Source organism: Methanothermobacter tenebrarum, assembly GCF_003264935.1.
In the GTDB taxonomy this organism is placed as follows: domain Archaea; phylum Methanobacteriota; class Methanobacteria; order Methanobacteriales; family DSM-23052; genus Methanothermobacter_A; species Methanothermobacter_A tenebrarum_A.
In genome coordinates this window covers 1-56,462 of record NZ_QLOE01000005.1, presented here as the reverse complement: position 1 = coordinate 56,462, position 56,462 = coordinate 1, and the positions used below count along the sequence as shown (strand labels likewise).

Genomic DNA, 56,462 nt, shown 5'->3' with positions numbered 1-56,462 from the left:
ATAGTAATAAACGGACTTTCCAGAAAAAAAGTCATAGAAGCCCTTAGAGTGGGTGTGAATGCCGTTTCAGAATTTGATGGTGTGATAAGGGTTTCAGCCGGCAACTACGAGGGTAAACTAGGTGATGATAAGATATTCCTCCATGAAATCTTCTAGGATTAATAATTTTTTTTGGGGATGTTAAATGTTCGATGTGGTAGGCTTCGGAGCCCTTAACATGGATCAACTCTACATGGTTGATAGGATTATAGGCCCGGAAGAAGAGACCATAATCAGAAGTTTTAAGGAAAGTTGTGGCGGTTCCGCAGCTAATACTATCATAGGACTTTCAAAATTAGGCCTTAAAACTGCATACATTGGTAAGGTGGCCATGGACAGAGAGGGCGTTAAACTTAAAGAAAACCTTGAAAGGGAAAAGGTTAACTTGGATCTTTTAATCATCACAAAAGAGGGTAGAAGCGGTAAAGTAATAGGCTTCGTGGATGAAAATGGGCAAAGAGCACTCTATCTAGACCCTGGCGTAAATGACACCATAAAAATTGATGAAATAAAAATCGAACTAGTAGAGAATAGCAAATTATTACACTTAACATCATTTGCAGGTGAAGGTCTAAAAGTCCAGGAAACATTACTTGAGAGATTATCATCTAGGCCGCTTATAAGCCTAGACCCGGGAAACCTATACGCCAAAAGGGGGATAAAATCTCTTAGAAGGCTCATAGAGGCCGTTAACGTCCTATTATTAAATGAGATGGAAATTAAGGTGATGCTAGGCTACCGTGGATCCTATAAGGAGGCTGCGAAACTCCTAGCAGATGAAGTTGATATTATCATCATAAAAAGGGGCTCCTTGGGGGTTTATGGGCTCATGGACGACCTAGAAGTGGAAGTACCAGCCTTAAAAGTTGAATGTGTGGACACAACTGGGGCTGGTGACGCATTCAACGCAGGATTCCTATATGCATGGCTCATGGGCCATGACCTCAAAACCTCATGCTACTTCGGAAATTATATAGCATCCCATTGTATACAAGGATACGGTGCAACCACCACACTACCCTCAAGTGAAGCTACAAGAATACTAAAAAAATAATTGAGGTCACCTATGCCTTGTAATAATGGAAAAGACAAGAAAACCATACTCATATCCGCCATCTTATTTATCATAGGATTCTACCTACAATATAGTGGGTATATGCTACCTGCTTTCATACTATTCACACTAACTGTTCTTGTATCAGGCCTAGAAACATTCAAAGGGGCCATCCTAGCACTCTATCATGGTAAATTCACAATAAATCTTCTCATCACATTAGCGGTTATAGGAGCATATTCACTTGGGGACTATCCTGAGGCAGCTATCATAGTTTTCTTATATTATATTGCAGAATACCTAGAAGAATATGCGACCGGCCAGGCACATGAATCTATAAAGGGCTTAATGCAACTCAAACCAGAAATAGCAACGATAAAAATTGGGAAAAAAGAGGTTAAGGTGGATGCTAGTAGAGTGCAACCAGGGGAGATAATGGTCATACGCCCAGGGGACATGATACCCTTGGATGGGAGGATAATAGATGGTTCAAGTTATGTTGACCAATCAAATATTACAGGAGAATCCGAGCCAGTTCATATGACTGTTGGGGATGAAGTATTGGCAGGTACAATAAACCTTGGAGGCTACCTTGAAGTTAAGGTCACAAGGAATTCTGAAAGGACAATCATAGCAAGGGTCATAGAATTGATAGAAAAGGCTAGGATGAGAAGATCATCTAGGGAAGTTTTCATGGAGAAATTCGCATCATATTACACGCCAACAATTATAATAGCAAGCATATTAACAGGTATAATCCCAAGTCTGATCATAGGCAACCCAGAAACTTGGATATACCGAGCCCTTGTATTAATGGTGATCGCATGTCCTTGCGCCCTTGTAATATCAGTACCAGTTGCTATGATATCAGGGATAACAGCGGCCACAAGAAAAGGGATATTAATTAAAGGCTCAAGTCACCTTGAAGAAATGTCAAAGATAAAAACTATTGTATTTGATAAGACAGGGACGCTAACACAAGGTGAACTAACAGTAAAAGAAATAAAGGCATACAATAATGCTAACATATTAAAGATTGCAGCTTCACTAGAAAAAGGTTTAAAACATCCAATAGCGGAGGCGATAACCAAACTGGCAGATGAAAAAGGCTTGGAGCCATTAAAAGTCGAGGATTTAGAATATAAGCCAGGATATGGCATTTCTGGCAGGATAGATGGTAAGTTGTACTTCCTAGGCCAGAACACTCGGCAGAAAACCGAGAACACATCCATCCTCCTAGAAAGTGATGGTAAAATCATCGGGGAAATAACATTAGAAGATAAAATGAGACCATCAGCCCCCACCCTAATCCAAAGGTTATCCCAGGAAAATATCAAGGCAATGATCCTAACAGGAGATAATCCAAAAGTCGCGGAGAAACTAGCAAGGAAACTTAAAATTGACAAATACATTGGAGGCTTGCTCCCAGAGGACAAATTCGATTTCATAGAAAATCTAAAATCTAAGGGGAGGGTTGCCATGGTCGGTGACGGTATAAACGACGCCCCAGCCCTTGTAGCGGCAGACGTCGGGATCGCGATGGGGACCAGAGGCTCTGACATAGCCCTTGACACCGCAGATATAGTGCTAATCGACGATGACCTCATGAAAATCCACCAAATAATAGAACTAGGGAGAAGAACCATGAGAATAGTTAAAGAGAACATATTCTTCTCAATACTCGTTAAGGGATCCCTGGCCCTTCTTTCAATCTTTGGATTAGTATCATTATGGATGGCTGTGGGCATCGGTGATATGGGACTTTCACTCGCAGTAATCCTCAATGGACTGCGCAATAACCAAAAAATTTTATCCCCCCAACTAAGATAATAGAATATGGAGTGATAAAGATGTTAACTGATGAAATGAAAGAGGCCATAGAAAAAAATCTTGTTTTCGTGGCGACAGCAAGCAGTGACGGCACGCCCAATGTCGTGCCCATCGGATTCGCAAGGCCAATAGACGATAAAAGGATACTAATAGTAGATGTTTTCATGAAAAAGACCCTAAGCAACCTCGAAGAAAACCCTAAAATGTCAATTATAGTCCAGAACGCCAAAGAACACCCATACCAATTTAAAGGGGTTGCAGAAATATTCAAATCAGGTGAATTCTTCAAAGAGGCCGTAGAATGGGCTCAGAATGTTATGAGTGAAGTGGAGCCGAAATCAGCCATCCTCATGACAGTAAAAGAGATATATTCTGTGAAACCAGGCCCAGACGCCGGTAAGAGGATAAAATAGCCGCCTCACATTTTGGGGTTCAATAATCATGTGCGCAATAGCAGGCTTCATAGGTAAAGGGGCCCTCCCAAAACTCCTCAAAATGCTGAGGATCCTAGAACATAGAGGCCCAGACGCCACAAGGATATACTACAAAAGACCAAACGCCTCTAAAAAAACAGGCTCGAAAAGCCCTAAGTTCAATGGGGAGGTGGCCATAGGCCATAATATCCTCATAACAGATGAAAGAACACCCCATCTAGGAAACCAGGACATAATAGCCTGTGATGGTAGAATATACAATCCAAGAACAGAATCGGCCTCTAAGCTCATATCGGATTCTATAAGAGAATATGGGCTGATGGAAGCCCTCCAGATGATCATGGACAAGTTTGATGGTGATTATTCATTCGCATTCTTCGATGGTGAAAATATCATCCTTGCAAGGGACCCCATAGGTGTTAAACCACTCTATTACAAGCTTGGAAAGGATTTCATAGCATTCGCATCTGAACGCAAAGCCCTCTGGGGTATAGGCATACAAGATACAAAGAGACTGCCCCCTGGAACAATCCTAATAAATAACAAACTTATAAGATTAAAAAGATTACCAGAAAAGGTCAAGGCAAAATGGGACTATGATACTGCCAAGGAAAAATTAGAAGAAGCGCTTAAAAAAGCTGTTAAAGAGAGAACCCGAAAACTTAAAAAGGTTGGCATATTATTCTCTGGTGGGGTTGACAGCACCCTCCTCACCCTACTCGCGGAAAAATATACCAAACCCATATTATATACTGTTGGAAGCAGAGGATCACAAGATCTCATATTCGCGGAAAGAGCAGCTCAAGAGCTTGGAATAGAACCTAGGATAATAGAAGTTAACGTGAAGATGGTCAAAGACGCTCTAAAACCAGTCTTAGCCGCTATAGAAGAATTTAATGTTATGAAGATAGGTGTGGCCATGCCACTCTATTTCGCATCAAAAGCAGCCCACGCAGACGGACTCCAAGTTATACTCTCAGGTCAAGGAGCCGATGAACTTTTCGGAGGATACCATCGCTACCTCCAATTATATAAGGAAGGCGAGAACAAACTTGTTGAGGCCTTCAAAGCCGATATACAAAATATGCACCATATAAACCTCGAAAGGGATGATGCCACCGCAATGGCAACAAGTACAGAATTGAGAGTTCCATTCCTTAACAAGGAAATTATAAACCTATCCTTTAATATACCAATAGACTATAAGATAAAAGGTAGTGATGACAGTCTTAGGAAGCACATACTCCGCGACCTTGCATTAGAAATAGGAGTACCAGCTTTTATCGCGAGAAGACCTAAAAAAGCCGCCCAATACGGCTCAGGGATAGATAAGATTCTAAGGAAGAGAATACTACCAGGTTTTGATCATGAATCCTACATGAAGGATCTGAGGATGGAATTTTATAAGGGGTATCAATAATGATAGAAAAAGAAGCCGAAAAAATACTAGAGGAGTTCTCCAAGGCCCTTGAGAAAGTGCCCGAACTTGAAGAGACACACTACATCGTAGATAATCTTAACAGGACAAGAGCTGATAAAAAACAGAAACATGACCCTAAAAGGATACTGAGGAACGCTCCAGTAGACGAAGAAGGTAACATAATCGTAGAAAGGGGAGAATGGACACAATAACATGGGATGGTGTTAAATTTGCGGATGAGCCTAGTTCTCGAACTACAAGACGTCCCAGGACAACTAGTAGCAGCCCTAGAACCAATAGCCAGCGTAGGTGCAAATATCGTCACCATAATACATGAAAGGGATGCTAAAACAGGAGCATTTGTACCAGTACAGGTAACCATCGAAGGAGATGAAAAAACACTAGATCTTGCAATAAAAAAACTGACAGAAAAAGGCATAAGGATAATAGAAAAGGATGGCATACCCCTCAAAGAAAAAGTAAACGCAATCCTAGTAGGTAAAATTTCAGAAGAAGAACTAAAAGGCATAGTGGATAATATAAACACCCTAGAAGGTGTTAAAGTAGCCGACCTCTCCCTTAAAATGTCAACCACAACATCAACAATCAAAATTACAATGGAAGCAGAACACAAAAGCTTAAAATTACTAGAAGACGAGATCCACAAAATCGGGGCAAAGGAAGGTTTACTCGTCATCACAGAAACATAAAAAGTCTAGAGAATCCGGAGGATTTTTCTCATGAAAATTTCCATCATAGGATTTGGCGCTGTTGGCCAAGGAGTTGCAAAGGCTATAAGCTCAACCCAACAAAGAATAAAGAAAAAATACAACCTCAAAATTGATATAGTGGCTGCCGCAGACTCCAAAGGGGCTGCCATACGAGAAGATGGACTAGACCCCCAGAAACTCATAGAAGTCAAATCAGAGAAGGGAAGCGTAGCCTATTACCCAGATCATGGCCATGAGAACATAGACGGCCTCCAAGTACTCGATGAGGTCGAATATGATTGCCTCGTAGAGGTCACACCCACAAACATCATAACAGGAGAACCTGGAAAATCACTCATAACAAAGGCGATGAAAGATGGAAAGGATGTTGTAACATCCAATAAAGGCCACCTATCATTATTCTACAAAGAACTAATCGACCTAGCCCGGGAAAATAACGTAAATTTTAAATTCGAGGCCTCAGTTGGGGGTGCCATGCCCATAATAAACTTCGCCCAAGAAACGCTCCCATCTTCTAGGATAGAATCTATAATAGGGATACTTAATGGTACAACCAACTTCATCCTATCAAGGATGACGGCCGAAGGCTCATCATACGAACAAACACTAAAAGAGGCCCAGGAGCTTGGAATAGCGGAGACAGACCCTACACAGGATGTTGAAGGATTAGACGCTGCATGCAAGTCAGTAATATTAGCAAACGCTATACTTGGTCGAGAATGCACCCTAGATGATGTTGAGGTTACAGGAATCACAAGGATAACCCCAGAAGCCATAGAACTCGCAAAGGAAGACGGATACCATATAAAGCTTATAGCAGAAATATCACATGATATACTAAGAGTGGGTCCAAGGCTAGTGAAAGAAACATCACCATATGCTGTTGATGGCACTCTCAACATGGCAACTCTCCGCACAGACTTGGCAGGGGAGATAACAGTAATAGGCAAAGGCGCAGGCTCACTCGAAACAGCATCAGCAATACTCACAGACATAATAAATATATGGAAATCCAGACAATCTTAGAAAATATGAAATACGTGATACTCATAGGAGACGGGATGGCAGACTACCCCCTGCCAGAACTCGGGGAAAAAACACCCTTACAAGTAGCTGACAAGCCACACATGGACCATGTAGCCAAAGAAGGATCTAACGGACTCCTAAAAACAATACCAGATGGCATGGAACCCGGATCAGATGTTGCGAACTTGGCCATAATGGGCTACAATCCAAGAAAGTACTATACCGGCCGAGGACCCCTCGAAGCCGCGAGTATAGGAGTAAAACTCAAAGAAGACGATGTCGCCTTCAGATGCAATTTTATAACAGTCTATGGTGGTCGCCTCATAGATTTTAACGCCGATCATATAAGTACAAAAGAATCCTCAAAACTGATAAAAACCCTAAACGAACATTTCAAAATAGGCAGATTCTATACAGGTGTAAGTTACAGGAACCTATACATTTACCCAGGCAGAGAAGCCCTAAAAGTCAAAACCAAACCACCACATGATATAGTAGGAGAACCTATAAAGGATCATCTACCATCCAACGGAAAAATAGCAGAAAGAATAAAACAGATAATAAAAGAATCCCAGAGGATACTTAAAGATCATCCCACCAACATAGAAAGATCTAAAATGGGTAAAAGGCCAGCGAATATGATATGGTTATGGGGACAAGGCCAAAAACCCACAATGGAGACACTAGAAGAAAAATATGGTCTCAAGGGTGCTACAATAACCGGCGTGGATCTGATAAAAGGCTTAGGAGTCTACCTAGGATTAGATAACATTAACGTACCAGGAGCTACCGGCTACCTAGACACTGATTATAAGGCAAAGGGCAAATATGCAATAAAGGCACTCCAAGATCATGACATAATCTTCATACATGTAGAGGCTCCTGATGAAGCAGGACACGCAGGAAACATAAAAGAGAAGATAAAAGCCATTGAAAATATCGACTCCAAGATACTAGGCCCACTACTAGATGAGCTGCCATCATATAATAGTTTCCGTTTAACTTTACTAGCAGATCATCCCACACCCATAAAAGTGGGTACACACACCCAAGACCCAGTACCATACGCCATCTGCGGCGAAAACATAAAAAAGGACAATATAAGCTCATATGATGAAGAATCCGCAAAAAGGGGCAGTCTAGGCCTGTCAGTGGCCTGGAAGCTCCTAGATAAGCTTATAGGGAGTTGATTATCCTGGCAAAGTATATAATTGTAACTGGTGGTGTTGTAAGCTCCATTGGCAAGGGTATAACAGCAGCATCAATCGGGAGAATACTAAGATCCTATGGGTTAAAGGTCGCGGCTATAAAAATCGACCCATACCTCAACTGGGACTCAGGAACCCTAAACCCATACCAACACGGTGAAGTCTTCGTAACAGAAGATGGAATGGAAACAGACCTAGACCTCGGACACTACGAACGCTTCCTCGACGTGAACCTACCAGGAGAATCCAACATAACCACAGGCAAAGTATACCTTTCAGTGATAGAAAAGGAAAGAAAAGGCAAATACCTAGGATCTTGTGTACAAATCATACCCCATATAACAGACGAAATAAAATCCATGATCAGAAAAATAGCATCAAAAAGCAGAGCAGAAGTTGTAATAGTAGAGGTGGGCGGTACAGTAGGTGACATAGAAGGCCAACCATTCCTAGAAGCGTTAAGACAATTAAGAAACGAAGAAGGATACGAGAACGTCATGTTCATACACGTAACCTATGTACCATACCTTAAGGCCGCTGGAGAATTCAAAACCAAACCCACACAACACAGCACAAAGGAACTCCGCAGCACCGGCCTAACCCCTGACATGATAATATGCAGGAGCGAGACACCGATAACCTCCCCGATAAAAGAGAAGATAGCACACTTTTGCGACGTTAAAAAAGAAGCCGTAATAAACGCCCCTGACGTCCGATCAATATACGAGGTCCCACTAGTACTCAACAAACAAAAAGTGGGAGAATATATCATAGATAGGATAAAATTGGATGTTAAAGGGGCTGCTGACCTCTCAGACTGGGCCAAGATCGTGGAATCCCTCAAGATAAAAGAACCCACAATAAAAGTGGGCATAGTAGGAAAATACGTGGAACTTGAAGACTCCTATATGAGTATAAGGGAGGCTTTGAGGCATGCCGCAGCCCACCTTGGCAAAAGGGTGGAGATAGGATGGATAAGCACCAATGAAAAGATAAGCAAAGAAAAACTTAAGGGATTTGACGCGATCCTCATACCAGGAGGTTTTGGTAAAAGGGGGATCGAGAGTAAAATATACGCTGCAAAGTATGCCAGGGAAGAAAAGGTCCCACTCTTTGGGATATGCCTTGGAATGCAATGCATGGTAATAGAATTCGCACGCTACATAGGCCTTGAGGGTGCTCATAGCACAGAATTTGACAAAGAAACACCATATCCAGTAATTGACATGATGGAAGAACAAAAGAGGATAAAGAAGATGGGGGGTACAATGCGCCTAGGAGCCTACAAATGCAAACTAAGACCTGGAACAATCGCCCACAAGGCGTACAAGGAAGATCTTATAAGTGAAAGGCACAGGCACCGCTATGAACTCAACAACGAATACCGGGAAAAACTAGAAAAGGAAGGGCTTATAATAGCTGGGACAACACCAGACGACTTCCTGGTAGAGATCATAGAGTTGAAGGATCACCCCTGGTATCTTGGATGCCAGTTCCACCCAGAATTCAAATCAAGACCAAACAGGCCACACCCACTCTTCATATCATTCCTAGAAGCAGCTGCAAAATAATAGGCTGTGATCGTATGTATCCAATTTTACCGGTTTTAGTAGCATTGTTAGCTAGTCTATACGCCGCATATAGTGACCTCAAGAGAGGTATAATCCCTAATAGGTTAACATTCCCACTTATAGGCCTTGGCATACTACTAGATGCCATATTTTCCTATAATATGGGAGATCCTCTCTTTTTTGCTTTTGCACTTATATTCACTGGTATGATATTCATGATCTGTTATATTTTTTGAAGGTTGGGTGCCTGGGCTGGTGGCGACGTTAAATTATTCACGGGCCTTGCCGCGCTTTTACCATTCCAACCATCCTTGTTACGATATTCTATCCATGGGGTGCCATTTCCTATCATAGCATCATATCCATTCCCCCTAACATTAATAATTAACAGTATATTGGGCATGCTCCCATTCCTCATCATCTTTGTCTTTTATATCGGATTAAAACAAAAAAAGCATCTGATAGAAGAGCTTCTAAAACCTATAAAAGACTATAAGAACAGTCTAATCCTCTCCCTCATAATAACATCGGCCATAACCTTGACATTGATGATAACATCCATTCTACAATTTCAGATCATCATATTAACCTTGATAGTAATCTATATTCTTACAATGATGATATCTAAGCTACCAATGAAACCAAAAATTGCTATAATAGCCATCATAACATTATATTCCATATATCAGAACCCAAAGTTGACAATAACCGGGATACTGATCCTATGGGCTTCCATAATCCTACTACAAGTTATAAGGAAACTTTTAGGGAAAGTGGCCAGAGAAGCCCTACAAGATGAAATAAAAATAGAGGACCTCAAAGAGGGTATGATACTAGCTTATAAACTTTATAAAAAAGACGGGCAATATTATTTTGATGATAAAAGTTTCCTAGAAAAATTAAAAGAGGCTGCGAAAACCGGAACCCTCCAAAGCCCGGGGGAACTCGTATTAGCATCCATGGCCGCAGGCCTCACAAAAAAGGATATAAAACTCTTAGTTGAACTTTCAAAGACTGGGAAGATCCCAGGGAAGGTTAGGATAAAGAGGGGTGTTCCATTCGCCCCTGCGATATTCATAGGCTTGCTATTATCTCTATTTATAGGGGATCTTGCAATGTTACTCTTAAAGGTCCTTAGCATTATAAGGGGGATAAGCTAATATACCTTAGATTATAAAAAGAGACATGTGATAAGGATGGATGATAGAGGCCAGGTTTCGTTTGAATATCTTATGCTAATCCTAATAACCATATTAATACTTGGGACTGTGACAATACCCCTAGTAGGAATGGCAATAGATGCCAGTAACGATGTTTCAAGGGCTTCGGATGCAAAGGTTGCGGTTGAAAGTATTGCGAACGCCGCTAACATAGTATATGCTAATGGACCCGGAGCCAAGAGAACAGTAACATTCTACGTACCCCGGAATGGGACAATAGGCTTTGATCAGGCCAACAAGGTAATATATTTTAGTTTAACCCTAAGTAACAACACAGTAAAGACTATAAAAGCCACCACAGAATATGGTAACATCACACTCAATAGTCCAACCTTAAATAGGGGTTGGTATAAAGCCGTTGTCCATTGGCCAAATAGAAACGCGAATATAGTGATCACGATTTCAAAGGTCTCCTGACGGGGGGAATAGATGGGGTTTTTTTCAACTTTGGGTGAAATATTTATAACAATTTTTAGATTGTTAGGCACCCTTGTCCTAGAACTTGTAAAACTCCCCGAGAGGATAAAATCAGGGAATGTTAAAGAGAAGGTCTCCGGGATAAAACTTGGATTGGAAAGAGCATCCAAAAGTCAAGTGACAAGTGAAAAGGGTGAGGAGAATATTAGTGGGGATGTTTTTTTTGACCCTGGTGAAAAGGAGAATGCTGTTTTGAAGCTTCAGGTATCCGCGGCAGCATTCATTATCACATCAATATTATACGCCTTTAATATTCTTTCACTTTTCATATTCCTTCCTGTTAGCATAATCCTCATACTATTGGTGGCATATATCTTATATTATCAGATTAAGATAATGTATCCTGATGATTTTCAGGCCTATCGAGACTTTTTTTTAATGTATATTGCAGTAGGCTTCTTGATAATTATAGTTGCGAACAATCCCCTTATTTATAGTCTGTTCTCATTCACATTATTGCCTTCGCTTGGAGTGTTAATATTTGCATTGGTCGCTGTTGCAGCCATTTTCATAATATTCAGGGTAAGATATTACAGGGATTATACCTTCGGCGAGGTTATAGAAGTTGGTGAAAACACGTCACAGGTAAGGGTAGACTATGATATAAGAGCTAATGTAAAACCCGACATTTACATTGTGGAAAACAACGACTTCAAGGTCAAGGAACACGACATAGTGAAATTATCAATCGAAAGTTCACTATTCAGGGAAAGTAAGCCTAAAAAGATAATAGGAAAAGAATAAAAATATACCCTTTGTTAGGCTTCATATCTTTTTGACCAAAATTCAAACTGAATACTCAAAATCTGAAATCCAATCACCTTTTTCACATAAAGGGAGTTCAGATCTCTTAAAAATCATCATTATAATGCCTGGAAAAATTTATATAAAATATGATAAAAAGATTATGGTGTGGGAGAGATTATGGATCAGAGAGGGGTTTTATCTACAGATTTTCTTTTAGCCACACTAATATTACTAATAATCATCTCAGGGATTATAGGCTTTGTTAGCACGGGTATCGACTCTGCTAAGAGCACAGAATTCGCCAAGGCCAAAATGGTGGGTGAAAACGTGGCCAGATCCATAAACATGGTATATGCACAAGGCTCTGGAGACGAACTAAACATAACATTACCTGGAGATCTCAATTATGAGATAAAAATAATAAACTTAAATGGTAAAGTGGCTGTAGTGGTCAAATACAATAACAAGGAATCCATATCCTACCTGATACCCAAAGCAGATAATATTGATACCATCACAATGAAACCCAATGAAACCTACAATATTTGCAATGAAGATGGTATTATTAAAATAAGAAAGGTTGCACCATGAGGGAATATAAAGGGCAAATATCGGCCGAATTCGTCCTATTAACAGGATTCATATTAGTAGTTGCTATAATCATAGCATCCCAGGCCGGCAGCAGCCTAGAACTTGACCAGGTTATGAGCGCAGCGAAAACAGGGACCATAGAAGCCACAAACGACCTAGCATACAATGGAACAGGTAATCTCATAAGATTCCAGAACATAACATTCAAGGATGGTAAAATTACAATCACGGTATACAGCAAGAAGAGATTAACATACAATGAAATGAATTATATCAAAGGGAAGGTCCTAGAATCCATAGGGGAAACGATAGGCAAGCAAGTGACAGGAGATCTTGTGAAAGGTAGATACAACTACACAGTAGAGGTGGTGAACGTCACATGAACGATGAAGGTTTCATATTCACCATCGACAGCATCCTAATGCTAATCCCAGTCTTCATAATAATCACAACAATAGCAAGCATCAGCCTAGAAGTACCCCACGAGGCCCCATATTATACTGCGGAGGATGCTATAGAATTACTGGTTCTCCACGGGGAGAAACCAAGTGACACTAATCTTATGACAATAGCAGAGAATATAAGCGCTGGTAAGGCCAGCGGGGCCAAAGCTGCCGCGCAAAAAGATCTGAAACCACTACTTGACAGTTTCAGGATGAATTATAATCTAACCTACTATAATAGTAGCAGTGGCACCTATGATACACTAATAAGCAGTGGAACCATGCCAAGTGATAGAAGCGTATATTCTGCTACAAGAGGCTATGGTGGTATTACCTTCACATTATATATGTGGTGAATAAACATGGATGAAAAAGGATATGTGCTCTCAGGGGTTGGAATGTTACTATTAATACCCCTTATGATAATGATACCCATAGCACTCTCCCTACAAGAGGAGGGTTCGCAGATCCCAGGCACATTCGTTAAATCAGATGTGGTATTCCGCACCTTTGATAGTATTCGCAATGACATAGAAGAAAAGACTAGCAGATTCGCAGATAACCTATACAATAAAACATACAGGTATGATGAGGCCAGCCTATTCGCCGGGAACTTGAGCAACCTTAATAATAATATAAGCGAGAACATCTACAAGGATGCATATAGGTATGTTGTGGATTCTGTGGAAGTAAAACGCAATAACTATCCCATGACTCCTAACATAGGTAATGAGTCTGGATATATTCCATTCAGTAATGGGATCCAAGTAACTTATACATATGACGGCAGAACACAAGATAATCAAACTAATATAATATACTATAGGTATAGGATAACTATAACGGCTAATGTGACAATAGATGTGATTAAATCAAATACTAGACACAAGGAAGCCTATGAATACTCCTTTGTAACCTTGATATTTATCAACACAACCGCTACAGATAATACAACAGCAGAAACTAATGTTAGAAACTTTTTCAATAACTTAAATCAAGCTATAGGTGGCTAAAAAGTGGATGATAAAGGAATGACATTCACAACTGATGTTTTATTAGCTCTAATCATAGTAACCATAGTATTTGGGATGATAACAGATCAGATGGAAATATTCTCATATAAAATGGAAGATTTTGTAGGCCGGCAAAGCCTGGAGAGAACCGTAACCGATGCCGCCGATTATCTAGTTAAATCCCCGGGAGAACCCCAACATTGGGAAAGGGGAAATTCTCCACCTGCTAACACGCTTCCAGGCCTTGCAGTTATTGATCGTGGATGTCCAGTCCCCAATTTCCTGCTTCACAAAAAAATAGGGGGGCTTAAATATAATCCTCAACTTTTGAAAAATTTAGTCCACACTGATAATTATTATCTGGTTATAGTAAGGGCCAATGATTCCACCCCAATAATTGAAATTGGGAATCCACCACCTTCAAATGCTACGGAGGTGGCTGTTGCAAATAGAAGTTGTATGTTGGTCCCAGGGGAGGTTATCTTTAGCATGGTAGATTTGATGCATATTAACCCAGCCCATCCAGGGCAAAATGCATTCCTATGGTATTCAAAAGCTGGGAACCCTCCAATATATGTGGGTCCTGGGAATGTGACAACAAGTTCTAATCCAAATTCAAGCTTTTATGTTAATTACACCGATCTTGAATTATATGATTATTATTTGAGAATAGACGCCAATACAGGGGTTAGAAGTGCTGATTATGGGTTTACTGATGGTGATGCTGTTGTAAACGACACCTATGGAGACTTCGATGATAAAAAAAGGCGGGATGCTATAAATGATGAGTTGGATCGCATTTATGGGCAGCCTGGATGGTTAAAGTTTAGGGACCTCAGTGTGGGCGCGTTCATACCAGTTGATGATGACATCAAAAAGGTTCTGGATAAGGGCGGCGGCCCTGACATGAAATTATGGCTCCAAGTAGAATCTGACCCAAAAGCTGATTTTGACATAACACTCGTAAGGGTGCTTCATGGTCAAGGATATAATAAAATCCCAGTGAAACTTGTACTATATATATGGGAGTAGCCTACCCAAGCATTTAAGCCCACTCTTAGCCAGGAATTTTATCATAAAAAAGATAAACTTTATTGATAAAAAGTTAAAGCGGGAGGATGCAAAATTATGGATCTCCTAGTAACCTTGATGATGCTCATACTCTTCATAATACTTCTAGTCTTTGTATTTTCTGTGGGTCTTATGACTCCAGTTGTGGGTAAAAGGAACATACTATTTGTTATATTCATTGGGTTCATGGTTGGTGTTATCGGCGGCACATTTTTCATCTCACCAATATATGACGATATACCAGAAATAGTCAGGGGCTTCTATGAGGCCACTTCCAACGCTCCTGAGACTGTTTATGTTGACTTGTCGCATGATGTTGACATCAAAGAATTTATAGATGATGTGAGAGGCGTGGAAGGCGTTAAGGATATTAAAATAGAATATATTTTTTTAAAAACTGATAATTTTACTAGTGAACGCGGTGAACTAATAAAGAATGGGATCCCAGTTATCGATTCCAATGTAACATACTGTAAGGTAGATCCTAGAGGTACTATCCTATGTGGGATTAAAGGGGGAGACCCACAGGCTACCATTGACAGGATATCTGACTGGCTTATCCTAACAGGTGGCATCTACACAAAGTATAGTGTAGTGCGTGTGTCAATTGACACCAATGCAAATAAAATCAACAATTTAAGGGAATATCTTTCATCCAAGGGTATTGCAATATCCTCTATTAAGGGGCCGGTAGAGGAAAAAATTGAAAATTTAAAGGCTTCAATGCCCCCTAAATCTGCTGTGGTGGTATCCTGCGGTTTAATCGGGATTTTAACGGGCCTTGCGGGCATATTCATAGATAGTATCATGGCTTTCCTAGCTGCAATTAGGAGAAAATTGGGGAGATAAGCTTTGGATGCTGCAGTACTCTATTCTGGTGGCAAGGATAGTACAATGGCACTCTACAAGGCCATGGAACATGACAATGTAAGGTATCTGGTGTCTATGGTTTCAGATAACCCATATTCGTACATGTTCCATGTCCCTAATATAAAGTGGACGCGTTTATCCTCCAAGGCTATTGGCATACCATTAATCGAGGGCGTGACGAGTGGAATAAAAGAAGAAGAGCTCGGGGATCTTAAGAAGCTTTTAAAGGTGCTTGTTGAACGCGGAGTCGAAGTGTTATATTCTGGAGCTATTGCCTCCGATTACCAGCGGTCAAGGATCGACAAACTCTGCCGGGAGGTTGGACTCGTTTCAAAAACGCCACTCTGGCATGCTAATCCTTGGGAGTATATGATGGAAATCCTAAATTTGGGGTTTAAAGTTATAGTGACTGCAGTTGCAGCTGAAGGCCTTGACAGTTCTTGGCTTGGACGTGAAATAGACTATAAGATGCTCACAGAATTAAAGGATTTGAATGAGAGGTATGGTGTACATTTAGCATTTGAGGGTGGTGAAGCCGAGACATTCGTCCTTGACGGGCCAATATTCAAAAAAAGGATAGAAATCCTTGAGTTTGAGAAGAAGTGGTTCAATGACAGTGGCATTTTAGAGATAAAAGATGCTATACTCGTGGATAAGGGCTAGTTTGATTGGGGTTCGTCTTCAATTTTGGGTGCTAGCCAGTCTATAACCTCTTTTAGGTTCTCTGATATGAGTTCTACTTTTATATCACCGAGAGGTGATATTTCCTCTTCTAATATGTTAACTTTTCCTATGAACGCAGCCTGCTTGTTGAGGTAGAATGTTGTTTTTAGGCCTATACGGTTTTCGTATAATATTTTTCTTGCTGTTGAGCGGATTCTCCTCTCCTCTAGTGATTCTCTGAGTTCTTCTAGGACTTCTATTCCACCTCCGCCTTGGATTAAGTTGTCTGTTTCTTTGATTTCTATCTTAGGGAATATGTTAAGCACGCTTTCTAGTACTTTCCTGGGGTTTTCTGTTGCGTTTATCCGGGTTTTGATTTTAACTTCACATTCCATTGGGGGTATTCCACCTTAACAGTTTCTTGTAATCTTCTTTAATAATTTTTTCGTGTTTTCTTTGAATTTCTGTAGTGGGCCTTCATTTATGATAATATAATCTGATGTTGCTATAACGTCTCCGAGGCCGAATCCTAGTTCTCTTTGGTCTCTTTCTACGAATTTTTTGTAGTTTTTTGTATCATCTTTTCTACCCCTTTTTCGGAGGCGTTTGAATCTTGTCCTTTGGGTTGAGAATATTGATATTACTTTGAATCCCTTGTAGTGTTTTTTGAATATTTCAACTTCATGGGGGCTTCTTATACCTTCTATTAGGATTTTCCCGTTTTTGATATTTTCTATTTTGGGGATGCATTTTTCCGCTATTATATATTCTCCATGTTCTTTTCTTAGGCGTACTGCTGTCTTGCCTGGGTCTTCGCCTCTTTTCTTCGCCTCTTCTCTTATGATGTCACCCATCCGTATTATATGGTAGCCCATCTCCTCTGCAATACTTGATACTACTCCTTTACCGGATCCTGGCATCCCAGCTAATCCTATGATTTTCATCTGGTCTCCCCTTAAAGTTTTCGCATCCTTTGAAGGTCTATTAAACGTAGCATATATTCCAAGTTCTTTTTATTGTTGAATCCTTCTAGGATCTTTTTTAGTTCATCCTTTTTGTAATCTTTTAATTTTTTCACGTATTTTATGAGGAGGGGGATGGCCCTTACTATGTTATCTGTGATGCTTATATCAGCCTTCTGGGATGTTCTTGATAGAGGGTTGAGATCCACGGTTATAATGGCTTTACCGGCTTTTTTAAGCACCTCTGCCCGGTCCCCATCCTCTAATGGTACTAGGACGACATCTGCAATGTATATGCCCCTTGGACTTGCTGTGGCCCTTGGACTCTTTATGCCTTTGAGATGTTTAAGTTTTTCGTCCTCTGTTCCGAGCACTTCTTCTGCACCGGCCTCTTTGAGTATTTTTTCTATGAGTTTAACCCTCTTGGGTGTTCTGTGGAAAAGGTTTATCTCTATTTTTGCATTTAATAGTCTTGCAAGTTCAACTATCTCCTCTGGGACAAGAGCAGCTGTATTACCATTCACTGACAGTACAGGATTCTTGGCCAGTAATAATAGTGCTGCGGCTGCTTTAATGGCCCGGGCTGCTGGTTTTCTCGTTTTTTCACCTATAAGATAATCGAAGGCTTCTCCTCTACCATGGGCTATGATACCAGCATCTGCGAGCACTCCTTTATGGTAGGCTTCTAGGATCTTTTCCCGCAACTTCAATGATTTATAACGTGGATGCCCCTTCTCAACCATATAAAAAATAGATCTTCAACCTTTACTATAAAATAATTACCCCCCCCATAATATAGGATTATTAGGGGGATGGACAGATCATTATCAGAGGTGATATTATTGGCAGAGGAGATCGAAATTAAAAAGAAGAAACCCAAGCATAGATGGGGAGTCTACCTTGGAGGCATATTCATACTCATCGGTACTCTCTGGCTCCTTGTCGCCTTGGGCATAGTACCTGTAGTCTACCTGCGCTTTTGGCCACAGGTCCTCTTGATAATCATTGGGATACTCATACTAATCAAATCAGTGGGGTAGATTAAAATGTTTGATTTGATGAAGCGTTTATCAGAAGCCAATGGCATATCAGGTTTCGAAGATGAGATAAGAGAGATAATGAAAGATGAACTAGAAGAGCGCGTAGATAATATAGAAGAGGACAACCTCGGAAACCTTATAATGGTCAAAGAAGGAGACCCTGAAGCTCCTAGTATAATGTTAGCAGCTCATATGGATGAGATAGGCCTCATGGTACGCTACATTGACAAGAAGGGTTTCATAAAATTTTCAAAGATTGGTGGGATAAACGATCAGATGCTCCTCAACCAACAAGTAGAAATCCATGGGAAAAAGGGTCCAGTAACAGGGGTTATAGGTTCAAAGCCACCCCATAGGATGAAACCAAAGGAGAGAAAAAAGGTTACAAGTTATGAGAAAATGTTCATAGACATAGGGGCGGCCTCGAGAGAAGATGCAGAAGAACTCGTAAGGGTGGGGGACCCTGTAACATTCAAAGCACCATTCAATGAACTCCCAAACAGACTATTCACTGGTAAAGCCCTTGACAATAGGATAGGCTGCCTCATACTAGTAGAGGTGCTAAAGGCTGCTGAAACCCGGGCAACAATATATGGTGTTGGCACAGTCCAAGAAGAGGTAGGCCTTAAAGGTGCGAGAACATCGGCATTTAAATTGAATCCTGACATGGCCTTGGCAGTTGATGTTACAATAGCAGGGGATCATCCTGGCATGGAAGAGGAGGATGCGCCGGCCAAGCTAGGTAAGGGGCCGGCGATAATCTTGACTGATGCGAGTGGTAAGGGTATAATAACCCATAAGAAGATCAGGGATTGGCTTCTTTCAACTGCAAGGGAGGAGAATATACCTGTGCAGTTGGAGGTGAGTGAGGGTGGTACGACAGACGCAACAGCGATACATTTGACTCGTGCGGGTATACCAGCTGGTGTTGTCTCAGTACCTACAAGGTATATTCACACACCAGTTGGTGTTGCGAGCATGGATGATATTAAAAATTGTGTTAGGCTCATCTTAAAGGCCCTTGAACGCCTATAGGCCCTTATTCGTATTTTACTTTTTCTATTATTTCAATCCCATTTTCACCTATCCTATAGGGTATGAAGTCGACTGGGGTTCTTGTACTACGCATTTTAACAATGTCCATGACCCTCTCTCTTCTCCCAGTGTAGGGGTTCTCCCTCTTTATGAGGTTTATAGCACCATAGACTGAGAATAATGCTATCTCATTAAATTCTCTGGCTGTTGCGCTATCAAGTATTATTAGACTCGTTATATTCCTTTCTTTCAATTTATATACGAAGAAATCGAATCTATTCCTGAACTCATAGGGTGTTAAATTGCCAGTGTGGCTTCCAAGATTGTCTATGATAAGCACTCTAGTATCTGGTGGAACCTCTTCTAGGAGTCTTTCAATGTCTTGATTAATCGACTCGATACCAATTTTTATCTCGGCTTCTGTAATTATGGCCCTTGTAGCGGCGAGGCTCATTATCTTCAGTCTACCATCTTCGATTAATGGTGCTATGTTCCAGCCAAAGGAATTACACTGGAAATTGAGGTCGGTTTCATCCTCTTCTGTTGTGATATAGACTGTCCTGAGACCATTCTCTGCACTTTTTATAGCGAATTGCAAGCTCATTATCGTTTTGCCAGAGCCAGCATCACCTGTTATGAGTATGCTACGGCCTACTGGGAATCCCCCCAATATCTCATCCAAGTCTTTTATACCTGTACTTATTCTCTGAAGTTTTTCAAGTTCTCCCAATTCAAGCGCCTCCCTATTTTTATATGTGGAATTCGAATTCCATTTTTTTCTTCTTGGATGTTTGTATTACATTACCTTTGAGTTTTGTCCATGTGAAACTTCTCATGAGTATTGTCCTGAACATGAGGGAAAAGATGGGATTTATATGGGTATTATCGCTCCAAGGGAATGTTACAAACTCTAATTTGTAATGGTCTTCCTCTTCTTTTGTTCTTGTTTTTATTCCAAGGTTTTTTAGGAATGATTCTAACCATGATATATAGGCTTTGAAGATTTTCTTGGCGTCTTCTATTTTCCCTGTTTTGATCTGGGATAGTAAACCCTTTCTTTTCATGTGTTCATTGAATGAGGGTTTGAGGTTTTTTTCGAATTTGTCCCCGAAATTTTTTATTATAATATTTCTTAGCTGTGGGGGAACTGTTGATGCGAATACTGGGATGGCTGATAGGAGGAAACCATATAATTCTCTTCTTGTTTTTTCCCTGATCAACTTTAATCTTCTTTTATTGGCTTCCATTTTTGCTGTTATATCATGTCCTATGATTTGTATAAAATTTTCCCCATTATTTTTTATTGTGGAAGCATATAATTCAAGGTAGTGTTCTTTCCCATCCTTGTCTTTTATTTTTACTTGTACTGGATTATCTAGACGGTCTTTGAATGGTTTTATAAGTTTGTTTATGAACTTCTTGAATTCTCCCCCGGTGATAATACCTATTTCTTCGAGGATCTTCACATGCCTCTTATAACATTCTTTCCTGGGGAACCCTGTAATCCTTTCAAAGGCATTATTGAGGAACATTATCCTTTCAGCCTTGTCCAAGAGTATGATCGGATCTGGGGAAGATTCTGCCAATTTACGGTACCTTTTCTCGCTCATCTTGAGTTTTGAATCCATCATATGCTTGTAGATGGCCACTTCAATTACACTGTGTAGTTCCCGGTCCTCGAAGGGTTTTATAATGTAACCGAATGGTTCTGTCAGTTTTGCCCTTTCAAGGGTTTCTTTATCAGAATGGGCTGTGAGATACACTACAGGAATATCATACTCCCTTTTTATTATCTCCGCTGCTTCTATACCATCCATCTCCCCTTTTAGCACTATGTCCATGAGGACAATGTCTGGTTTCTTCTCCCTTGTAAGTTTCAGGGCTTCCTCCCCTGAACTTGCTATACCTACAACCTTATAGCCTAGTAATTCTGCTCTATGTTTAATGTCAAGGGCTACTATGCTCTCATCCTCAACCACTAACAATTTTATGGCCAAGTCCTCCCCTCCTGGGTTAATTTGAATATTTTCACTGGAAGGTTACCATAGACTATTGGGGTTTCAGTCCATTTGTAATCTAGTTTTGTAGCTGTACTTTTTAGGATTTTTTCTTGCGGTGTTAGGAGTGTTATACTCCCATTTTCTGTGAGTATGTTCTTCGCGGTTCTGAGGAGGTTATGGTAGAGTTTTTTAATAATAGATTTTCTCCCGACTCTGATACCATATGGTGGATTTGTAACGATAAGATCAGCCTCTTGGACATACTTGTCTAGGTGTTCTGCGTCACCTTGTATGACTTTGATGAAATCTATTCCAAGTCTTGATAGTGTCTCCTGGCAGCCTTTAACGTGTTTTCTGAACTTTTCAATGCCTATAATTTTAAGTTTATGGTTGAATGTGAGTTTTCCACCCTCCCTGATGCGGCCTGGGGGGATGTTGCTTCCCATGAGGGCTGCTTCGACTAGTATCGTCCCACTGCCGCACATGGGATCTACTAGTATCTTCTCCGGCCTCCAATTGGAGATTCTGAGGAGTGCGGCTGCTATTGTCGGGTTGAGTGGTGCTGGGTGTTGGTATACCCGGTAGCCCCTCCTATGAAGGCCCTTGTCCCCAGTGGTGTCAACGCCTACTAGTAGAAGGTCGTGGATTAGTTCAACCCTAATTATATTATCAGGGGAGTCTAGGTTTACTTTGAGGCGTTTTTTCCTGGAAGATTGGTAGCTTTTTATGATAGCGTCACCAGCTACCCTTGCAATGTCCATAGAATTGAAATCGTGGACGCCCACCCTCTTCGATCTTACAGCGAAACTTTCACTTGGCCTTATAAATGAGAAATCAATGTCTTTAACTTCCTTGTAGATATCTTCAAGTTGTGTGATCTTCGCGGATTTGAGTAGTACTATGATTCTTTCACAAGTGCGTGCATGGTAATTTAACTTTTTGATTAACCTTTCATCGCACTTAAAATAGACTCTACCATTGCCATATTTTTCTATTTTACCCCCGAGTTCTTGGATTTCCTCTGCTGTTATCCTTTCTAATCCCTTGTGTGTCGTGGCGTATACTTCCATATTCTTTTTCTAGTCTCCTGACTTGAGGAAGATGTAGATAATATATGCTATTATGAGGATCACTATAACTGGCAGCAACCATATGAGGACATAGAATGCTATAATTGCAAGTATTACTGCTACTATCAAATATATAATATCTCGCAGTCTCATAATAACTTATGTGGGAATTCATATAATTTAATAGTTTCCCCCTCCAATGGGAGTGTGAGTATGATATTCATTGTGAATAACCATGGACAATATAATCATAGGATCTATAGGACGCTACGATACCTTAATATACCCGCGAAGATGATACCTAATAATATCCCAGTTGACGTCCTCCTAGAGCATGAACCCACAGGGATTATAATAGGTGGGGGACCTTCATTAGAGGAGGCTGGCAATTCCATAGAGTATATAATGAAGATCAGGGTGCCCATACTCGGCATATGCCTCGGACATCAACTCATGGCCTTGGCATTCAATGGTAGTGTTGGTAGTGCGGAAGCCGAGGAGTATGCCCAGATAGAAATAGAAATACTAGACGAGGATGACATATTCAAGGGCCTCGGACCCTATATGAGTGTATGGGCTTCTCACAAGGACGAGGTGAAGGTTTTACCAGAGGACTTTAAGGTCCTTGCAAGGTCAAGTATATGTGAGATAGAAGCCATGAAACATGTTAAAAGGCCACTTTATGGTGTGCAGTTTCATCCTGAAGTCTATCACACACCAGAGGGTCCTAGGATATTCGAAAACTTTTATAAAGTATGCGAGGGCGTGGAATAATGTTCGAACCATCAGATTTCATAAAAAGGGCAGTGGAGGATATAAGAGAGCGTGTAGGTGACGGTAAGGCTATAATAGCACTCTCTGGGGGTGTTGACAGTTCAGTCGCGTCAGTACTCGCCAGTAAAGCTATAGGGGATAGGCTAGTAGCAGTATTTGTGGATCATGGCCTCCTGAGAGAGGGTGAAGTAGATTATGTTAAAGAGACCTTTAGCAGCCGCCTTAACCTACGTTTCATCGACGCATCAGAAAGATTCTTAGAAGAGCTCAGAGGAGTTACCGACCCCGAAGAAAAGCGCAGGATAATCGGGAGAGTGTTCATAGAAGTCTTTGAAGAGGTTGCGGAGGAAATAGGCGCGGAGTACCTTGTCCAGGGGACGATAGCCCCTGATTGGATTGAAAGTGAGGGGAAGATCAAATCACACCATAACGTGACCCTACCACATGGCCTGGTCCTGAAGATAGTTGAACCCTTAAGGGAACTCTACAAGGATGAAGTCCGTATTCTCGCCAGAGAACTTGGCCTGCCTGATAAGATAATCAAGAGGCAACCATTCCCCGGCCCGGGCCTTGCAGTTAGGATAATAGGTGAGATAACCCCTGAAAAGATTAGGATATGTAGAAAGGCTAATGCTATAGTGGAGGAGGAGGTAATAGGCGCGGGATTAGATGAGAGGCTCTGGCAATACTTCGCGGTACTCACTGATACAATGGCCACAGGCGTGAAAGGTGATATGAGAGACTTTGGCTATCTTGTAGTTTTAAGGATGGTGGAATCAATAGACGCCATGACAGCAAGGGTACCAGAATTACCATGGGACCTAATAAGGAGGATATCTAAACGCATAACCTCTGAAATACCCGAGGTGACACATGTAGCCCTTTCAGTGAGTGATAAGCCTCCAAGCACCATAGAATTTGCATAATAATAACTCTCATCTTTTTATTATCATAATTATTATATTTGTGATAGTAGCATATGATAATCAATGATGAAGTTTAGCACCCCACTGCCAGGAGACGCAGAATCCCTCAAACAGATCATAAAAGAATTGAAAGGGAGCATAGACGAAGTTTACATGGCAGGCCCATCCGAGTACATGGGCAGCGGCCGGGCAACACTACATTCACCCCTACTAGAGGATATTGGAAGACAAGCATCCTATGCACACCGACACAACATCAAATTCAAACTCATATTAAACTCTTCATGCTTGTCAGGGCAACACCTAACCTCCAATGGTTCTAACATATTCAGAAAGTACCTAGAAGAATTAGAGACCCTAAACGTGGACATGGTCATAGTCTCAGACCCTTACTTGGTGGAGATGATATCAAAGGAACTACAGGGTCTGAAAGTTGGGGTATCATGCATAGCCCATGTGGATTCACCCCAAAGGGCCAAATTCTTCGAAGATTTAGGAGCGGATGAGATAACAGTTGACACGAACATAAACAGACACTTCAACTTATTGGAGGCTATAAGAGAAGCTACAGATTGTAAACTCAAAGTCATAGCCAATGAAGCATGCCTCTACAAGTGCCCGTTCCGTTACTCACACTTTAACTTATTCTCACATATTACTGCTTCACCCCAAATAGCCATCATGGGAGACTATTATTTCGAAAAGTGTATTTCACTACGGGTTAGAGAACCCACCCTCATAATAAGATCCCCGTGGATAAGACCAGAGGATATCCCTGAATATGAGAAGATAGGCATTGACATGATAAAAATTTCCGGCCGGGCAAACACCACACAATGGATAATAGACACCATGAAAAGTTACACCAAAGGACATCACAAGGGCAACCTCCTAGAATTGTTGGATTGCCCAAACGAGTTAAGAGACCACTTCTACATACCGAACGAGAAACTCGAGGGCGCCATAAAACAATGGAAAACTTGCAAGAAATCATGCCATAAATGTAATTTCTGTGAAAACCTCGCCAAGGAATTAATCCTTAGGAGAAGGGATTTATAATGAACAAAACCTTGAAAGAGTTGTCCTATGCACGAGATAGGATAGAGGACACACTCCAGGATCTGAGTGGGAGGACAATATTTGTCCCCGAGGTTAAAATATTTAACATGGCATGCGGCTGCAGAGGATTGCTCGCAGACCTCAGAGGCCTTGAAACAGAAGAAGCAGAAGTCTTCCACAAAAAAATAACAAGAACCTTAAAGGATATCCTAGGAAAGTTGGGCCTTAAGGTGGACATGATATATGCGAGAAACTTCCCAGGAACCTATATGGTCGTTGGCATAACCGCCAGAAGATTCTGTGGAAGATGCAAAAGAGAACTTGGGAGTATAACTTCACGCCCAGACATAATAGTACTCAAAGGTTAAAACCTCAATGTTTAGAGGAGCCTTGAGACTATTGATGCAACCTCCTCAAGTAGGCTCTTGTCAAGTTCGTCAAAGGCAGCTGGCCTGTTACTGTCAACATCAAGAACTCCAAGGATCCTATCATCCTTTTTTATAGGGACAGCTATCTCAGATTTAACACTCTCATTACACTGAAGATAATCATCATCTGATAGGACATCATCAATGATAGATGCCCTACCAGTCCTCGCAACTCTCCCACACACTCCCCTATTTAATGGTATCCTGATATGTGGCGTGGCAGGACCCCTATATGGGCCTAATATGAGTTCCTCACCCTCTAGAATGTATATTCCAACCCAGTCAAAGTATGGTATATTTGAAAGTAATTCTATTATTTCATCGATGGATAAAGCATCTTTAAGTTTCTTCCGCAACCTTCCTATTATAACCTCTTTAGTGGATTTCATACGATGATTATATTAGGATAAAGTTTCTATAAAATTTTTCTAATGATAAAATCAAAGTATCTATACCTTGAAAAGCTTACAAAGAACATTAAACTGAGATCATCAAATTTTGAGAAGGAAATGGAAGGATCCACACCCCCATCAGTTTTTATTGGAAGTTATAATTATCCAAAGGTCTATGCAGGACCCCTTGTAACATCCCATGGGGGTGATGTTCATCTCATGGATCTGCCAGAGGAATGGATACCAAAGGGTAAAACTCTCCAGGATATCATAGGATATCGCCTCAACCTCGTAAGGGGGAAGCAGAGAGTCCATGTTAAAGACTTTGATGACAGATTGGTGGAAAAACTTCAAGAGATAACACTTGCCAAATCCCCTGTTGATAGTGAAGTGCTATTCTCACATAAACCGCGGGGAATACAATTTTTCGGTGATGAAAATCCACCACATGGGCCTAGCGCCCCACTAGAATACTTCGAAGCCGATAATGTGAGATGGGATCGGCATCTTGAAAGTGCCTATTATGATACCGACCTTAGAGCAGCTGATGCAATCTATGAGCTATATAGGACGGGGGTACCATTCTCTTCCATCCAGAAGAGCCTGTCAGTGGGGGCTCTCGGTGTTGAAAGTAGGCGCAAGCTCGTACCCACCCGTTGGTCCATAACAGCCTGTGACAGCATACTAGCAGACAGACTCCTCAGGAGGATCCAAACTTATGATATTATCGATTCCTACCGAGTGCATGAGTTTGAAAGTTTTAAAAACAAGTATATTATAATATTAACACCTACAAGATGGCGGTATGAGTGGATAGAAGTTTTCTTAGGCGTCCTAGGATCGGAAAAGCTTATATTCTCTGATCATGAAATTGGAGATTCGAAAAGGGAATATTCTAGGGTTGGGGGCTGTTATTACAGTTCGAAGATGGCTGTGCTTGACGCCCTTGACCGTGAAGAAAAACAGGCTGGTGCAATAGTATTAAGGGAAGCATACAAAGGTTACATCCCACTGGGAGTGTTCAACGTACGCGAGAACGTGAAAAACGCCATGAAACAGGCCCCCATGGAATTTAACACCCTTAAGGGCGTGTTAAAGTACGTTGGGGGGCGTTTAAAATTCGAACTCGGCGAGTATATAAGGGAAAGCCGCCTCCTCAAGGAAGCTGATAGGCAGGCAAGCCTCGACGAATTCACAAAAGGAGGTATAAAGACTATTGGACCTTAAATTTAGAAGAACATCAAAGGCTGCGAGAAGAGCTCTATGCAGAGTCGCGATGGAACCATCCAAAGCAGACAAGATCCTAAAAGAAGTTGAAAATAGAATATCTGAACTGACCGGCCATAATATTGTTAAAATAGTGAACAGTGGGAACGCCGCCTTATTAGCCGTTATGAGCAATCTACCATCACCCTTCCTCATACCAGATGAAGGTGGTTGGAGAGGCTTCAAACAAATCCCCAAGTTCCTCGGTAAAAAAACGATAACATTAAAAACTAGACTTGGCATAATAGAACCAGGAGAACTCGAAGACACAATCAGGGAAAATAGGCCTTCAGCACTCTTTTTAACAAGTTTTGCCGGTTATACGGCTGAACAGCCGGTGAAAGAAATTTATGATATCTGCTCTGAGAATGGTGTGGTTCTCGTCGAAGACGCTTCAGGAAGCATAGGTGACCCCCTCGGCCGTTTATGTAATAGTGAATATAATGATGTTATAATAGCATCAACAGGATCTCCTAAGATAGTTAATGCTGGTGGTGGAGGCTTCATAGCAACCTCTAACCGGGGAATATTCAAGGATAGTGTAATTTTGAGGATTTTGAAAGTTGACCCTTATCTACCAGCAGCAATAAACGAGGAACTTAAAAAGGCACCTCAAACACTTAAAAAACTCCTTGAAGCCACAGAATACCTTAAAAGTAGGCTAGAAAGGGTATATCATCCAAAAAGAAGGGGGGTGAACATAATAATACCCACAGAGGATCCTGTTGGGGATGCTAGAAGACTCCGTAAAATTATAAAAGTGGATGGTGGGAATATTCTAACTGTCTGCCCCAATTATGATCGTTTGAAGAAGAAGGCCCTGGCAGTGGAAATAAAAAATTTAGAGGTTGAATCCATCACAAAGGATAATCTTGATGATCTGATAGGCTGTATAGAGTCTATGATTCGAGGATGAGGAGGGTTGTGCGCTCCATAAGAGCACCTGTAACACCTACAAGTTCTATTTCATTCTCTGTAAGATTATAAAGTTTTTTAAGGTAGCTTTCGTCTGGTCTGAGGACGCTGTCGTCTCTTTTGAACATCCTTGATAATGTATCTAATTTATCAGAGTCTATGAGGACTGCGCATATCTCCATTGGCCCCTCCTTGAGGCCCACCATCTTGAGGGCTTTGCTTATTTGTCTTGTGGCCGCTGTCCTTAAGCATATTTCCAAGCCTAAGTCATTTGCTATGTTCTCTCCCCTCTCGAACGCCTTGATTGCATGTGTTGTGGCATGTAACACGTGCTCTTTACCAGCCACTGCCCTGGCATCCATTAATTGTACTATACCATCACCTTCCAGGATATTTAGCGTTTCATTTATATCCTTTATTTCGCCTTTAAATCCTAGAATTTTTATTTTCATGTTTTCTTCTTTTTTTCGTTTGCTAGTAGTCGATTAACTCCACTTATAAATGCTTCTACACTGGCCATTATAATGTCTGGTTGTGTGCTTCTTGCACTTATGATTTTGTCCTTGTATCTGAGCTTTATTATCACGTCGATGAGGGCGTCGGTACCTCCTGTTATAGCATCTACGTGGTATTCCTCCAATTTTATATCCGCGAAATCCTCTAAACTCTTCTTTATGGCTACTATGGCAGCGTCAACAGGTCCCACGCCCACACCAGCCTCTAGGATCTCTTTTTCATTTATTCTTAGTTTTACTGATGCTGTTGGCGTCAATTTATTGCCTGATACTACTGTAACCTCTTCAAGGTTCACCATTTTATCCTCAACTATGCCTAGCACATCTTCTGCTATTGCCTGGAGGTCCACATCTGTTACACACTTGCCCATGTCACCCAGGTTTTTAACCCTCTCAAATATTTGTTTGAACTGTTTTTCATCAACTTTAAAATCGAATTCTTCTAACTTTTCTTTCAATGCGCTGCTCCCGATATGCTTGCCCATTACAAATCTTCTCTTACGACCCACAAGCTCGGGTGTTATGGGCTCATATGTTTCAGCTTTTTTGAGGATACCATCTACGTGTATGCCTGATTCGTGGGCGAATGCATTTTCACCGACAATGGCCTTGTTGGGTTGGATGTATACTCCTGTGAGTCTCGCCACCATCTTGGAGGTTTCATATAACATTTTTGTATTAATGTTGGTTTTAACATCATAGAGTGAATAAAGGGCTACTACGATTTCTTCGAGGGCTGCGTTACCTGCTCTTTCACCTATACCATTTATGGTTGCGTGCACTTCACTTGCACCAGCCCTTAGGCCCATAAGTGAATTTGCGACCGCGAGTCCGAAGTCGTTGTGGCAATGCACGCTTAGCGGTGCTTTGAGCTTTGAAAGTTCGCCATAGAATTCGTAGGCTCTTTCGGGTGTTAGGATTCCTACAGTGTCGCATGCGCAGATTCTATCGGCCCCTGCACTTATACTCTCCTCTAGTATTTCTTTTAGAAATTGCATGTTACTTCTCGTGGCGTCCTCGGCTGAAAATTCTACAATTAATCCATGGTCTTTAGCATATTCTATGGAGTCTATTGCCTTCTCTTTTACCTCGCCTGGGGGTTTTTGGAGTTTATCTTTAATGTGTAGTTCGGAGGTTGGGACTACTAGGTGTATGCTGTCAACATCACATTTTAGTGCCTCGTCAATATCTACTTGTAGGGCGCGTGCAAAACTACATATTTCAGCGTTTAATCCCTCTTTCACAATCTTTTTAAGGGCTTCTCTTTCGCCTTCGGATGTTATGGCTGATCCTGCTTCGATGATGTCCACACCGAGATCGTCTAATCTTAATGCTATTCTAAGTTTCTCTTCTGGTGTTAATGAAACTCCCGGTGTCTGTTCACCGTCTCTAAGTGTTGTATCTAATATTTTCACTTGCAATGATGTGAACCCCCAGAATCTTTTTCTAGTGTATATATTAGCCTAGTAAGGCTTTTATGCATTCTTATAGCATGTTTTTCTTTTATTTTGAATTCATCTGTTATATTTTCTAGTTGAAGGTAATGTGGTGTTGCTATGCATATTCTGCCATCTTCTTGTAGGTTGTATTTTGCTGTTTTTAGGAATTCCTTATAAAGTTTTTCTTGTTTTTCTCCCCGGGTGGAGGCGGATATCCCATAGGGTGGGTCAGTTACAATGGCCTTCACAGGTTTTTCAAGTTTAAGACTTCTGGCATCGGCCATTATAAGCTCATAATCTCTTATACCATAATATTTAAGGTTTTTTTCAGTCCCTTTAATCATTTTAGGGTCTATATCAGCTCCTATAATCTTTGCACCTACTATGCCCGCTTCTATGAGTATGCCCCCTGTTCCACAGAAGGGGTCGAGTAGTCTTTCCCCTTTTCGGACACCTGAAAGGTTGACCATGCATCTGGCAAGTTTTGGACTCATGGACCCTGGATAAAAGAATGGTCTTTTATGGGGCTTTGCAACGTTGAAGTGTTTCTTGTCGATTTTATAAAGTCTTTTTGTGATAAATATTTTATCCTTTTCTATCATCAGGCGGATTAGTGTTTTTGGGCTTTCTAGGTTTACTTGTAAGTGAGGGTGGCTCTTTTTTATAATTGTGCCTGTCCTTTTTTCTATTATTGGCGAATCTGTGGTTGTTTTTTCTATTTTCTTTGCTCTGACTGCGAAGTTGTCCTCTATTATTTTTTCCCATGGTATGGATCTTATTTTCTCCTCAAATTTTCTGGGTGTGGTCTTAGATATGACCTGGGATATTTCATGGGTATAGGCTAGCCTAGATAGGTTGGGGATTTTATCTGTTTGGATTTCTAGGATCATTAGTTTGTCTCTGTGATATTTTATCTTGTATTTTGTATTTTCTGCTTCTAGTAGGCTCTTGACTTCACTTGGAGGTAGTGTTTTGTGTTCTCCTGATAGTATCAAGGCTATTTCCATATTTTTGTCACCTTTTTCCAGATGAAGGATGGTATTATTGATGTTAGGAGGCCTCTCTTTAGGAATTCTTGTATTAGTGGTGTTTGATTGTCCATGTCCCCATATTCTATTATGATGTCCTTGAGGTTTTTTTCTTTTATTTTTAGGATTATATTGTCTAGTTCATCGTTTTCTAGGAGTTTAAAGGTTTTCTGTATTCTGAGCTGATTTTTGATTTCTTTGTCGTGGATTTCATGGTATTTTTCATGGTATTTTTTGAGTATATTATAATCATCATGGTTTATGGCCTCTTCTATTGTTTCAGCTGCTATTTTAGCCGCTTTGAAGCCTAGTATTAGGCCCCCGCCTGTTGTTGGTTTTACTTGGGCTGCTGAATCCCCTATAAAGATGCATCTGCCTTTGTATAGTTTTCTATTGGGGTCTGGTGCTGGTATGTTACCATAGTATCTTTTAAGTATATTGAAGTGGGGTGAAAAACTTTTTATAAACTTGACCAGGAAATCCCAGGATTTTCTAGATTCTGAGAAGAAGCCTATCCTCGCCCTTGTCTCTGATAGGGGTATCCTCCAGAGGAAACCTGGACTAATATTTGCGTCGATTTTCAAATCGAGGAATTCTGGATCCATTGTAGTATCCTGGAATTCTACGAGATATTGTTTCGCCTTGAATCCTCTCTGTCCAGGTTTGAAGCCCATTGCATCGACGATTATGGGAGCTGAAAGTATATCATGCCCCTTTATTGTTACCTTGCCCTGATTATAGTCGACTTTTGTCACTTTACTGTTTTTTAAAAGTTCAACCCCATTGGAGACAGCTTCTTCTGCTAGGTATTGGTCGTAGGATATCCTGTCAATTACATAAGCTTCCACATCATCCTTGGAGATTTTTAGAGTATGATTTGATGGTGAATGTATAATCGCTCCTTTTATCCTGTTTATTATAAACTCATCTGGTAGTATGTTAACCTCTTTTATCCTCCAAGATACTAAACCTGCACATTGGAGTGGTAAGCCTATTATACTTTTCTTCTCAACCAATCCAACCTTAAGGTCCCTTTCTGCTAGAAGTCTTGCGAGTGTGGACCCGATTGGACCGGCTCCTAGGACTAAAACATCATAATCCCACATTTATATCCTCCAACGGCTCAATAGAAGAAACTATTTTAATCTTTTGAATTTATTTGAATGCCTTTTGAGCACCGACTCTTCCCTTGGAGCCTTATCATCTCTCGAAACCTTTGACATCTCATAATCTCCTGAAATTAACTGATTTATTAACTTGTCTATCCTCTGTGGGTTAGGGGCGTTTTCCAAGATTATAGGGGTGTGTTCATGGCCCCCGAATATTTGAATATCCCCAGCGGATACTAAACGCTCTAATAGACTCTGGGAGAATACTACATCCACTATCTTATCATAGTATATGTAGGACATTTCCTTGTGTATAAGGCCCTTTTCTATGATTACTCGCTGGTCAGTTAAAATATACTTTGTAAACCTCCAGGATATGAGATCTATTATTGACTTTATGATCAATGCTAATATAATGATTAGGAATATCCATGTTACTATCTGGGCAAGCGGCAGCCTAACAGCAGATGCTATGGAATATTCGAGTTTTGCAGCGGCCTCCATGGCAAATGGTAGGATATAGAATAATATCACAACTACTATAAGTTTAGGATTATAGAACTTGAATAAAGGAATAGGCGAGGATGAGTACTATAGATTATCCTTTCACCAGATTTCATGATAAATCACCAAATTATTAAATAATTAGAGATTATTATAATATTTTGATGAAGGAGAATATAAGGATTAAGGAGACTAGGATAAAACTAACCACTGACATAAAGGATCATGGTCTCATTGGTTTCATATTAAAGGAGAGATTTCTCCTTGAAGATTATATAAGGCGTAGACCCTATTTTCTCACATCCCTTGAACCATTATCAGCTGATGAAGGGCCCCTCATAGTTAGGATGATGTTGAAAGCAGGCCTGATTGGGGGGGTGGGGCCTATGGCTGCGGTTGCAGGGACAATCTCTGAATTATCACTTTATCATCTTATGGATAAAGGTTCTAAGTATAGTATAATCGATAATGGTGGGGATATAGCCATCATAAATGATAGGAAGGTTAACATTGGATTATATGCTGGTGATTCGCCCCTTTCTGGGGAGATAGGATTCCAGTTGAAAGCTAGTCGAAAACCCAAGGGCGTGTGCACATCCTCAGGTACCATCGGACATTCTATAAGCTTTGGCAGGGCCGATGCAGTGACGGTGTTCGCTCCTAGGGCCAGTGTGGCTGATGCACTTGCAACATCAATCGCCAACGCAGCTAATGGCGATAGAGACTATGAGGCTGTGGAAAATGCCCTAGAGAAAGCTGAAAGTTTCAGGGATTATTTCCAAGGGGTTCTAGTAGTTGTGGGGGAAAATGCTGGTATAATAGGGAAAATACCAAAATTGGTGAAAACAGATAAAAAAGTGACAATAGGAGAGTTATGGGATGTTTAGCCTCAGATCGCCCATCATTCATCACCTATTCAGAGCTCATAGGGTTCATCATAGGCTAAACATCTGCTTTTAGCCGAACATTACCCCTGCTTCTCTTCTGAAGTCCTCCTCTTTTTCGATTCCAGTTATCTTGTCCACAGCATTTAAGAAGTCGTTCATTGTAACTTCTTCCCTCTCTTCTCTGATTGCGAACATACCAGCTTCTGTGCATATTGCCTTTAGGTCGGCGCCTGATGCCCCATCTGTCATCCTTGCGATGAGGTTTATGTCAACATCATCTGCTAGTGACATGTTAGCAGTGTGAATCTTAAGGATTTCCTTGCGTCCTTCCTCGTTTGGTAATGGAACCTCTATGAACCTGTCAAATCTTCCAGGCCTTAGCAGGGCAGGGTCTAGGATGTCTGGCCTGTTCGTTGCAGCGACTATACCCACATCACCCCTTGATTCGAAACCGTCAAGCTCTGCTAATAATTGCATTAGGGTTCTTTGAACTTCCCTGTCCCCACTTGTTGAACTTTTAAGCCTTTTCGCTGCGACAGCATCGATTTCGTCAATGAATATTATACTTGGGGATTTTTCCTTGGCTAATTCGAAGACCCCCCGGACTATCCTTGCACCTTCACCAATGTATTTTCGGACGAACTCTGATGCAACAATCTTTATGAATGTTGCATGCGTTTCATGGGCAACAGCCTTTGCAAGGAGGGTCTTACCAGTTCCTGGGGGACCATAGAGTAGAACACCCTTTGGGGGTTCAATACCTATCTTTTCGAAGAGTTCTGGTTTGCTCAATGGTAATTCCACTGTTTCCCTGACTTCTCTTATCTGTTCTGCTAGGCCTCCTATCTGTTCGTATGTTACGTCTGGTCTTTCTTCAACTTCCATGCCTGTGACTATTGGGTCTTTCTCTGATGGTAACACGTCAACTATGCTGAATGTTTGCTGGTTTAGGGCCACTCTTGCCCCTGGTTCTAATAGTTTCTTGTCTATAAACTTTGAGTAGGTTATAACGAAATGAGGACCAGTACTACTCTTCACAGCCACTCTATGATCATCTAGAACCTCGGTGACCGTGGCTATAACTAGTGGAGGTGTTCTGAACCTTTCTATCTCTCCTCTGAGAGATTTAACCTCCCTGTCTAATCTTAGTTTTTCATTTTCGATTAGGAGTTTATCCTTTTCGAGTTTTTTAATCTTCCATGTTAGCTTCCTCTTTATCTTGGCATTTTCCTCTTTAAGGGTTCTTATCTCCTTTTTTAGTTCTTCAATTTTTTTAAAAAGGTAGAGTGGATTATTTTCCATGATTCTAGAACACTCCTATCCAAATTTTTTTTAGCACCAATTAGACTCCCCCCATATTCTCTGGGGGGTTCCCATTGAAAAATTATAATATTATTCCCATCTCATGTGGGTTTATTTTCTCCATGGGCTTTCAGGACCGTCCCAAGTCCCACACTCCTATCTTTGATGGAAAATCATTCTGCGAGCAGTTATTACAGCCTCCTCCCACAATTTTCCTCTTTATATGATTATAATTATTTTTATAAAAAGTATATAAAGTTTTTCTCCATTACATAAAAGAGAGATCCAAATATGGAAGAGTATAAAATAAATTTATATCTGATCTAATATTATATTTGAGGAGATTTTCTATGAGATGCGAGATTTGCGGTAGGAAGATCCGGGGCAAGCCTATCAGGGTGAAAATCGAAGGTTCGGTAATGGATGTGTGCACTGATTGTTCAAAGTTTGGTAAGGTGCAAAGACAACCAAAAAAGCCCAAGAGGACTCCTAGAAAGAGAATCACCCGGCCCATGGAACCAGTATATGAGGTTCTTGAGGGCTATAATAGGATTATAAGGGAGGCAAGGGAGAAGAGAGGCTGGTCAAGGGAAGATCTTGCCAAGAAAATGAATGAGAAAGTGTCCGTGATTCATCGGATAGAAGCTGGTAGGATGGAACCAGATATAAAACTTGCGAAAAAGTTTGAGAAAACCCTTAATATTAAGATATTGGAAAAATTCGAGGAGGAAGAGATTCCAGAAGCTAGTAGAGGATCACTCAGGGGAGCTACTATCGGTGATATAGCTAGGATAAAGAAACGTTAAACTTCTCTTTTATGGGAATAATATCCCCTGAATATGGGGGCTTCCCTTATAAGCTCTCTTAAAAGTCTATTCTCAGGGTATTCCTTGCTTACAATTATCACATGGGCTGGTGGGTGTATCTCCTTTATCCTCAGTATGGAAGTTGTATCATCCTCCTCAACATTAACCGCAACAGCAACCGAAGACTTCCTTTTCACCTCCCCTCCAAGAATTGACGATACTATTTCATCAGCCATTTTATTATCTACTAGGCGCGGATTACCTTTCATTTTTAAATTAGCGTGCCTTTCAATATCTGCTAACGCATTAAGCAATTTTTTCCTACTATCAGCCCTTAAGAGTATTAAAGCCATCTCATCAACTTTCCACTATCTTCTAAATGAAGTTATAAGGGTGCTCCTGAACAATAGGAGGATTAAAAGAACGCATCCAAGTGCTGTTTGTATATCCCCCAATATTTCAAAAAAGCCAGAACCTAGGGGGAGCTCCATTGGCGGTGATGTTCTATGATCCGGTAGGGGAGTATAATAAACTCCCACAGCCTTTGAACCAGGCTTCACATTTATATCCTTTGGTTCCACATAATTAACACCTATGATAAGACCATTATCTATAGCATCATTTATGGCCTTGGCTATGGCCTCCTCACTATAACCTTTCTCCCTAACTGTAGCCTTAACTATCTCCTGTGTTGTCTGTATAACCCCAGGTTCATCACTACCATATACTGAAACAGAAATGGAACCTTCTGTGACTGTTATAGCATCCCGCAAGGCATCATAGGCATATATTGTCTTAAGGGGTGTTCCATCCAATGGGCAAACTTGATAATTCTCTGCAGTAGGATAACCCGCGCTCCAACCACAATGTGGACAAACCTTTGCATAGGGTTGATCCATAGGATAACCTGTCTCATTCAAATTAGCTGGTGTGAACATGTCACCTGTGGACACTCCAGATGCTACGTTAACAGCACCACCACCATACCTTTCACCAGCATTCGTTGCAACATCCTTAAAGACCTCAGAGACTATCACTGTAGCAGGATACCCATCACGTATCATCTTACCAATTTTTATAGCCACATCTTTTCTGACAGCCGCGGCCGTACCATACTTCGGATTACCATGAGTGTTCCTAAGATGGATTATACCACCCTTTTTTCCTGGTGGCAAGACAGCTAACCCACCAGAATATGGTGTTACTTTGATTGTGCCATCATCTTCTACAATGACAACATAAGCGTCGAAGGATCCTCCAACAGCCGCCCCTTTACCAACACCCCCGCACATTATCCTTATACCAGGGTAATTGCTCGCGGCCGAAGCAGCCTCTTCAGCGGTTCCACCATTCTTAAGGATATTTATGGCGTCTACGATTGCCATGAGACGGGGAATGGCCTCGCCTTCACCACCGGAAAGGATTGTGAAATGATTTTCCTTGGATAATATGAAGGTTGATTGGAACATGTTCTGTGCAAAGGACATACTACCCCCTGCAAATCCATTAGGATCTTTTCCACTGGGGTCTGTGACTACTATAACATTTAGGGTTGCTGCTGAACTCCCCATTAGGATATTAAAGATTAGGAATATCCCAAGAAATTTGAGAATTTTCCCCTTCATTTTACTTCCACCACTGAAAAGTCTTCGATAACATTCACGGTTACTATACCCGTCTTTTTATCCACTTTAACATCAGCGGCTACAATAGGGGTGAGGCTAGTCCCTGGAATTGTTGATAATTTAGCGAATTTCTCGGCATTTGATATGGCCTCGTCTAATGGTATGGTCCTCTTTGATGTTACTAGCATATCACCTCTAATATAACTTCCTTGTCTGAAACCAGCAGCTGCAATATTCGCTCTTATGGATTCTATGGGTACTATGTCATTTCCTTTGACTATGATTCCTGAGATAGGCACACCTTCTGGTTCGGCTGTTGATGATGCATATGAAATGTATGTCATTAACCTGCCTGAAACGATAAGGATATATGCTACTAATAATATGAGTAGAGTATCCCTTCTGACTTGTATTAACATTGTTCCATCACTCTCACTCCTTTTTTCAAGATTTTTTCAAGTAATGTTGTTGCAGGGTCCATACCCTGGGCGCCTATCAGTAATATTATATCATCCTTTGAAGCTTTATTTAATGCTTCCGTAAGTGCATCTTCAAGTTTTCTATGATGTGTATATTTTATCCCATGTTCCTTGAGGACTCTAAGGAATGCTCGTCTTTCATGATCTTTCACAATGTTGAGATCGTCTACCACATCACAACTATCAGTAACTATGAGCTTATAATCTATATCTTTTATTGTTTTTGCAAGGGCCCTTGCATTTGCGATGTTAATCTCCTTTCCACGGGAGCCTCTTATGGCACATACTATCCATAATCTCCCATCCATGGCAGCTGCACTTTCTATTGTTGCTTTTATCCCATCAGGGTTATGGGCGAAATCGTCAATGATAAGAGGATCCTCATGTATAATCGAAAACCTCCTATCTAATGGCTTATATGATGATACTCCAGCTTTTATATCCTCTAATGGTAATTTAAGTGAGATGCACGCCGCTATAGCCGCGAGGGTATTCTGTATAAAATGTCTGCTCTTGAAGGGCATATAATCTTTCAAAAGTAATAGTTCATCATCAATATAAATACCATCATCCCTATATGACACTGATGACCTGTTACCATAAAAGAAACTTTCAATTTTCTCATTCAAGTCGGCCATTGACCTTACACGCTCATCCTCATAATTTAAAACTGCTACACCCCTATTCATAGCCCTCACAGCCCCTGAAACCTCCCAATAAGCTTCTTCTATAGAATTCACCAAACCTATATGATCGAGGGCCACGTTCGTGATCACAACAACCTCAGGGTCTATTGCACGTGTCATAAGATATGCATGATCCTCCATTACCCTACCAAGCCATCCTTGAACCTCTGAAACTTCTATTACCAGATATTCGAGTTCTTTCCCCTTGGCTTCTTCAGCTATCTGGGCTGGGACAACAGGGTCTATGAGAGTGTTAAACTCCGATTTTGAATCAGTATTAGTATATGCTTCCCTCCCCGAACTCTTTAGTATGTGATATATCATATGTGTGGTTGTTGATTTACCATTAGTCCCTGTGACTACAATCCTTTTCGTCTCTGGGGCGAATTTTTTAATAGTCCATCTAAGGGCGAATGCATTGGCAAATTCTATCCTATCAACCAAAATTATGGGAATCCCAGAATCTTTAGCGGCTTCAAGGGCTCCTCCACGAGGATCTGTTGTTATAATAGCAGCAATACCCTTCTCTAAGCCCATTCTCACACCGTTATCATCGATCCAATGCCTTATGACAATATCACCTTCACTGGCATTGCCTAATGTGGTGAAAATACCATCAAATCTCCTATCAGGGCCTTTAAGTTCTCCTTGGATTTTATCCGCTATCAAACTAAGGGAAAGCACCATCTTAACCCGCCCTTAACCTGTTGGTAACATCCCCCTGAAATATAAGCCAACGGCACATATGATCAATGTTGCAAGCCAATACAATGATACTATATTTTTCTCGGATAAGCCTTTATAATGGAGTGTGTGATGTAATGGTTCCACTGGGAGCCTTATTATATGGGCCCTATGAAGCAAACTTATTATAACAGATACAATAGGAACCGTTAAAGCCAAAACACCAAAGTATACTATGTCTGTTAAGATTACGGCAGCCGCATACCCGCCTCCAAGGGCGAATGATCCTGTATCACCCATAAATATGGATGCTGGGTGCCTGTTGAATACTAAAAAGCCTAGGCTTGAACCTGCAAGTACAATAAATGGCACAGCTTCCATGGGCCTTGAATCTAGGTATAGGAATATTGCACAGGAGGTGGATGCTATTGCCATTATACCGGCTGCCATACCATCCATCCCATCTATAAGATTAACAGCATTTATAGCCCCTATCATGCCAAAGACTACAATTGGTATCATGAATATTCCAAGGTGGAATCCTCCAAGGCTGGTCACAGCACCTGAAAGCACGAGCAAAATCCCAGGGAGAGATTGTATGATTATTTTATCTCTTTCTCTGATCTCATATTTGATCGGAGCCTCCCCTACTACCGATATAAGATTCTTCCCTTGGAGTCTTCTAAAGTCGGCTTTTGCCTTTGGTGTTGCGACTCTAGCCTCTTCACCAGGTTTTAGTATGAGTTGACCTATCTCTACCGGCCTATTAGAGATGTTCTTTATGATCTTTTGGACTTCTTTGGTTCTTAAGCCAAGTAGATCATCAAGTAAACCTATAATGGCCGATACCACTATTATGAGGGTTGTTATAATCAAGTTCAGGTTATCCTTTAGTGGGATTGTTATGGATATTATAGCTAGTAGCATCCCTAATCCGCCCATGGTGGGCGTTCCTGTTTTATGTTTATGTTCTGTGACAATTGGCTTGTCAGTAATCTGGGCTTCCTTTAATGCTTTCTTCACAAAGAACGTGAATATTATCGAAAGTATTATTGTGGCAATGAAGGTTTCCATGAGTTTTGGGCTCATTTTATCAACCTTATATTCAATTTTTCGAGGATTTCTCTAGTTTTCTTTTCATTGGTGGATCTTATGGTTATCCTCTTATGACCTTCTGGTCCGTGGATTATCCATGAATTTTCGCCATTGAAGGCCTTTGGGGGATTATCATATTCAAATTCCCCTACTGGTATTTCTAGTGCGTGGAATTTTTTGCGGGTGAGCTTTTTTGGTTCCCATTCGCCTATTGCCATGTTAACAAGTTGTTCTAGTGGGTGTATTCCCGTTGAAGCGGCTGATAGGTATCTTGTACCGCTTGGCCTTGTGTTAACTTCAATCGTATATATTTCTTGGCTTTCTGGTTGGAATATCATGTCAATGTCTGTGTTTCCTTCTGCTTTGAGTTTTTCTGTTATCCTCTGAGCTAATTTTAGCACTTGTTTATTGTCTAATCCTGGGATTTTTGCCGGGGCTTTTTTCACTTTTTGGAGTGGGTGTATTCCTTTTGTTGTTGTTTTGCCTTTGTCCACTACTACAATGGGGAATGATTTGTCATCCCATCTTAGGACCTCTACTGAGATTTCGTGGCCGGTAATATATTCTTCCATTATAGCTTTTTTATAGATTTTGAGGTAAGATTTTACACCTTCTTTATCCTTTGCTATTAGTAGGTTTTGGCCACCTTGTCCTTTTTCTTGTTTGAGGACTGTGGGGTAGCTTGTTTCTGGGATTTTATCATTTATTATATGATATTTTGGGGTTTTTATATTGTTTTCTTTGAAGAATTCTTTTGTTTTAATCTTATTGGTGGATATTATGGTGGTTTTTGTGTTCGATGCTATTACTGGTATGTTATATTCTTTCTCTAGTTTTTCTTTCATTTTCGCGACTTCGATTAATGGTGGGTCCACGCCTATGAGCGGTACTATTGCATCTACGTCTTCTTTGATAGCTATTTCTGTGGGCGCGTCCATGCCCCTGGGTACTATGTAGAATTTGTCTGCCAGGTTCAGGTTTGGGGCTTTTGGGTTGGATTCTGTGAGTATGGTGGTTATTCCCATCTTTTTTGCATAATCTGCCACATCATTGAATAGGCGTGCGCCGATAAAGAGTATTTTCATTATTATCACTGGATTGTTTCTTCGAGGATTGAGATGAGTTTTTCCATGGATTCTCTTACGGGCTCTGATATTTTAGTGGAGAAGTCTAATTTTTTGGGTTGTATACCGATTAGGGTGATCTTGTAATCTTTATGGGCTTGGAGGTATTCTATGAGGAATGATAGTGGCATGGCATGGGTTGATATATTGTAATTGGCTATTTTATCCTTTTCTATGATTTTTATAGTGCCTGGTTGGGCTCCCATTTCCACGGCATCTATGATTATGATATGACTGGGGTCCTCTTTTTTAATTTTCCCTGTGAAATTTTCAGGTACTGTGCCACCATCTATTATTATGAGATTCTTACTTTTTGAAAGTTTTTTTGCAATGGCAGGTCCTAGTCCATCATCTCCCCTTAGTTCGTTTCCAACGGTGAGAATGAGGATTTTCTCATGGTCTTTGAGGAATTTTTCAAGTTCTTTTTTCAGGTTCATGTTTTTCGGTCCTCTATGTCTTTGATTTTGGCTTTTATTGTGTTGAGTCCTCCTCCCATCCTATAGGATAAGGTGACTTTTATCATGTAATTTTCTTCTTTGATTTCTTCTATTGGTATAAGTAGTGGTGGGTTCATCATCTGGGTTGGGCCTGCGATGATGTTTTCTGCTAATAGTGTGAATGTGGTTATTTTTAATCCATTGGTTCTGCCATTTGCTGGGATTTCGAATGTTTTCTTAAATTTTTCATCTATTCTTTTGTTGAATTTTATGCTATCATAGATTGTTAGCCCACCTTTGGTCTTGTATTTGTAGTTTTCGTCGTATCTGATAGTCTCTGAGTCCATTTCTATCGCCTCAGCCCCGTTTATGACACCGTAGGGTATTATTCGCCCGTCTTCTTTTAGGTGTTTCAGGCACTTGTTTACTATGGGCACTTGTTCTTCATCTATTAGGGCTGTGTCTAGCATTTCACAGATTATTGTATCGGCCTGGTGGGGGAAATCATATGAAAGGGCATCTTCATTAACTACTTTCACGTTAGGGATGCCCGCGAGGTTCTTGGAGGCATATGATGCTATTTTTTCATCTTTTTCTATTGCAAAAACAGTTTTAGAGTATGGTGCCGCGAAGTAGGATAAGATCCCGCTCCCGGCACCTATATCATAGACTATACCATGAGCATGTTCTCTTATAGCATCATAAAAACCTGAAAGTCTTTCATAGTCTTTTAGGAGATTGTGGTGGTACGCTGTTACAAAGAATCTCATTTTTCGTGCTCTATATCCTTGCCAGTGGATGTGCTTATGAGTCTCACATGTTCAACTCCCTTGAGTCTCATCATCTTCTCTGTGAGTTCACGGATTTTTTCAACATCTCCCCTGACTACTATGACCTCAAGGCAGTGTCTTTCTGTCATGTGCACATGCATAACAGCACTTATATATTCACGATAGGCATGTTGTATGTCTGCAAGATCTTCCATGACACCAGTATAGTGGTGGTCATAGATTACCGCGATTACACCCACCCTCTCTCCTTCCATCTCCTTCATCCACTGATAACGGACTATATAATCCTTTATAGCATCCCTTATACCCTTAGACCTTGACTGGTAACCCCTATCACGTAACACCTCATCAAATTCATTAAGCAGATCCTTTGGTAATGACATGCTTATGCGCATCATAGCTATTACTCCCTCCTTCAATTTATATTAAAATATTATATTAATGATCTAACATAATATTTAAAGCTTTGATAGATACGCAAAATTTATCAATCCCATAAAATAATTGATTAACTACTGTGCAGATTAAAGACGGAATGTGGGGATCATAACATTGGATGGGTAACAACTAGTGGATTTAGGTAAACTCCCCCACGATCATCTCATGGCACAAATCTTGGGAGATCCCCCCATTAATGTTTCTGCCCTTTAGTAGGTAGGTTAAAATGAAAGTTAAAGAGGCCATGAACCCGGAGGTTATCACAATAAGTCCTGATACAGAACCAATTAAAGCCTTTGAGAAAATGTATAAGCATGGTATCAGGAGACTTTTCGTATTAGATGATGAGAGAAAACCAGTAGGCGTGGTATCATACACAGACCTTATTGGAGTACTAGGATCCAAAAAGCCCGAAAAAAGAATGAAAGTAGAGGATATCATGGTCAAGGATGTTATCACAATATCTGCCAAGGACGACATTGAGGACGCGGCGAATCTCATGCTAAGGGCCGATGTTTCGGGTTTGCTCGTAGTGGAAGATGAGAAACCTGTTGGTGTTATAACAAAAACAGATATTTGCAGATTAGTAGCTGCAGGCATCCTAGTCCCCATATAGCCTGGTGGGACAGCATGATAATAATAACGAGAAAAGAGAATATCATATACGAGGAGATAACGGATCTTAAACTAGAATTCATAGATGGGATACCCGAGAATATAATAAAAGGAAGGATAGACATATCAGAACACGACTACCATGAGATACTCAATAATCTACAATCAAAGAATCTTATAATACGCGAAGATGGTAAGATAAAACCCCAAGATGTCAAGGATAAAATCAAGGTAGTCGAAAACAAAAGGGAAGTTAAAATCGAGGAATTAAACCAACTAGAAAAGGAAACCATCAAAATCATCAAAAACTTGACAGAAAATGGCCTGATCCCAAGGTACACCCTCGAGGGAAACCTACTCTATGGCAAATTGAAACTAGACAACCTCCAAATGTACAGGATCCTATTATCATTAGAAAATAAAAAAATCCTAAAAAAAATCAAGAGAAAGGATGGTGAATACTACAAGCTCCTATCCCCATAATCATCAGGGGCATACTGGTAAACTTCTAAGCCATCCAAGGTTGCTCTGATACAACATCCTTATATCCTCTATACCTAACCTTATCATCGCCAACCTTTCTATGCCAAGGCCAAAGGCCGCCACTGGAGTTTCAACCTGTAAAGGTTCCAAGACTTCCGGCCTGAACATCCCAGCCCCTCCAAGTTCTATCCATGTTTCCTTCTCAGGTAGATAAATTTCACATTCAGTTGACAGGTAAGTGTAAGGGAAGTATGCTGGTCTGAATCTAACCTTGAATCCTAGCCTTGTATAGAATTCTCTAAGGATCCCAAGCAGGTTCTTGAATGTAACATTCTCAGCTGCCACTATACCCTCAACCTGGTGGAATTCTGGAAGATGCTTATAGGTTATGGTCTCCCTCCTGAAAACTCTTCCAATTGAGAACATTTTAAGGGGCGGTTTATTCTCAAGGAGGAAACGTGCAGATACACATGTTGTATGGGTTCTCAGCACACTCTTTTTCGCGATTTCAACATCCCATTTGTATTGCCAACCCTCTGAACCAGTTGATCCACCGTCCTCATGCACCATCCTAACCTTCTCAACCAAACTTTTATCTGGCAATTTAGTCTCCGGAGGATTTTTAACATAGAATGTGTCCTGCATTTCCCTGGCAGCATGATCCTGGGGCTGGAAAAGACAATCAAAATTCCAGAATGCGGATTCTATTATGGGACCCCTTGCTTCTGTGAAACCCATCTTAAGGAATATGTCCCTGATCTCTTCTATTATACGCTTGAGTGGGTGCATCTTCCCTGGGAATATTATCGGATATTCTGCGTGTATATCATATCCCCTGTAATATAGTTTTTTCCATCTTCCAGTTTTAAGATCATCATGAGTTAATTGCGTGGCCTCTTCTCGTATCTCTAATCCCCTTTCTAGGATTGTCTTCCCTTTATCTGTTAAATGTATTTCATGTTCTTTAACCTTTTTTACTTTTAGGAGTCCTTTTCTCTGGTTGAGTAGTTTAAATGCTTTTTTGAGCTTATCTGATAGGGATGATAGTTTTATCTGGCCTTTTTCTGCGAGTTCCTGTAATAATATTTCATCGGATCCTAGTCTTTCTAGCGATTTTTCACCCTCTGATGTTATTTTGATGGTGTTGTCTTCGATCTTGGCCCATTTTTTCCTCATTAGCCAACCTATGGCGACTTTGTTCTCTGTCTTGTCTAGGCTGCTTTTTTTCATGATCTCGGATATTTCTAATGGGCCTTCTTTTGAGAGTAGTTGGAGTATTTGTCTTTCTGGCAAACCTTTTATTGCATATTTTTTACTGGCATGAGTGGGTTTGAGTATTTTGTCCACGCTCTTATGGACGCTTACAAGTCCTTTGGATTCTAGCGACCCTAGGGCGCTCATAACCGCTTTTATATCCATTTTCTCTGATTTCACAATGTCCTCGGGGCTTATTGGCGGTTCGAGCTTTTCCAGGGCCTTCAGAACCTTTTTCTCGTATAGGTGGAGTTCGTCGATTATGCGTTCAATATCCATTGTGGGGCACCTTTTATTCTATTTTATCCCAATAATAGTCTATGAGCCCTATCATTATAGAAGAGGCTGTTAAATCCGCGGTTGTGCCCGGATTTATATCCTGTTTTTGCAGTTTCCTATCAAGGCTTTTGAGGGCTTTTAATCCTTGTTCTGTTAATATTCCCCCTTTATCAAGTATTTCCCTGGCTTCCTTTGTCACTTTCTCAGCCACATCTTTGCCATGTTGCCTTTGTATGAGGGTGTCTGGGAAGTTTGATAGGATTGTTAGAAATGTCTGGACAATGGCAGCATTCATATCAGCTGTTTTGTGGGTTTCTTTGAATGTTGGGAATCCTATATTGAATGTTATTGGCATGGAACTTGTAAGTTCTCTTGCTATGAGATCCCATGAGGATGAAAGCTTGAGAACATCAAATAATGTAACTTTCTCTTCCATGATTCTATCTTTGGATTTTTCATCATTAACGTCAAATTGGTCCCGTTTTCCCATCCCCCCCGGTTGAGCTATTGCAATGGCTTCATAAAGGTCCACAGCATCTTGGGGTGTTGTCTGTAACATTATCTTGTTAACTGCTTCTCTGAGGCCTTGGAGATCTTTTTCTGTTATCATACCCGCGGCCGAGGCTAGTGGTGTTAGTAACATTACAATGCCCAAGTTAGTATTTGTGGACACCCATTTTCGTGTTTCTTTTATCGCCTTTAATATGAGATTTCCAACTTTGATTGGGGAAAAGTCCAATTCGTCTCTTAATCTAGCGCCTCTTTCAGCTGCTTCGTGCATAGTGTCCCCTATTACAATAGCACTTATGATAAAATCCTCGAAGCTCATATCATGGAAATTTTGGGTTCTGTGGACATTCCCAGGTTTTGGGTAGCCGCTAACTTCTAAAGCGGCTGCCATTTGGGCTATTTTCGCGACTAATGATGGTTTCATCCAAGACCTCCATCTAATAATTTTGGAGTGAAATGGGATATTATAAGGTCGGCGCCCGCCCTCTTAATGGATAGTATAGATTCGTATATGGCTTCTTCTGTTAAGTAACCTTTTTGTATGGCCGCAGTTAGCATTGAATATTCTCCGCTTACATTGTATGCTGCGAGAGGTGTTTTAAACTCTTCCTTGAGGGATCTTATAATGTCAAGATAGGGTAAGGCCGGTTTCACCATTATGATATCGGCACCTTCTTCTATGTCAAGTTCTGCCTCGATTATGGCCTCTCTTGCATTGGCCGGGTCCATCTGGTAGGTTTTTCTATCACCGAATGATGGTGTGGATGATACTGCCTCCCTGAATGGTGCATAGAATGATGAGGCGTATTTAACTGCATATGACATTATGGGAATGTCCTGGAAGCCATTTTCGTCTAGGCTTTTTCTTATGGCGGCGACTCTCCCGTCCATCATATCGGATGGTGCTACTATATCAGCTCCCGCTCTTGCATGTGACACTGCGATCTTCCCAAGGTATTCTAGTGTTTCATCATTGAGTACTTGCTGTTTTTTGATTATTCCACAGTGTCCATGGCTTGTATATTGGCAAAGGCACACATCTGTTATGATTATAAGTTCTGTTTCATCTTTGAGCAGTCTTATTGTCTCTTGAACTATCCCTTTGTCATCGAATGCGGAGGATCCTATATTGTCCTTTTTTGATGGTATCCCAAATAGTATGATAGTGTTTAATCCTTTTTTTTCGAGTTTTTTAAGCTCGTCAGCAGCGGCCTCCGGAGAATACCTGTATTGTCCAGGCATGGTCTCTATAGGCTCCTTGGATCCTCTTTCAAGGTCCTCTTTTACGAATACTGGGTATATTAGGCTACTAGGGGATATTCTGGTCTCTTTGACGATTTCCCTCATCTTCTCGGTTTTTCTGAGTCTTCTCATCCTTTTTGTGGGGAATCTCATATTATCACATTTATTCTGCTTTAACATCCACTAGGGGCTCTACACGTCCTAGGGCTTGTTCAATAGCATCAGGATCTGCTAGGATCCTTATTGCATTATTTTCACATTCCATGGCGCATCTGCCACAACATCTACAAAGTCTATTATCTATTTGGGCTTTTCCATTTTTAATCTTGATCGCCTTAATAAAACATTTTTTGAGACAGCTTCCACAACCGATACAATTTTCTTTGATGAATTCGAGTTTAACGCCACTCATTGGGGTTATGCTCTTGGCGAGTTCTTCTGGAAGTTCTGGTATCATCTTCCAGAGGCAGCAGCATGGACAACAATTACATATGGATAGAAGCTCTTCTTTCGGGCCAGTGTTCAACCATACGGTGTCTATCTTGTTCCTGCCAATGATATGGACCAAACCGGCCTTTTCACACTCTTCAACGTGTTTTATAGCCTCTTCCTTTGATATTAGTCTTCCAACCTTCCTTGATATCCTTTTAGCGCCTTTTCCAAGGAATAAGCATCCTAGTTCATGTGGGTAATCCTTGCAATTGGATGAGACTCTGCATATGCAGAAATCCATTTTGAATATGTACTTTGACTTGGATATCATCTCCATGAGGACCTGGCTGGGTAGAATAGAAGTGTTTGGCGGGTCAATTCTAGCATTTAATGTTATGGTTTCATTCCTTGGAAGCACTTGTATGTCATCTCCTTCAAAGAATAGCTTGTGAACTATCCTCCTAAAAACTTTTGATCTTTGAGCCAACCTTGCCAACTTAAACCTCTCTTTAAAGGTTAACTTGATGATCCTAATACTTATATCAGTGAATGTCACCATGAAAATCACTTAGTAGAGGATCTCTGGGAGATTTACTCCGATAATATCTTTTCCCATGTTCTACTAGGAGGGCATGATATTCTTGGAATATCTTATAATCTGATGGTAGGCTGTCTTCGAATAATTTCTTTATCTCCATATAGTTCTCATCACCTTTTATTAGTTTAAATTTTTTAAGGATTCTACGGGTATAGGAATCAACAATAAATTCTGGGACTTTATATGCATATAATAATATCGTGTCTGCTGTCTCATCACCCACACCCTTGATTGAGAGCAGCTCATCCCTTCTAGGAACGCCCTTGAGGGATATGAAAAATTTCGAAATCTCCTTTAAATACTGCGCTTTCTGGTTCAAGAAAACTGCGGGTTTTATCAGTTCACTAAGTTTCGAATGGTCCATTTCAATGATACTATAAGGGTTGAGGGCTCCTGCCTTCGCAAGGTTTATAAGGGCCCTTGATGCCACCTTCCATGTTGTATTCTGTGCAAGGATAGAACCCACCCAAACCTCGAATATCTCCCGTCTACTATTGGGTGGTGAATAATCACCTGGATGATATGATAGCTTAAATTTCTCATCGAGTAGGGGCCACCAGCCTTGCTCTCCATAAGCCGAGAATAGTTTCTCATAGATCATTTTTATCATTGTACTTTCACCTTATAGGATTATATGTTGGATTGACACATAATTTTCTCTTGTGATACCATGAAATATGATATAATACACAGGCCAAGTTTTAGTTTAGTTGAGGTTGAATTGGATGCTGGTGAGCGTATAAAGGCGGAACCTGGGGCTATGGTCTCTATGAGTGATAATATTCAAGTGGAGACAGAAACTGGGGGTGTTTTCAAGGCTCTTAGTAGGGTTGTGGGTGGTGAAAGCTTGTTCATGAATACATTTTATGCTGATGGTAGCCCAGGGACCATTGAACTTGCACCGCCATACACCGGTGACATTGAAGCCTTTGAACTTGAGGGTACACTATATGCCCAGAGCGGGGCTTTCTTGGCATCAGCAGCTGATATTGAAATCGAAACAAAATTCGGAGGATTTAAGACATTCTTTGCAAGGGAGGGATTATTCCTCCTAAGATTGACGGGTTACGGTCCCCTTTTCTTGTCAAGTTTTGGTGGTATATATAAAAGGAAGGTGGAAAACGGGAAATTCATCATAGACACAGGACATATTGTAGCATTCACAGAGGGCCTAGACTTCAATGTTAGGAAAATAGGCGGACTCAAAAGCACCATATTTGGTGGTGAAGGACTAGTAGCCGAATTCAGAGGTAATGGGACAGTGTATATACAGACAAGGAGTGTTGACAGTTTTATTAACTGGCTAAGGCCCTATTTGCCAAAAGGAAACGATTAAAAGTGATATCCTATGGGAGGTAACAGGTTAGGTAAAATCTTCCAGGTTACAACATTCGGATCCAGCCATGGCCGGGCAATCGGGGCAGTAGTCGACGGATGCCCCGCAGGCTTACCACTAGACGCCCAAGACATACAAATAGAACTTAACAAGCGCCGTCCAGGTACAAGTGAAATAACAACCCCACGAAAAGAGGAGGACAAAGTAGAAATATTATCCGGGATATTCCAAGGCAAAACTGATGGCACCCCAATAGCAGCCATAGTATATAACAAGGACGTGGACTCATCAGCTTACGAAGCCATTAAATACAAACCAAGACCAGGACACGGAGACTACGGATGGATAAGCCGCTACGGACATTATGATTATCGTGGAGGCGGGCGGGGCAGTGGAAGAGTCACAATAGGCCACGTCATAGGAGGGGCCATAGCAAAAAAACTCCTAGAAAACTTCAATATTAGGATAATAGGCCATGTGACACAGATAGGCCATATCAAGGCAAAGAGGGTGGACTTTAACAGGATAGAAGAATATACTCTGGAGAATCCTGTGAGGTGTGCTGATAAAAAGGCTGCAGAAGAGATGGAAAAGCTCATATTAGATACTAAAAAGAGAGGAGATTCTATTGGTGGCATAGTCGAAGTCATAACATTAGGGGCGCCGGCAGGCCTTGGGGAACCAGTTTTTTCGAAGTTAGACGCTGATATCGCCCATGCACTGATGGGTATAGGTGCTGTGAAAGGTGTTGAGATAGGCTTGGGGTTTAAAGTCGCCGAGCATAAAGCAAGCGAGATAAACGATGAATATTGCATTAAAGAGGGTAGAATACGAACATTAACTAACAATTCAGGTGGTATAATAGGTGGAATATCTAATGGGATGCCAATAGTTGCCAGGATAGCTGTCAAGCCAACACCATCAATTTCTTTGCCACAAAGGACAGTAGACCTTAAATCTATGAAAGAAACCACCATAAGAATAAAAGGACGGCACGATCCTTGTATATGTCCAAGGATAGTGCCAGTAGCCGAGGCAACTGTCGCGATAATAATAGCAGACCATATGATAAGGGCAGGTTTCATACACCCATGTAACATTGAAATAGAAAGTTGATCAGATCAACCCCCACACATGGGGGATCCTATACATTTAAATATTGGGTTTGGAGGGAAACACATTCATAGATTTTCTTTTAAATTCATGGACTGGCAATGTGGTCATTTCAATTTTCAAGTTTATAAATGGGCTTATACCTAAAAAGGATGATCAAATACTCTTTGAGAGCGTCCCAGATTTCTCAGATAATCCACTCCAACTCTACAATTATATCAGATCATCAAATACAAGTTACAAGCCCTTGTGGGTTGTCGATGAAATAAGAGAAGATTTTAAAGTTCCCCAGTATAAAAGGAACACACTCGGAGAATTGTGGCAGTTTCTCAGATCAAAATATATTGTAACCTCACATGGTTACCATCTATTCCTTAAAGGAAAAAACCAAGTTTATGTCAACTTATGGCATGGCATGCCCCTCAAGACAATGGGATACGCAGAAAATAACCCTCAGATACTACCACCCAAATCTGATGATGATAATTATTATCTTATCGCGACCTCCACCATTATGAGGAACGCTCTCGCCGCCTGCTTCAACCAAGATCCACGACGCATATTCATAACAGGCCAGCCAAGAAACGACAAAATATTCAAAGACTGCCCAGAAGACCTGATCCCAGGATTCAATGAATATACCATAATATTATATGCTCCAACATACCGGGAAAATGGATCCGATTTCCTTTTCCCAGACTTTGATAAAGACAGATTCCAGAAATTCCTCAAGGAGCATAAGATATTATTCTTCGTAAAACTCCACCCCCTCGAAAGAGCCTATAATATGGAATTTTTCAAGGAAATGGAGAATGTTATCATCTTGGAGGATCGGATGCTTCGAGAGCGTCAACTAGATCTATATGATTTTCTCCCTTGTGCTGATATCCTCGTAACAGATTACTCATCAATATACTTTGATTTCCTTTTACTTGACAAGCCTATAGTTTTTGCAGTCCCAGACCTTGAAGAATATAAAAAACAGAGAGGTTTCATCCTAGAACCTTACGATTTCTGGACACCTGGACCCAAGGTTAAAGTGTTCGAGGAATTTTTGGAAGAAATCGGGAAATTTATTAAGAATCCAAATTATTATTCGCAGGAGAGAAAAACTATAAACGATCTTGTAAATTATTACAAGGATGATAAGTCATCAAAGAGAGTATATGAGCTTGTCTGGGGTTCCTTATGAAGGTTGGTATCATATTACCTGCACTAGATGATAGTGGGATGGCGAAGGCCGCCTCCCAATTATCATTCATCCTTGACAATCTATCCTGTGAGGTTCATATGATCACCGTATATGAGCATAGGCCATTCCATGAGTATGCTGGCAGTTTCCACGTACTTGATGTACCCCCTGCGATGGAAAATCAAAACCCTCTTAAACGTATAATATTATTTCTAAAGCGTATAATCGCCCTATGGAATATTAAAAGAGATCTTAACCTTAATATTGTTATTTCATTCTCTGAGGCACTTAATGTCCAAAATATCCTAACAAAAAATGAGGAGAAGACAATTCTAACCCATCATACCATCCTTTCAAAAAATGAGAGACTCGAGGACATCTATGGTAAAATCCTTAAACACCTAATAAGATTATCATATAATAGAGCATCATATATAGTTTCCGTTTCGGAAAAAGCCGCCCAGGACCTTATCACAAATTTCAATGTTAAACCTTCAAGGATACATATAATACCAAATCTTGTCCAGACAGAAACGATAAAAAAATTAAGTGAAAAGGATCTTGGAAAATACACTCCAATATTCGAAAACCCTGTGATAATAACCGCGGGTAGACTCACCCACGCAAAAGGACAATGGTACCTACTCAGGATATTTAAAAAATTAAAGGAAAAATTCCCAAAACTTAAACTTGTCATACTCGGCGAAGGCGAACTTAAAGAACATCTCATAAAATCATCCCAAAAAATAGGCCTTAAAACATATACTAAAGGTGAACTAACGGATTCAGATGTTTACTTTCTAGGATTCCAGAAAAATCCATACAAGTTTTTCAAACATTCTAAACTTTTTGTCCTCCCTTCTTTAAGGGAGGCTCTACCACTTGTAATATTAGAAGTCATGGCCTTGGGAATACCCGTGGTTGCATCAGACTGTGGTGGTACTAGGGAGATATTGGCCCCTTCAACTGATCCCAATTATGAGACCAAGGATGTGGAATTCGCAGAATATGGGATCCTATTACCAGTTTTCGATGAAAATGTGGGAAAGGCCAACGAATTGACGATCGTGGAAGAAAAATGGTTTAAACTGATGGAAAAACTCCTAGATGATGATTATAAATTAGAATATTATTCTAGAAAGTCGCGGGAAAGAATTAACGAGTACAGTAAAGATAAGATCCAGAAAATGTGGTTGAAGCTCATCAAATCCTAATACGACCAATTTCTTGAAAAGGGTAGTAGTCGGATCATCCAAGTGTCCAAAAAAATACTTGGAAGATTATCCACGCAATCCATTCTGGAACGCTCTCAAAATAATTTTTTTTAGAATCCCAAAAAAAGAGAAACTAGTCTATAGTTCTTGAACCCCCACAAAAGGTGATAAGAAAGCTCAGCTAAAAATGTTTTTAAAATTTTATATTGTTTATATCCAAATTTTATCTTATCATTATATCTAGGAGGTATACTAATATGGGACAATTCACCAATGATATTGTCACGAAGCTTAGTCTGGGTCTTAGGGGTATACTGCGCATGATAAATAGGATAATACCCAAAAGAGATGATCTTATAATCTTCACTAGTATCCCTGATTTCTCAGATAATAGTTTGGCCTTGTTCGAATTTATGAAATCCCTAGATGAAAACTTGGAACTCGTATGGATCGTTAATAAACCAAGGGATAATATTAGAGCGTATACGCGTTATGATGTTAAAGGTATTTTAAAGATTTTAAGGGCTAGATGTATCATATCAACCCATGGCAATTTGAGACGTGTACGTGTCCCCTCCCAAATTTTTGTCAACCTATGGCATGGAATGCCATTTAAAGCCATTGGCTATACTGGAAATAAGAATATCATCCCATTCAATTTTGATGATGAAAACTATTATCTTATTGCAACTTCGACTGTTATGAGGAATGCTCTGGCTGCTTGTTTTAACCAGGATCCGCGGCGGATATATGTTACTGGGCAGCCTAGGAATGATAAACTTTTCGAAGGTTGTGATAAAAAGATTTTCAAAATATTAGATATTGACCCCGGGGCCTATGAAAAAATTGTTTTATTTGCACCCACATTTCGGAAAACTGATGTTATTGATGATGGCAAGGTCATATCATATAAATTCAATCTTCCAGATTTTAACAGGACTAAATTCAGAGATTTCCTCAAAAAACATAAAATTTTATTCCTTGTGAAGTTCCATCCATTAGAGGAAAAGCTTGCATCAGAATATTTCAAGGAAATGGACAATGTCATGCTTATAAAAAACAAAGTTTTACAAGAAAATCTTATGGACACATATAACATCCTCCCTTGCGCTGACATTCTTGTAACTGATTATTCTTCAATTTTTTTCGATTTTTTATTGTTGGATAGGCCTATTATTTTTGTGGTTTCTGATCTTGATGAATACCGGGCTAAAAGGGGTTTTGTACTTGAGCCCTTTGAGTTTTGGACACCAGGACCCAAGGTTAAAAATTTCCAAGAATTCTTCAGAGAACTTGAAAAATCTATTGACAACCCAGACTATTACAAAAAAGAAAGGAAAATTATAAACGACCTGATAAATTATTATAAGGATGAGAAATCATCACAGAGAATATACAGGTTATTTCGGGCTCGGATAGGGGAGTGAATCTAATTTTGGGGACTTCCAAGTGATTAGCATAGATTCATGAAAGAGCTAGTCAACCATCCCCCCATGAGCCATTGATTAAAAAATTGAAGGATTTATGGGGAACTAGATTGATTCAAGGAACTTTCGCCATTTTTCCGCAATCACGGTGAGGTCTCTGGTCTTTAGAATATGTTCTTTGAGGTTTTCACCCCACTCGCGGAGTAAGCATGTATCTTCAGAGGCTTCCACGAGCTTTTTTATCATGTATTCTTCGTTTTCTGCTATTATACCATGAATTCCATCTTTTAGTTCCTCAAATTCTCCCTTGAATTTAGCTATGGGAACAGATAAATATCCTGCCTCCATTAGAGCGTAACTGCTAAGTTCTATGACATCATAGCCGAGAATAATCATATCCGCAGATTTTAGATAGCATAGGAAGTCGTCACGGTAACCCATTACTTTAATGTGAGGGTTATCCACTTTGACAGGAGATCCGAAGAGTAAAAGTTGAACATTCTTATCAGTCCTTTTATCCACTTCACTTATTATCCTTGAAAGCCTTCTAATCCCTTCAACCCTCGAACCTCCAACACTAACATATGCTACGAGAGTGAAACGGTCAAATGATAGGCTTTTACATTCAGCCACTTTCTTATCCACATCCTCTGGTATGAAAGCATTTGGGATGACAACACCCTTAAGACCATTCCTTTCCAACTTTATCCTGGAAACTGCAGTAACACGACCCTTATAGACAACGGGTATGAATATTAGGCGATGAAGGATCCAATTAAATAATCTGAAAAGATGATGAAAATTCCCTATCGGATCTTCTTTGAGTGCAGTTAAATTTTCGTCAACAACCCAGCCATGGATTGTGAGTATAGCCTTGGCATCAGCTCTCATGACTTTTAATAAGCTTTTAATTTTTAAGGGTCCATGGACTTGTATAAAATCATAGGAGTCTAGGTCAAAGTCCTTAAGGTCATTTACATATGCTATGTCAGTATGGAATCCTAGTTTCTTGTACACCTTCTCTTGGGATTTAACGGCCCTTAACACACCGCCTCTAGTTGAAGCTTGGAATGGTATTATCATCAAAACACGCTTACTCATTAGAACACTCCCCGCGTATTGTTTAAATAAAAAATTTGATATTAATGTCTTTTATTCTTTTATATAAAGCGGGTTCTCATCTTGGATTTTAAAAGGATATTGAGGATGATAAACAAGATAATCTCCAAAAGAAGAGATCTTGTAATTTTTAACAGCGCCCCGGACTTCACAGGTAACAGCATGGCCCTTTTTGAATACATGAATTCCTTGGAAGAGGATTTTGAGCTTGTATGGATTGTTAACAATCCAATGGATGATTTAGATATTGGACAATATGAATTTAACACCCTAAAGGCCCTTTAGAGCAAGTTATATCATATCGACCCCATTTAAACTTGGCAGATGTGCGCGTACCATCTCAAGTTTTTGTTAATGTTTGGCATGGTATGCCTTTGAAGGCTATGTTTTATGCTGAAACTTTTGAGAGGGATTTTAATTTGCC

At 40.5% G+C, this 56,462-nt stretch carries 68 protein-coding genes (1 of these 68 running past the window's edge); 39 read left to right on the top strand and 29 right to left on the bottom strand.

All coding sequences use genetic code 11. The features are described from left to right. The 21 genes from DPC56_RS05130 to DPC56_RS05035 all read left to right on the top strand — a co-directional run. Positions 1-156, top strand: partial view of a formylmethanofuran--tetrahydromethanopterin N-formyltransferase gene (locus tag DPC56_RS05130; protein WP_112094002.1) — the end only. Its footprint begins 735 nt before the window's first position; only the last 156 of its 891 coding nucleotides appear in the window; the start codon falls outside the window, past its left edge; it ends in the stop codon at positions 154-156. Between the two features lie 28 nt (positions 157-184). Continuing rightward, positions 185-1,093 (top strand): carbohydrate kinase family protein, encoded by a 909-nt coding sequence (locus DPC56_RS05125; protein ID WP_112094001.1) that lies wholly within the window; start codon positions 185-187, stop codon positions 1,091-1,093. Positions 1,094-1,105: 12 nt separating this feature from the next. Then, positions 1,106-2,923, top strand: coding sequence for a heavy metal translocating P-type ATPase (locus tag DPC56_RS05120; RefSeq protein WP_112094000.1), 1,818 nt, complete (start codon positions 1,106-1,108; stop codon positions 2,921-2,923). Positions 2,924-2,943: 20 nt separating this feature from the next. Next, positions 2,944-3,336 (top strand): pyridoxamine 5'-phosphate oxidase family protein, encoded by a 393-nt coding sequence (locus tag DPC56_RS05115; RefSeq protein ID WP_112093999.1) that lies wholly within the window; start codon positions 2,944-2,946, stop codon positions 3,334-3,336. A 28-nt stretch (positions 3,337-3,364) separates the two neighbouring features. After that, positions 3,365-4,777 carry an asparagine synthetase B family protein gene (locus DPC56_RS05110; protein WP_112093998.1) on the top strand — a complete coding sequence of 471 codons (1,413 nt, stop codon included), beginning with the start codon at positions 3,365-3,367 and terminating at the stop codon, positions 4,775-4,777. Further along, entirely contained in the window at positions 4,774-4,989 is a 216-nt protein-coding gene (gene gatC, locus DPC56_RS05105; RefSeq protein WP_112093997.1) for an Asp-tRNA(Asn) amidotransferase subunit GatC, read from the top strand. Before DPC56_RS05110 ends, gatC begins: the two co-directional genes overlap by 4 nt. Positions 4,990-5,013: 24 nt before the next feature. After that, on the top strand, positions 5,014-5,487 hold the full coding sequence (locus DPC56_RS05100; RefSeq protein ID WP_245923915.1) for an ACT domain-containing protein: 474 nt from the start codon (positions 5,014-5,016) through the stop codon (positions 5,485-5,487). A 30-nt stretch (positions 5,488-5,517) separates the two neighbouring features. After that, positions 5,518-6,534, top strand: a complete 1,017-nt coding sequence (locus DPC56_RS05095; RefSeq protein WP_394339527.1) for a homoserine dehydrogenase — start codon at positions 5,518-5,520, stop codon at positions 6,532-6,534. A 5-nt stretch (positions 6,535-6,539) separates the two neighbouring features. Continuing rightward, positions 6,540-7,724 (top strand): cofactor-independent phosphoglycerate mutase, encoded by a 1,185-nt coding sequence (locus tag DPC56_RS05090; protein WP_112094044.1) that lies wholly within the window; start codon positions 6,540-6,542, stop codon positions 7,722-7,724. Then, on the top strand, positions 7,721-9,313 hold the full coding sequence (gene pyrG / locus DPC56_RS05085; protein WP_112093994.1) for a glutamine hydrolyzing CTP synthase: 1,593 nt from the start codon (positions 7,721-7,723) through the stop codon (positions 9,311-9,313). Before DPC56_RS05090 ends, pyrG begins: the two co-directional genes overlap by 4 nt. A 14-nt stretch (positions 9,314-9,327) precedes the next feature. Then, the gene (locus DPC56_RS08405; protein WP_245923902.1) at positions 9,328-9,549 is read left to right on the top strand and encodes a prepilin peptidase; all 222 of its coding nucleotides are present in this window, start codon (positions 9,328-9,330) and stop codon (positions 9,547-9,549) included. A gap of 3 nt (positions 9,550-9,552) precedes the next feature. Next, entirely contained in the window at positions 9,553-10,473 is a 921-nt protein-coding gene (locus DPC56_RS05080; protein ID WP_245923900.1) for an A24 family peptidase C-terminal domain-containing protein, read from the top strand. Positions 10,474-10,509: 36 nt separating this feature from the next. Then, positions 10,510-10,950: a hypothetical protein gene (locus DPC56_RS05075; protein WP_112093993.1), complete on the top strand. Its 441-nt coding sequence runs from the start codon at positions 10,510-10,512 to the stop codon at positions 10,948-10,950. Between the two features lie 60 nt (positions 10,951-11,010). Further along, positions 11,011-11,754, top strand: a complete 744-nt coding sequence (locus DPC56_RS05070; RefSeq protein WP_245923898.1) for a DUF2101 family protein — start codon at positions 11,011-11,013, stop codon at positions 11,752-11,754. Positions 11,755-11,934: 180 nt separating this feature from the next. Then, the gene (locus DPC56_RS05065; RefSeq protein ID WP_112093991.1) at positions 11,935-12,348 is read left to right on the top strand and encodes a hypothetical protein; all 414 of its coding nucleotides are present in this window, start codon (positions 11,935-11,937) and stop codon (positions 12,346-12,348) included. Next, a complete protein-coding gene (locus tag DPC56_RS05060) occupies positions 12,345-12,731 on the top strand; it encodes a class III signal peptide-containing protein (protein ID WP_112093990.1) in 387 nt (128 codons plus the stop codon). The genes DPC56_RS05065 and DPC56_RS05060 overlap by 4 nt, the downstream gene beginning before the upstream one ends. Next, entirely contained in the window at positions 12,728-13,147 is a 420-nt protein-coding gene (locus DPC56_RS05055) for a hypothetical protein (RefSeq protein WP_112093989.1), read from the top strand. Before DPC56_RS05060 ends, DPC56_RS05055 begins: the two co-directional genes overlap by 4 nt. 6 nt (positions 13,148-13,153) lie before the next feature. Next, positions 13,154-13,804 (top strand): hypothetical protein, encoded by a 651-nt coding sequence (locus DPC56_RS05050; protein WP_112093988.1) that lies wholly within the window; start codon positions 13,154-13,156, stop codon positions 13,802-13,804. Positions 13,805-13,807: 3 nt separating this feature from the next. Further along, on the top strand, positions 13,808-14,836 hold the full coding sequence (locus DPC56_RS05045) for a hypothetical protein (protein ID WP_112093987.1): 1,029 nt from the start codon (positions 13,808-13,810) through the stop codon (positions 14,834-14,836). Between the two features lie 96 nt (positions 14,837-14,932). Beyond that, a complete protein-coding gene (locus tag DPC56_RS05040; protein WP_112093986.1) occupies positions 14,933-15,724 on the top strand; it encodes a hypothetical protein in 792 nt (263 codons plus the stop codon). A gap of 3 nt (positions 15,725-15,727) precedes the next feature. After that, positions 15,728-16,408: a diphthine--ammonia ligase gene (locus DPC56_RS05035; protein WP_112093985.1), complete on the top strand. Its 681-nt coding sequence runs from the start codon at positions 15,728-15,730 to the stop codon at positions 16,406-16,408. Here the strand turns inward: DPC56_RS05035 and DPC56_RS05030 are convergent. The 3 genes from DPC56_RS05030 to DPC56_RS05020 are packed head-to-tail and all read right to left on the bottom strand — an operon-like array spanning position 16,405 to position 18,113. Beyond that, the gene (locus DPC56_RS05030; protein ID WP_112093984.1) at positions 16,405-16,803 is read right to left on the bottom strand and encodes an RNA-binding domain-containing protein; all 399 of its coding nucleotides are present in this window, start codon (positions 16,801-16,803) and stop codon (positions 16,405-16,407) included. The two genes, DPC56_RS05035 and DPC56_RS05030, sit on opposite strands and share 4 nt — an antisense overlap. Before the next feature lie 15 nt (positions 16,804-16,818). Next, entirely contained in the window at positions 16,819-17,352 is a 534-nt protein-coding gene (locus DPC56_RS05025; protein ID WP_112093983.1) for an AAA family ATPase, read from the bottom strand. An 11-nt stretch (positions 17,353-17,363) separates the two neighbouring features. Next, on the bottom strand, positions 17,364-18,113 hold the full coding sequence (locus DPC56_RS05020; protein WP_112093982.1) for a 4-phosphopantoate--beta-alanine ligase: 750 nt from the start codon (positions 18,111-18,113) through the stop codon (positions 17,364-17,366). Between the two features lie 69 nt (positions 18,114-18,182). Between DPC56_RS05020 and DPC56_RS05015 the strand changes: the two genes are divergently transcribed. Continuing rightward, complete coding sequence (locus tag DPC56_RS05015; RefSeq protein ID WP_245923892.1) at positions 18,183-18,410, top strand: hypothetical protein; 228 nt, start codon at positions 18,183-18,185, stop codon at positions 18,408-18,410. Positions 18,411-18,416: 6 nt separating this feature from the next. Beyond that, the gene (locus tag DPC56_RS05010) at positions 18,417-19,445 is read left to right on the top strand and encodes a M42 family metallopeptidase (RefSeq protein ID WP_112093981.1); all 1,029 of its coding nucleotides are present in this window, start codon (positions 18,417-18,419) and stop codon (positions 19,443-19,445) included. A gap of 4 nt (positions 19,446-19,449) precedes the next feature. On the opposite strand, the gene DPC56_RS05005 is transcribed toward DPC56_RS05010, so the two are convergent. Genes DPC56_RS05005 through DPC56_RS08340 form a run of 4 tightly spaced genes read right to left on the bottom strand, consistent with a single transcriptional unit; the run spans position 19,450 to position 22,668 of the window. Further along, a complete protein-coding gene (locus DPC56_RS05005; RefSeq protein WP_112093980.1) occupies positions 19,450-20,175 on the bottom strand; it encodes an ATPase domain-containing protein in 726 nt (241 codons plus the stop codon). 19 nt (positions 20,176-20,194) lie between these two features. Beyond that, a complete protein-coding gene (locus tag DPC56_RS05000) occupies positions 20,195-21,442 on the bottom strand; it encodes a methanogen output domain 1-containing protein (protein ID WP_112093979.1) in 1,248 nt (415 codons plus the stop codon). Next, positions 21,433-22,515, bottom strand: a complete 1,083-nt coding sequence (gene trm14, locus DPC56_RS04995; protein ID WP_112093978.1) for a tRNA (guanine(6)-N2)-methyltransferase — start codon at positions 22,513-22,515, stop codon at positions 21,433-21,435. Before trm14 ends, DPC56_RS05000 begins: the two co-directional genes overlap by 10 nt. 9 nt (positions 22,516-22,524) lie before the next feature. Further along, complete coding sequence (locus DPC56_RS08340; protein ID WP_220084817.1) at positions 22,525-22,668, bottom strand: hypothetical protein; 144 nt, start codon at positions 22,666-22,668, stop codon at positions 22,525-22,527. A gap of 60 nt (positions 22,669-22,728) precedes the next feature. On the opposite strand from DPC56_RS08340, the gene DPC56_RS04990 reads away from it, so the two are divergent. The 4 genes from DPC56_RS04990 to DPC56_RS04975 all read left to right on the top strand — a co-directional run bounded on the left by DPC56_RS04990 (position 22,729) and on the right by DPC56_RS04975 (position 25,642). After that, entirely contained in the window at positions 22,729-23,289 is a 561-nt protein-coding gene (locus tag DPC56_RS04990; protein WP_112093977.1) for a GMP synthase subunit A, read from the top strand. Then, the gene (gene guaA, locus DPC56_RS04985) at positions 23,289-24,215 is read left to right on the top strand and encodes a glutamine-hydrolyzing GMP synthase (RefSeq protein ID WP_112093976.1); all 927 of its coding nucleotides are present in this window, start codon (positions 23,289-23,291) and stop codon (positions 24,213-24,215) included. Before DPC56_RS04990 ends, guaA begins: the two co-directional genes overlap by 1 nt. 63 nt (positions 24,216-24,278) lie before the next feature. Further along, positions 24,279-25,274, top strand: a complete 996-nt coding sequence (locus DPC56_RS04980; protein ID WP_112093975.1) for a peptidase U32 family protein — start codon at positions 24,279-24,281, stop codon at positions 25,272-25,274. Beyond that, a complete protein-coding gene (locus DPC56_RS04975; RefSeq protein WP_112093974.1) occupies positions 25,274-25,642 on the top strand; it encodes a DUF5402 family protein in 369 nt (122 codons plus the stop codon). Before DPC56_RS04980 ends, DPC56_RS04975 begins: the two co-directional genes overlap by 1 nt. 11 nt (positions 25,643-25,653) lie before the next feature. On the opposite strand, the gene DPC56_RS04970 is transcribed toward DPC56_RS04975, so the two are convergent. Continuing rightward, positions 25,654-26,091 carry a GAF domain-containing protein gene (locus tag DPC56_RS04970; RefSeq protein ID WP_112093973.1) on the bottom strand — a complete coding sequence of 146 codons (438 nt, stop codon included), beginning with the start codon at positions 26,089-26,091 and terminating at the stop codon, positions 25,654-25,656. A gap of 42 nt (positions 26,092-26,133) precedes the next feature. On the opposite strand from DPC56_RS04970, the gene DPC56_RS04965 reads away from it, so the two are divergent. After that, positions 26,134-27,321 carry an Nre family DNA repair protein gene (locus DPC56_RS04965; protein WP_112093972.1) on the top strand — a complete coding sequence of 396 codons (1,188 nt, stop codon included), beginning with the start codon at positions 26,134-26,136 and terminating at the stop codon, positions 27,319-27,321. Continuing rightward, the gene (locus DPC56_RS04960; RefSeq protein ID WP_112093971.1) at positions 27,311-28,276 is read left to right on the top strand and encodes a DegT/DnrJ/EryC1/StrS family aminotransferase; all 966 of its coding nucleotides are present in this window, start codon (positions 27,311-27,313) and stop codon (positions 28,274-28,276) included. Before DPC56_RS04965 ends, DPC56_RS04960 begins: the two co-directional genes overlap by 11 nt. Here DPC56_RS04960 and cgi121 read toward each other — a convergent pair. Genes cgi121 through DPC56_RS04935 form a run of 5 tightly spaced genes read right to left on the bottom strand, consistent with a single transcriptional unit; the run spans position 28,260 to position 32,900 of the window. Continuing rightward, positions 28,260-28,727, bottom strand: a complete 468-nt coding sequence (gene cgi121, locus DPC56_RS04955) for a KEOPS complex subunit Cgi121 (protein WP_112093970.1) — start codon at positions 28,725-28,727, stop codon at positions 28,260-28,262. The genes DPC56_RS04960 and cgi121 overlap by 17 nt on opposite strands. After that, positions 28,724-30,211, bottom strand: a complete 1,488-nt coding sequence (locus tag DPC56_RS04950; protein WP_112093969.1) for a 2-isopropylmalate synthase — start codon at positions 30,209-30,211, stop codon at positions 28,724-28,726. Before DPC56_RS04950 ends, cgi121 begins: the two co-directional genes overlap by 4 nt. Continuing rightward, positions 30,202-31,236, bottom strand: coding sequence for a TIGR01177 family methyltransferase (locus tag DPC56_RS04945; RefSeq protein WP_112093968.1), 1,035 nt, complete (start codon positions 31,234-31,236; stop codon positions 30,202-30,204). Before DPC56_RS04945 ends, DPC56_RS04950 begins: the two co-directional genes overlap by 10 nt. Continuing rightward, entirely contained in the window at positions 31,227-32,363 is a 1,137-nt protein-coding gene (locus tag DPC56_RS04940) for a geranylgeranyl reductase family protein (RefSeq protein ID WP_112093967.1), read from the bottom strand. Before DPC56_RS04940 ends, DPC56_RS04945 begins: the two co-directional genes overlap by 10 nt. A 30-nt stretch (positions 32,364-32,393) precedes the next feature. Next, a complete protein-coding gene (locus DPC56_RS04935) occupies positions 32,394-32,900 on the bottom strand; it encodes a PH domain-containing protein (protein WP_146737614.1) in 507 nt (168 codons plus the stop codon). A gap of 134 nt (positions 32,901-33,034) precedes the next feature. On the opposite strand from DPC56_RS04935, the gene DPC56_RS04930 reads away from it, so the two are divergent. Further along, positions 33,035-33,757, top strand: a complete 723-nt coding sequence (locus DPC56_RS04930; RefSeq protein ID WP_394339526.1) for a UPF0280 family protein — start codon at positions 33,035-33,037, stop codon at positions 33,755-33,757. 69 nt (positions 33,758-33,826) lie between these two features. On the opposite strand, the gene DPC56_RS04925 is transcribed toward DPC56_RS04930, so the two are convergent. Continuing rightward, positions 33,827-35,059 carry a proteasome-activating nucleotidase gene (locus tag DPC56_RS04925; protein ID WP_112093964.1) on the bottom strand — a complete coding sequence of 411 codons (1,233 nt, stop codon included), beginning with the start codon at positions 35,057-35,059 and terminating at the stop codon, positions 33,827-33,829. 350 nt (positions 35,060-35,409) lie between these two features. Here DPC56_RS04925 and DPC56_RS04920 point away from each other — a divergent pair, with 350 nt between their 5' ends. Next, positions 35,410-35,865 carry a multiprotein bridging factor aMBF1 gene (locus DPC56_RS04920; protein WP_112093963.1) on the top strand — a complete coding sequence of 152 codons (456 nt, stop codon included), beginning with the start codon at positions 35,410-35,412 and terminating at the stop codon, positions 35,863-35,865. Here DPC56_RS04920 and DPC56_RS04915 read toward each other — a convergent pair. The 9 genes from DPC56_RS04915 to nikR are packed head-to-tail and all read right to left on the bottom strand — an operon-like array spanning position 35,862 to position 43,184. Further along, positions 35,862-36,218: a DUF356 domain-containing protein gene (locus DPC56_RS04915; RefSeq protein ID WP_112093962.1), complete on the bottom strand. Its 357-nt coding sequence runs from the start codon at positions 36,216-36,218 to the stop codon at positions 35,862-35,864. The genes DPC56_RS04920 and DPC56_RS04915 overlap by 4 nt on opposite strands. A gap of 15 nt (positions 36,219-36,233) precedes the next feature. Next, positions 36,234-37,490: a hypothetical protein gene (locus DPC56_RS04910; RefSeq protein ID WP_112093961.1), complete on the bottom strand. Its 1,257-nt coding sequence runs from the start codon at positions 37,488-37,490 to the stop codon at positions 36,234-36,236. After that, complete coding sequence (locus DPC56_RS04905) at positions 37,487-37,909, bottom strand: hypothetical protein (protein ID WP_112093960.1); 423 nt, start codon at positions 37,907-37,909, stop codon at positions 37,487-37,489. Before DPC56_RS04905 ends, DPC56_RS04910 begins: the two co-directional genes overlap by 4 nt. Next, positions 37,903-39,342: a Mur ligase family protein gene (locus DPC56_RS04900; RefSeq protein ID WP_112093959.1), complete on the bottom strand. Its 1,440-nt coding sequence runs from the start codon at positions 39,340-39,342 to the stop codon at positions 37,903-37,905. Before DPC56_RS04900 ends, DPC56_RS04905 begins: the two co-directional genes overlap by 7 nt. 12 nt (positions 39,343-39,354) lie before the next feature. Beyond that, positions 39,355-40,428 carry a glycosyltransferase family 4 protein gene (locus DPC56_RS04895; protein ID WP_112093958.1) on the bottom strand — a complete coding sequence of 358 codons (1,074 nt, stop codon included), beginning with the start codon at positions 40,426-40,428 and terminating at the stop codon, positions 39,355-39,357. Then, positions 40,425-41,519 (bottom strand): ATP-grasp domain-containing protein, encoded by a 1,095-nt coding sequence (locus tag DPC56_RS04890; RefSeq protein WP_112093957.1) that lies wholly within the window; start codon positions 41,517-41,519, stop codon positions 40,425-40,427. The genes DPC56_RS04895 and DPC56_RS04890 overlap by 4 nt, the downstream gene beginning before the upstream one ends. 5 nt (positions 41,520-41,524) lie before the next feature. After that, on the bottom strand, positions 41,525-41,995 hold the full coding sequence (gene hycI, locus DPC56_RS04885) for a hydrogenase maturation peptidase HycI (RefSeq protein WP_245923890.1): 471 nt from the start codon (positions 41,993-41,995) through the stop codon (positions 41,525-41,527). Next, positions 41,992-42,765, bottom strand: coding sequence for a methyltransferase domain-containing protein (locus DPC56_RS04880; protein ID WP_112093956.1), 774 nt, complete (start codon positions 42,763-42,765; stop codon positions 41,992-41,994). Before DPC56_RS04880 ends, hycI begins: the two co-directional genes overlap by 4 nt. After that, on the bottom strand, positions 42,762-43,184 hold the full coding sequence (gene nikR, locus DPC56_RS04875) for a nickel-responsive transcriptional regulator NikR (protein WP_112093955.1): 423 nt from the start codon (positions 43,182-43,184) through the stop codon (positions 42,762-42,764). Before nikR ends, DPC56_RS04880 begins: the two co-directional genes overlap by 4 nt. Before the next feature lie 266 nt (positions 43,185-43,450). Here nikR and DPC56_RS04870 point away from each other — a divergent pair, with 266 nt between their 5' ends. Continuing rightward, positions 43,451-43,840 (top strand): CBS domain-containing protein, encoded by a 390-nt coding sequence (locus tag DPC56_RS04870; RefSeq protein WP_112093954.1) that lies wholly within the window; start codon positions 43,451-43,453, stop codon positions 43,838-43,840. Between the two features lie 14 nt (positions 43,841-43,854). Continuing rightward, complete coding sequence (locus tag DPC56_RS04865) at positions 43,855-44,322, top strand: hypothetical protein (protein ID WP_112093953.1); 468 nt, start codon at positions 43,855-43,857, stop codon at positions 44,320-44,322. A gap of 3 nt (positions 44,323-44,325) precedes the next feature. On the opposite strand, the gene pheS is transcribed toward DPC56_RS04865, so the two are convergent. The 5 genes from pheS to DPC56_RS04840 are packed head-to-tail and all read right to left on the bottom strand — an operon-like array spanning position 44,326 to position 49,247. Next, positions 44,326-45,855 (bottom strand): phenylalanine--tRNA ligase subunit alpha, encoded by a 1,530-nt coding sequence (pheS, locus tag DPC56_RS04860; RefSeq protein WP_112093952.1) that lies wholly within the window; start codon positions 45,853-45,855, stop codon positions 44,326-44,328. A gap of 13 nt (positions 45,856-45,868) precedes the next feature. Continuing rightward, a complete protein-coding gene (locus DPC56_RS04855) occupies positions 45,869-46,789 on the bottom strand; it encodes a triphosphoribosyl-dephospho-CoA synthase (RefSeq protein ID WP_112093951.1) in 921 nt (306 codons plus the stop codon). Beyond that, positions 46,786-47,760: a porphobilinogen synthase gene (gene hemB, locus DPC56_RS04850; protein WP_112093950.1), complete on the bottom strand. Its 975-nt coding sequence runs from the start codon at positions 47,758-47,760 to the stop codon at positions 46,786-46,788. The genes DPC56_RS04855 and hemB overlap by 4 nt, the downstream gene beginning before the upstream one ends. A 10-nt stretch (positions 47,761-47,770) precedes the next feature. Continuing rightward, the gene (locus tag DPC56_RS04845) at positions 47,771-48,535 is read right to left on the bottom strand and encodes a 4Fe-4S ferredoxin (protein WP_245923888.1); all 765 of its coding nucleotides are present in this window, start codon (positions 48,533-48,535) and stop codon (positions 47,771-47,773) included. A 46-nt stretch (positions 48,536-48,581) separates the two neighbouring features. Next, entirely contained in the window at positions 48,582-49,247 is a 666-nt protein-coding gene (locus DPC56_RS04840; RefSeq protein WP_112093948.1) for an endonuclease III domain-containing protein, read from the bottom strand. A gap of 60 nt (positions 49,248-49,307) precedes the next feature. On the opposite strand from DPC56_RS04840, the gene DPC56_RS04835 reads away from it, so the two are divergent. From DPC56_RS04835 to DPC56_RS04815, 5 genes are all read left to right on the top strand, one after another. After that, a complete protein-coding gene (locus tag DPC56_RS04835) occupies positions 49,308-49,973 on the top strand; it encodes a TIGR00266 family protein (RefSeq protein ID WP_112093947.1) in 666 nt (221 codons plus the stop codon). 12 nt (positions 49,974-49,985) lie between these two features. Next, positions 49,986-51,089, top strand: coding sequence for a chorismate synthase (aroC, locus tag DPC56_RS04830; RefSeq protein ID WP_112093946.1), 1,104 nt, complete (start codon positions 49,986-49,988; stop codon positions 51,087-51,089). A gap of 49 nt (positions 51,090-51,138) precedes the next feature. After that, a complete protein-coding gene (locus tag DPC56_RS04825) occupies positions 51,139-52,278 on the top strand; it encodes a CDP-glycerol glycerophosphotransferase family protein (RefSeq protein WP_112093945.1) in 1,140 nt (379 codons plus the stop codon). Further along, positions 52,275-53,492 carry a glycosyltransferase gene (locus DPC56_RS04820; RefSeq protein ID WP_112093944.1) on the top strand — a complete coding sequence of 406 codons (1,218 nt, stop codon included), beginning with the start codon at positions 52,275-52,277 and terminating at the stop codon, positions 53,490-53,492. Before DPC56_RS04825 ends, DPC56_RS04820 begins: the two co-directional genes overlap by 4 nt. Before the next feature lie 320 nt (positions 53,493-53,812). Next, entirely contained in the window at positions 53,813-54,919 is a 1,107-nt protein-coding gene (locus tag DPC56_RS04815) for a CDP-glycerol glycerophosphotransferase family protein (protein WP_181454394.1), read from the top strand. 105 nt (positions 54,920-55,024) lie between these two features. Here the strand turns inward: DPC56_RS04815 and DPC56_RS04810 are convergent, their stop codons facing one another. Beyond that, positions 55,025-56,020: a glycosyltransferase gene (locus DPC56_RS04810; RefSeq protein ID WP_146737613.1), complete on the bottom strand. Its 996-nt coding sequence runs from the start codon at positions 56,018-56,020 to the stop codon at positions 55,025-55,027. Positions 56,021-56,101: 81 nt separating this feature from the next. On the opposite strand from DPC56_RS04810, the gene DPC56_RS04805 reads away from it, so the two are divergent. Continuing rightward, complete coding sequence (locus DPC56_RS04805; RefSeq protein ID WP_112093941.1) at positions 56,102-56,323, top strand: CDP-glycerol glycerophosphotransferase family protein; 222 nt, start codon at positions 56,102-56,104, stop codon at positions 56,321-56,323. Positions 56,324-56,462: the final 139 nt, after the last annotated feature.

What these genes read in the sequence shown, in the direction of transcription:
- DPC56_RS04910 (WP_112093961.1), bottom strand. Translation starts at nt 37,490, where the DNA reads ATGAAGGGGAAAATTCTCAAATTTCTTGGGATATTCCTAATCTTTAAT.
- DPC56_RS04970 (WP_112093973.1), bottom strand. Translation starts at nt 26,091, where the DNA reads ATGAAATCCACTAAAGAGGTTATAATAGGAAGGTTGCGGAAGAAACTT.
- DPC56_RS04855 (WP_112093951.1), bottom strand. Translation starts at nt 46,789, where the DNA reads ATGAAACCATCATTAGTCGCGAAAATAGCCCAAATGGCAGCCGCTTTA.
- DPC56_RS04940 (WP_112093967.1), bottom strand. Translation starts at nt 32,363, where the DNA reads ATGTGGGATTATGATGTTTTAGTCCTAGGAGCCGGTCCAATCGGGTCC.
- DPC56_RS05055 (WP_112093989.1), top strand. Translation starts at nt 12,728, where the DNA reads ATGAACGATGAAGGTTTCATATTCACCATCGACAGCATCCTAATGCTA.
- DPC56_RS04815 (WP_181454394.1), top strand. Translation starts at nt 53,813, where the DNA reads ATGATAAATAGGATAATACCCAAAAGAGATGATCTTATAATCTTCACT.
- DPC56_RS05040 (WP_112093986.1), top strand. Translation starts at nt 14,933, where the DNA reads ATGGATCTCCTAGTAACCTTGATGATGCTCATACTCTTCATAATACTT.
- DPC56_RS05110 (WP_112093998.1), top strand. Translation starts at nt 3,365, where the DNA reads ATGTGCGCAATAGCAGGCTTCATAGGTAAAGGGGCCCTCCCAAAACTC.
- cgi121 (WP_112093970.1), bottom strand. Translation starts at nt 28,727, where the DNA reads ATGAAAATAAAAATTCTAGGATTTAAAGGCGAAATAAAGGATATAAAT.
- DPC56_RS04880 (WP_112093956.1), bottom strand. Translation starts at nt 42,765, where the DNA reads ATGAGATTCTTTGTAACAGCGTACCACCACAATCTCCTAAAAGACTAT.
- DPC56_RS05075 (WP_112093993.1), top strand. Translation starts at nt 10,510, where the DNA reads ATGGATGATAGAGGCCAGGTTTCGTTTGAATATCTTATGCTAATCCTA.
- DPC56_RS04905 (WP_112093960.1), bottom strand. Translation starts at nt 37,909, where the DNA reads ATGTTAATACAAGTCAGAAGGGATACTCTACTCATATTATTAGTAGCA.
- DPC56_RS05060 (WP_112093990.1), top strand. Translation starts at nt 12,345, where the DNA reads ATGAGGGAATATAAAGGGCAAATATCGGCCGAATTCGTCCTATTAACA.
- DPC56_RS05115 (WP_112093999.1), top strand. Translation starts at nt 2,944, where the DNA reads ATGTTAACTGATGAAATGAAAGAGGCCATAGAAAAAAATCTTGTTTTC.
- DPC56_RS04975 (WP_112093974.1), top strand. Translation starts at nt 25,274, where the DNA reads ATGAACAAAACCTTGAAAGAGTTGTCCTATGCACGAGATAGGATAGAG.
- DPC56_RS04990 (WP_112093977.1), top strand. Translation starts at nt 22,729, where the DNA reads ATGATATTCATTGTGAATAACCATGGACAATATAATCATAGGATCTAT.
- DPC56_RS05120 (WP_112094000.1), top strand. Translation starts at nt 1,106, where the DNA reads ATGCCTTGTAATAATGGAAAAGACAAGAAAACCATACTCATATCCGCC.
- DPC56_RS05025 (WP_112093983.1), bottom strand. Translation starts at nt 17,352, where the DNA reads ATGAAAATCATAGGATTAGCTGGGATGCCAGGATCCGGTAAAGGAGTA.
- DPC56_RS05090 (WP_112094044.1), top strand. Translation starts at nt 6,540, where the DNA reads ATGAAATACGTGATACTCATAGGAGACGGGATGGCAGACTACCCCCTG.
- aroC (WP_112093946.1), top strand. Translation starts at nt 49,986, where the DNA reads ATGGGAGGTAACAGGTTAGGTAAAATCTTCCAGGTTACAACATTCGGA.
- DPC56_RS05100 (WP_245923915.1), top strand. Translation starts at nt 5,014, where the DNA reads ATGAGCCTAGTTCTCGAACTACAAGACGTCCCAGGACAACTAGTAGCA.
- DPC56_RS04840 (WP_112093948.1), bottom strand. Translation starts at nt 49,247, where the DNA reads ATGATAAAAATGATCTATGAGAAACTATTCTCGGCTTATGGAGAGCAA.
- DPC56_RS05030 (WP_112093984.1), bottom strand. Translation starts at nt 16,803, where the DNA reads ATGGAATGTGAAGTTAAAATCAAAACCCGGATAAACGCAACAGAAAAC.
- DPC56_RS04895 (WP_112093958.1), bottom strand. Translation starts at nt 40,428, where the DNA reads ATGAGCCCAAAACTCATGGAAACCTTCATTGCCACAATAATACTTTCG.
- DPC56_RS04865 (WP_112093953.1), top strand. Translation starts at nt 43,855, where the DNA reads ATGATAATAATAACGAGAAAAGAGAATATCATATACGAGGAGATAACG.
- DPC56_RS04930 (WP_394339526.1), top strand. Translation starts at nt 33,035, where the DNA reads ATGAAGGAGAATATAAGGATTAAGGAGACTAGGATAAAACTAACCACT.
- DPC56_RS04945 (WP_112093968.1), bottom strand. Translation starts at nt 31,236, where the DNA reads ATGGAAATAGCCTTGATACTATCAGGAGAACACAAAACACTACCTCCA.
- DPC56_RS04900 (WP_112093959.1), bottom strand. Translation starts at nt 39,342, where the DNA reads ATGGTGCTTTCCCTTAGTTTGATAGCGGATAAAATCCAAGGAGAACTT.
- DPC56_RS04810 (WP_146737613.1), bottom strand. Translation starts at nt 56,020, where the DNA reads ATGAGTAAGCGTGTTTTGATGATAATACCATTCCAAGCTTCAACTAGA.
- DPC56_RS04890 (WP_112093957.1), bottom strand. Translation starts at nt 41,519, where the DNA reads ATGAAAATACTCTTTATCGGCGCACGCCTATTCAATGATGTGGCAGAT.
- DPC56_RS05095 (WP_394339527.1), top strand. Translation starts at nt 5,518, where the DNA reads ATGAAAATTTCCATCATAGGATTTGGCGCTGTTGGCCAAGGAGTTGCA.
- DPC56_RS04820 (WP_112093944.1), top strand. Translation starts at nt 52,275, where the DNA reads ATGAAGGTTGGTATCATATTACCTGCACTAGATGATAGTGGGATGGCG.
- pheS (WP_112093952.1), bottom strand. Translation starts at nt 45,855, where the DNA reads ATGGATATTGAACGCATAATCGACGAACTCCACCTATACGAGAAAAAG.
- DPC56_RS05125 (WP_112094001.1), top strand. Translation starts at nt 185, where the DNA reads ATGTTCGATGTGGTAGGCTTCGGAGCCCTTAACATGGATCAACTCTAC.
- trm14 (WP_112093978.1), bottom strand. Translation starts at nt 22,515, where the DNA reads ATGGAAGTATACGCCACGACACACAAGGGATTAGAAAGGATAACAGCA.
- guaA (WP_112093976.1), top strand. Translation starts at nt 23,289, where the DNA reads ATGTTCGAACCATCAGATTTCATAAAAAGGGCAGTGGAGGATATAAGA.
- DPC56_RS05020 (WP_112093982.1), bottom strand. Translation starts at nt 18,113, where the DNA reads ATGGTTGAGAAGGGGCATCCACGTTATAAATCATTGAAGTTGCGGGAA.
- hycI (WP_245923890.1), bottom strand. Translation starts at nt 41,995, where the DNA reads ATGAACCTGAAAAAAGAACTTGAAAAATTCCTCAAAGACCATGAGAAA.
- DPC56_RS04915 (WP_112093962.1), bottom strand. Translation starts at nt 36,218, where the DNA reads ATGGCTTTAATACTCTTAAGGGCTGATAGTAGGAAAAAATTGCTTAAT.
- DPC56_RS04835 (WP_112093947.1), top strand. Translation starts at nt 49,308, where the DNA reads ATGAAATATGATATAATACACAGGCCAAGTTTTAGTTTAGTTGAGGTT.
- nikR (WP_112093955.1), bottom strand. Translation starts at nt 43,184, where the DNA reads ATGATGCGCATAAGCATGTCATTACCAAAGGATCTGCTTAATGAATTT.
- DPC56_RS04925 (WP_112093964.1), bottom strand. Translation starts at nt 35,059, where the DNA reads ATGGAAAATAATCCACTCTACCTTTTTAAAAAAATTGAAGAACTAAAA.
- DPC56_RS05015 (WP_245923892.1), top strand. Translation starts at nt 18,183, where the DNA reads ATGGACAGATCATTATCAGAGGTGATATTATTGGCAGAGGAGATCGAA.
- DPC56_RS08405 (WP_245923902.1), top strand. Translation starts at nt 9,328, where the DNA reads ATGTATCCAATTTTACCGGTTTTAGTAGCATTGTTAGCTAGTCTATAC.
- DPC56_RS04920 (WP_112093963.1), top strand. Translation starts at nt 35,410, where the DNA reads ATGAGATGCGAGATTTGCGGTAGGAAGATCCGGGGCAAGCCTATCAGG.
- hemB (WP_112093950.1), bottom strand. Translation starts at nt 47,760, where the DNA reads ATGAGATTCCCCACAAAAAGGATGAGAAGACTCAGAAAAACCGAGAAG.
- DPC56_RS04870 (WP_112093954.1), top strand. Translation starts at nt 43,451, where the DNA reads ATGAAAGTTAAAGAGGCCATGAACCCGGAGGTTATCACAATAAGTCCT.
- DPC56_RS04965 (WP_112093972.1), top strand. Translation starts at nt 26,134, where the DNA reads ATGATAAAATCAAAGTATCTATACCTTGAAAAGCTTACAAAGAACATT.
- DPC56_RS08340 (WP_220084817.1), bottom strand. Translation starts at nt 22,668, where the DNA reads ATGAGACTGCGAGATATTATATATTTGATAGTAGCAGTAATACTTGCA.
- DPC56_RS05065 (WP_112093991.1), top strand. Translation starts at nt 11,935, where the DNA reads ATGGATCAGAGAGGGGTTTTATCTACAGATTTTCTTTTAGCCACACTA.
- DPC56_RS04980 (WP_112093975.1), top strand. Translation starts at nt 24,279, where the DNA reads ATGATGAAGTTTAGCACCCCACTGCCAGGAGACGCAGAATCCCTCAAA.
- DPC56_RS05010 (WP_112093981.1), top strand. Translation starts at nt 18,417, where the DNA reads ATGTTTGATTTGATGAAGCGTTTATCAGAAGCCAATGGCATATCAGGT.
- DPC56_RS05050 (WP_112093988.1), top strand. Translation starts at nt 13,154, where the DNA reads ATGGATGAAAAAGGATATGTGCTCTCAGGGGTTGGAATGTTACTATTA.